Source organism: Streptosporangium sp. NPDC000095, from assembly GCF_042899335.1.
Classification (GTDB): domain Bacteria; phylum Actinomycetota; class Actinomycetes; order Streptosporangiales; family Streptosporangiaceae; genus Streptosporangium.
Window position 1 is genome coordinate 1 of sequence record NZ_JBIAZS010000011.1, and the last position, 57671, is coordinate 57671.

At 71.0% G+C, this 57671-nt stretch carries 44 protein-coding genes, 1 tRNA gene and 1 pseudogene; 29 read left to right on the forward strand and 17 right to left on the reverse strand.

Annotation, left to right across the window (positions count from 1 at the left end):
* Window positions 1-840: pseudogene (locus ACFY3V_RS23665) on the forward strand (phospholipid carrier-dependent glycosyltransferase); the annotation flags it as partial.
* On the opposite strand, the gene ACFY3V_RS23670 reads toward ACFY3V_RS23665, so the two are convergent.
* A complete protein-coding gene (locus ACFY3V_RS23670; RefSeq protein ID WP_389776260.1) occupies window positions 788-2476 on the reverse strand; it encodes a hypothetical protein in 1689 nt (562 codons plus the stop codon). The pseudogene ACFY3V_RS23665 and the gene ACFY3V_RS23670 sit on opposite strands and share 53 nt — an antisense overlap.
* A 194-nt stretch (window positions 2477-2670) precedes the next feature.
* Here ACFY3V_RS23670 and ACFY3V_RS23675 point away from each other — a divergent pair, with 194 nt between their 5' ends.
* From ACFY3V_RS23675 to ACFY3V_RS23685, 3 genes are all read left to right on the forward strand, one after another.
* Entirely contained in the window at window positions 2671-3939 is a 1269-nt protein-coding gene (locus ACFY3V_RS23675) for a glycosyltransferase (protein WP_350950205.1), read from the forward strand.
* Window positions 3940-4187: 248 nt separating this feature from the next.
* Entirely contained in the window at window positions 4188-5969 is a 1782-nt protein-coding gene (gene metG, locus ACFY3V_RS23680) for a methionine--tRNA ligase (RefSeq protein WP_350950206.1), read from the forward strand.
* A gap of 311 nt (window positions 5970-6280) precedes the next feature.
* The gene (locus ACFY3V_RS23685) at window positions 6281-7141 is read left to right on the forward strand and encodes a TatD family hydrolase (RefSeq protein WP_362898782.1); all 861 of its coding nucleotides are present in this window, start codon (window positions 6281-6283) and stop codon (window positions 7139-7141) included.
* Window positions 7142-7357: 216 nt separating this feature from the next.
* On the opposite strand, the gene ACFY3V_RS23690 is transcribed toward ACFY3V_RS23685, so the two are convergent.
* Together ACFY3V_RS23690 and ACFY3V_RS23695 are read right to left on the reverse strand one after the other, a co-directional pair.
* Window positions 7358-8779, reverse strand: a complete 1422-nt coding sequence (locus tag ACFY3V_RS23690; protein ID WP_362898784.1) for an FG-GAP-like repeat-containing protein — start codon at window positions 8777-8779, stop codon at window positions 7358-7360.
* A complete protein-coding gene (locus ACFY3V_RS23695) occupies window positions 8776-10770 on the reverse strand; it encodes a protein kinase (protein WP_389776266.1) in 1995 nt (664 codons plus the stop codon). Before ACFY3V_RS23695 ends, ACFY3V_RS23690 begins: the two co-directional genes overlap by 4 nt.
* Before the next feature lie 225 nt (window positions 10771-10995).
* Here ACFY3V_RS23695 and rsmA point away from each other — a divergent pair, with 225 nt between their 5' ends.
* From rsmA to ACFY3V_RS23710, 3 genes are all read left to right on the forward strand, one after another.
* On the forward strand, window positions 10996-11880 hold the full coding sequence (gene rsmA / locus ACFY3V_RS23700) for a 16S rRNA (adenine(1518)-N(6)/adenine(1519)-N(6))-dimethyltransferase RsmA (protein WP_362898788.1): 885 nt from the start codon (window positions 10996-10998) through the stop codon (window positions 11878-11880).
* 90 nt (window positions 11881-11970) lie between these two features.
* A complete protein-coding gene (locus tag ACFY3V_RS23705) occupies window positions 11971-12873 on the forward strand; it encodes a 4-(cytidine 5'-diphospho)-2-C-methyl-D-erythritol kinase (protein ID WP_362898790.1) in 903 nt (300 codons plus the stop codon).
* A gap of 230 nt (window positions 12874-13103) precedes the next feature.
* Window positions 13104-14915: an ABC-F family ATP-binding cassette domain-containing protein gene (locus tag ACFY3V_RS23710; RefSeq protein ID WP_362898792.1), complete on the forward strand. Its 1812-nt coding sequence runs from the start codon at window positions 13104-13106 to the stop codon at window positions 14913-14915.
* A gap of 229 nt (window positions 14916-15144) precedes the next feature.
* On the opposite strand, the gene ACFY3V_RS23715 is transcribed toward ACFY3V_RS23710, so the two are convergent.
* The gene (locus ACFY3V_RS23715) at window positions 15145-15633 is read right to left on the reverse strand and encodes a MarR family transcriptional regulator (RefSeq protein WP_362899192.1); all 489 of its coding nucleotides are present in this window, start codon (window positions 15631-15633) and stop codon (window positions 15145-15147) included.
* 272 nt (window positions 15634-15905) lie between these two features.
* On the opposite strand from ACFY3V_RS23715, the gene ACFY3V_RS23720 reads away from it, so the two are divergent.
* A complete protein-coding gene (locus ACFY3V_RS23720; protein ID WP_389776271.1) occupies window positions 15906-16670 on the forward strand; it encodes a trans-aconitate 2-methyltransferase in 765 nt (254 codons plus the stop codon).
* A gap of 131 nt (window positions 16671-16801) precedes the next feature.
* Window positions 16802-18280, forward strand: a complete 1479-nt coding sequence (locus ACFY3V_RS23725) for a CYTH and CHAD domain-containing protein (RefSeq protein WP_362898796.1) — start codon at window positions 16802-16804, stop codon at window positions 18278-18280.
* Window positions 18281-18434: 154 nt separating this feature from the next.
* On the opposite strand, the gene ACFY3V_RS23730 is transcribed toward ACFY3V_RS23725, so the two are convergent.
* From ACFY3V_RS23730 to ACFY3V_RS23745, 4 genes are all read right to left on the reverse strand, one after another.
* On the reverse strand, window positions 18435-19313 hold the full coding sequence (locus ACFY3V_RS23730; RefSeq protein WP_389776274.1) for an NUDIX domain-containing protein: 879 nt from the start codon (window positions 19311-19313) through the stop codon (window positions 18435-18437).
* The gene (locus ACFY3V_RS23735) at window positions 19306-21369 is read right to left on the reverse strand and encodes an RNA degradosome polyphosphate kinase (protein ID WP_350950216.1); all 2064 of its coding nucleotides are present in this window, start codon (window positions 21367-21369) and stop codon (window positions 19306-19308) included. Before ACFY3V_RS23735 ends, ACFY3V_RS23730 begins: the two co-directional genes overlap by 8 nt.
* A gap of 62 nt (window positions 21370-21431) precedes the next feature.
* Window positions 21432-22550 carry a TetR family transcriptional regulator gene (locus ACFY3V_RS23740; RefSeq protein WP_389776277.1) on the reverse strand — a complete coding sequence of 373 codons (1119 nt, stop codon included), beginning with the start codon at window positions 22548-22550 and terminating at the stop codon, window positions 21432-21434.
* Window positions 22551-22600: 50 nt separating this feature from the next.
* Entirely contained in the window at window positions 22601-23542 is a 942-nt protein-coding gene (locus tag ACFY3V_RS23745) for a fatty acid desaturase (RefSeq protein ID WP_362898801.1), read from the reverse strand.
* Window positions 23543-23943: 401 nt separating this feature from the next.
* Between ACFY3V_RS23745 and ACFY3V_RS23750 the strand changes: the two genes are divergently transcribed.
* The 5 genes from ACFY3V_RS23750 to pth all read left to right on the forward strand — a co-directional run bounded on the left by ACFY3V_RS23750 (window position 23944) and on the right by pth (window position 28223).
* Window positions 23944-24015 (forward strand) — tRNA-Gln (locus ACFY3V_RS23750).
* Window positions 24016-24181: 166 nt separating this feature from the next.
* Window positions 24182-25633, forward strand: a complete 1452-nt coding sequence (gene glmU, locus ACFY3V_RS23755) for a bifunctional UDP-N-acetylglucosamine diphosphorylase/glucosamine-1-phosphate N-acetyltransferase GlmU (protein WP_362898803.1) — start codon at window positions 24182-24184, stop codon at window positions 25631-25633.
* Window positions 25634-25733: 100 nt separating this feature from the next.
* Window positions 25734-26711: a ribose-phosphate diphosphokinase gene (locus ACFY3V_RS23760; RefSeq protein ID WP_350950220.1), complete on the forward strand. Its 978-nt coding sequence runs from the start codon at window positions 25734-25736 to the stop codon at window positions 26709-26711.
* 242 nt (window positions 26712-26953) lie between these two features.
* On the forward strand, window positions 26954-27556 hold the full coding sequence (locus ACFY3V_RS23765; protein ID WP_362898805.1) for a 50S ribosomal protein L25/general stress protein Ctc: 603 nt from the start codon (window positions 26954-26956) through the stop codon (window positions 27554-27556).
* A gap of 61 nt (window positions 27557-27617) precedes the next feature.
* Window positions 27618-28223, forward strand: a complete 606-nt coding sequence (gene pth, locus ACFY3V_RS23770; RefSeq protein WP_350950222.1) for an aminoacyl-tRNA hydrolase — start codon at window positions 27618-27620, stop codon at window positions 28221-28223.
* Between the two features lie 195 nt (window positions 28224-28418).
* Here the strand turns inward: pth and ACFY3V_RS23775 are convergent, their stop codons facing one another.
* Window positions 28419-28919, reverse strand: coding sequence for a 3'-5' exoribonuclease domain-containing protein (locus tag ACFY3V_RS23775; protein WP_350950223.1), 501 nt, complete (start codon window positions 28917-28919; stop codon window positions 28419-28421).
* Between the two features lie 318 nt (window positions 28920-29237).
* On the opposite strand from ACFY3V_RS23775, the gene ACFY3V_RS23780 reads away from it, so the two are divergent.
* The 7 genes from ACFY3V_RS23780 to ACFY3V_RS23810 all read left to right on the forward strand — a co-directional run bounded on the left by ACFY3V_RS23780 (window position 29238) and on the right by ACFY3V_RS23810 (window position 37182).
* The gene (locus ACFY3V_RS23780) at window positions 29238-30746 is read left to right on the forward strand and encodes a sugar transferase (RefSeq protein WP_389776284.1); all 1509 of its coding nucleotides are present in this window, start codon (window positions 29238-29240) and stop codon (window positions 30744-30746) included.
* Window positions 30746-31513: a 3'(2'),5'-bisphosphate nucleotidase CysQ gene (locus ACFY3V_RS23785; protein ID WP_362898812.1), complete on the forward strand. Its 768-nt coding sequence runs from the start codon at window positions 30746-30748 to the stop codon at window positions 31511-31513. Before ACFY3V_RS23780 ends, ACFY3V_RS23785 begins: the two co-directional genes overlap by 1 nt.
* 19 nt (window positions 31514-31532) lie before the next feature.
* A complete protein-coding gene (cysD, locus tag ACFY3V_RS23790) occupies window positions 31533-32447 on the forward strand; it encodes a sulfate adenylyltransferase subunit CysD (protein WP_350950225.1) in 915 nt (304 codons plus the stop codon).
* A 130-nt stretch (window positions 32448-32577) separates the two neighbouring features.
* Window positions 32578-33840, forward strand: a complete 1263-nt coding sequence (gene cysN, locus ACFY3V_RS23795) for a sulfate adenylyltransferase subunit CysN (RefSeq protein WP_362898814.1) — start codon at window positions 32578-32580, stop codon at window positions 33838-33840.
* Window positions 33841-34208: 368 nt separating this feature from the next.
* Window positions 34209-35168 carry a sulfotransferase gene (locus ACFY3V_RS23800; RefSeq protein WP_389776289.1) on the forward strand — a complete coding sequence of 320 codons (960 nt, stop codon included), beginning with the start codon at window positions 34209-34211 and terminating at the stop codon, window positions 35166-35168.
* Window positions 35165-36106, forward strand: a complete 942-nt coding sequence (locus ACFY3V_RS23805) for a glycosyltransferase (protein WP_350950014.1) — start codon at window positions 35165-35167, stop codon at window positions 36104-36106. Before ACFY3V_RS23800 ends, ACFY3V_RS23805 begins: the two co-directional genes overlap by 4 nt.
* Window positions 36107-36168: 62 nt before the next feature.
* Entirely contained in the window at window positions 36169-37182 is a 1014-nt protein-coding gene (locus ACFY3V_RS23810; protein WP_389776293.1) for a WecB/TagA/CpsF family glycosyltransferase, read from the forward strand.
* A gap of 154 nt (window positions 37183-37336) precedes the next feature.
* Here the strand turns inward: ACFY3V_RS23810 and ACFY3V_RS23815 are convergent, their stop codons facing one another.
* From ACFY3V_RS23815 to ACFY3V_RS23840, 6 genes are all read right to left on the reverse strand, one after another.
* The gene (locus ACFY3V_RS23815; protein WP_389776296.1) at window positions 37337-38380 is read right to left on the reverse strand and encodes a sulfotransferase; all 1044 of its coding nucleotides are present in this window, start codon (window positions 38378-38380) and stop codon (window positions 37337-37339) included.
* 90 nt (window positions 38381-38470) lie between these two features.
* Window positions 38471-39763, reverse strand: a complete 1293-nt coding sequence (locus tag ACFY3V_RS23820; RefSeq protein ID WP_389776299.1) for a lipopolysaccharide biosynthesis protein — start codon at window positions 39761-39763, stop codon at window positions 38471-38473.
* A complete protein-coding gene (locus ACFY3V_RS23825; protein ID WP_362898824.1) occupies window positions 39751-40626 on the reverse strand; it encodes a sulfotransferase in 876 nt (291 codons plus the stop codon). Before ACFY3V_RS23825 ends, ACFY3V_RS23820 begins: the two co-directional genes overlap by 13 nt.
* Window positions 40623-41729, reverse strand: coding sequence for a hypothetical protein (locus ACFY3V_RS23830; RefSeq protein WP_389776303.1), 1107 nt, complete (start codon window positions 41727-41729; stop codon window positions 40623-40625). The genes ACFY3V_RS23825 and ACFY3V_RS23830 overlap by 4 nt, the downstream gene beginning before the upstream one ends.
* Window positions 41726-43018, reverse strand: coding sequence for a hypothetical protein (locus ACFY3V_RS23835; protein WP_362898828.1), 1293 nt, complete (start codon window positions 43016-43018; stop codon window positions 41726-41728). The genes ACFY3V_RS23830 and ACFY3V_RS23835 overlap by 4 nt, the downstream gene beginning before the upstream one ends.
* A complete protein-coding gene (locus ACFY3V_RS23840) occupies window positions 43015-44592 on the reverse strand; it encodes a Wzz/FepE/Etk N-terminal domain-containing protein (RefSeq protein ID WP_362898830.1) in 1578 nt (525 codons plus the stop codon). The genes ACFY3V_RS23835 and ACFY3V_RS23840 overlap by 4 nt, the downstream gene beginning before the upstream one ends.
* A gap of 321 nt (window positions 44593-44913) precedes the next feature.
* On the opposite strand from ACFY3V_RS23840, the gene ACFY3V_RS23845 reads away from it, so the two are divergent.
* A complete protein-coding gene (locus ACFY3V_RS23845) occupies window positions 44914-46038 on the forward strand; it encodes a hypothetical protein (protein ID WP_362898833.1) in 1125 nt (374 codons plus the stop codon).
* A gap of 55 nt (window positions 46039-46093) precedes the next feature.
* Here the strand turns inward: ACFY3V_RS23845 and cysC are convergent, their stop codons facing one another.
* Together cysC and ACFY3V_RS23855 are read right to left on the reverse strand one after the other, a co-directional pair.
* Complete coding sequence (gene cysC, locus ACFY3V_RS23850) at window positions 46094-47323, reverse strand: adenylyl-sulfate kinase (protein WP_350950005.1); 1230 nt, start codon at window positions 47321-47323, stop codon at window positions 46094-46096.
* A gap of 122 nt (window positions 47324-47445) precedes the next feature.
* Window positions 47446-48174 carry a methyltransferase domain-containing protein gene (locus tag ACFY3V_RS23855; RefSeq protein ID WP_350950004.1) on the reverse strand — a complete coding sequence of 243 codons (729 nt, stop codon included), beginning with the start codon at window positions 48172-48174 and terminating at the stop codon, window positions 47446-47448.
* 577 nt (window positions 48175-48751) lie between these two features.
* Here ACFY3V_RS23855 and mfd point away from each other — a divergent pair.
* The 7 genes from mfd to ACFY3V_RS23890 all read left to right on the forward strand — a co-directional run bounded on the left by mfd (window position 48752) and on the right by ACFY3V_RS23890 (window position 57667).
* Window positions 48752-52303 (forward strand): transcription-repair coupling factor, encoded by a 3552-nt coding sequence (gene mfd, locus ACFY3V_RS23860; protein ID WP_362898838.1) that lies wholly within the window; start codon window positions 48752-48754, stop codon window positions 52301-52303.
* Between the two features lie 27 nt (window positions 52304-52330).
* Window positions 52331-52975: a SurA N-terminal domain-containing protein gene (locus ACFY3V_RS23865; protein WP_362898840.1), complete on the forward strand. Its 645-nt coding sequence runs from the start codon at window positions 52331-52333 to the stop codon at window positions 52973-52975.
* Between the two features lie 6 nt (window positions 52976-52981).
* The gene (locus ACFY3V_RS23870) at window positions 52982-53920 is read left to right on the forward strand and encodes a MazG family protein (RefSeq protein ID WP_389776311.1); all 939 of its coding nucleotides are present in this window, start codon (window positions 52982-52984) and stop codon (window positions 53918-53920) included.
* 436 nt (window positions 53921-54356) lie between these two features.
* Entirely contained in the window at window positions 54357-55634 is a 1278-nt protein-coding gene (gene eno / locus ACFY3V_RS23875) for a phosphopyruvate hydratase (RefSeq protein ID WP_350950000.1), read from the forward strand.
* A 75-nt stretch (window positions 55635-55709) separates the two neighbouring features.
* Entirely contained in the window at window positions 55710-56120 is a 411-nt protein-coding gene (locus ACFY3V_RS23880) for a septum formation initiator family protein (protein ID WP_362898844.1), read from the forward strand.
* Between the two features lie 42 nt (window positions 56121-56162).
* On the forward strand, window positions 56163-56711 hold the full coding sequence (locus ACFY3V_RS23885) for a DUF501 domain-containing protein (RefSeq protein ID WP_350949998.1): 549 nt from the start codon (window positions 56163-56165) through the stop codon (window positions 56709-56711).
* Window positions 56708-57667 carry a Ppx/GppA phosphatase family protein gene (locus ACFY3V_RS23890; protein WP_362898846.1) on the forward strand — a complete coding sequence of 320 codons (960 nt, stop codon included), beginning with the start codon at window positions 56708-56710 and terminating at the stop codon, window positions 57665-57667. Before ACFY3V_RS23885 ends, ACFY3V_RS23890 begins: the two co-directional genes overlap by 4 nt.
* Window positions 57668-57671: the final 4 nt, after the last annotated feature.

The window sequence follows — 57671 nt, forward strand, 5'->3', positions numbered from 1 at the left end:
TCGGGCGTCTTCTTCCTCATCGCCTTCGCGATCATGTCACTGCTGTGGGACGCCGGAGCCCGCCGAGCCATCGGCCTGCGCAGACCGTACGCCGGAGCGCTGAACCGGGATCTGACCGGCGTCGTGCTGGTGATGGGCCTGCTGCCCGCGGTCACCTACGTCGTCTCGTGGGCGGGCTGGTTCGCCTCCCCGCTGGGCTGGGGCCGCAACTGGGTCCAGGCGACCTCGCACGGGCCGGCCTTCTTCGTCTTCGACTCGCTGCGCTCCTGGCTGAGCTACCACTTCCAGGTGCTCGGCTTTCACACCGGCCTGGCGACCCCGCACAACTACGAATCCGACCCCTGGACCTGGCCGCTGCTGCTACGCCCCGTGGCGTTCCACTATCCGCCGGACAAGACCGGATGCGGCGCCGACAGCTGCGCCGAGGCGGTGCTCGGGGTGGGCACCCCGGTCATCTGGTACGGGGGCCTGGTCGCCCTCATCGCCATGATCGCCTGGTACGTCGCCACCCGCGACTGGCGGGCCGGAGCCGTGCTCGTCGGCTACGCCGCCGGCTGGCTCCCCTGGTTCTACTGGGCGATCGCCGACGGCCGGACCATGTATCTCTTCTACATGATCCCGATGGTCCCCTTCATGATCCTCGCGCTCACCCTGGCCGCCGGGCTGATCATCGGAAAGGCGGACGCCGCGCCCAACCGCAGGGCGGTGGGGGCCGCGGTCGTCGGGGCCTTCACGCTCCTCGCGCTGATCAACTTCGGATGGCTCTACCCGGTGCTCAGCGCCGAGCTCATTTCGCACTCCCAGTGGTGGACGCGGATGCTGTTCCGGAGCTGGGTGTGACGGGATCAGGTGTGACGGGACCGGGCAACGCGGCGGGATCGGGGATGATCGTGACCGGGCCGCCCGTGCCGAGACCGCTCTCGGCCGGGTCGCCTGTGACACCGTTCGCGACACCGCCTGTGACACCGCCGCCCGTGGTGGCGTCGCCCAGGGCATCCGATGCGGCGCCGGATGTGACGCCGTCGGGGGTGACGCCGTCAGGGGTGACGCTGCCGGGGGCGACGGCGGCGGGCGCGGCGGTGACGGGTCCCGAGAACCCGTGGCGCAGCGAGATCGCCGCCGCCATGCACGCCAGCGGAACCGCGGGCAACAGGTAGCGGTAGTCGAACTCGGCCGTCGCCGCCGGTGCCAGGATGAGGCCGAGCGAGGCGAGCCACGGCAGCAGCACCGGCCCGCCCAGCTTCCGCCAGCGCACCGCCACCCCGACCAGTCCGACCAGGAGCAGCCCGCCGAGCACGATGCCCGGCAGCCGGACGACCCGCTGGTACGCCTGCAGGAAACCGGCCCACGGATCGGTGACATCGGTGCCGATCACGCGCAGCTTGCCCTGGATCTGCGCGGTCCGCAGGCCCGGATCGTACTTCTGCGCGTCGGTGTCGGTGCTGCCCCGGTACGACGACCAGGCGGGAAGGATCTTGTTCTCCGGCAGGAACTCGTACTGCCGGTAGGTGTTGAAGTCGGGGAAACGCGGCCGGCCCCAGTGGAAGGCGCGGAAGAAGTCACCGGCCACCAGGCTGAGATAGTCGAGCGGCTGGGACAGGATGGCCCGCTGGGCGAACGCGCCCGCGGTCTTGTTCGTCTCGGGAGTGAACGTGCTGCCCACCCCGAAGGCGTGGAAGCGCTGACCGTTCTGCGCCCACCAGAGGTATTTCTGGCCGGAGAAGCCGCGCTGGCCCGGCGGCGCGCTGATGCACAGCAGCGCCAGCTCCAGCTCCTCGCGAGGATCGACCTTCATTTTCCGGCAGTCGGCGAACAGCGCCGTCCGCATGTAGAGAATCGCGCCGTCGCTGTTGGTCATCGCGAAGTTGCCGTGCGCGGACGCGAACCAGGCCATGTATCCGGTCACGGGGAGCGCGCACGCGACCACCATGGCCGCGATCGTCTTCCAGGCCGTGCGCTTCACCATCAGGTAGATCACGACCAGCACGAGGATCGGCAGGCCGATCGACCGGGTGAGCGCGGTGAGGGCGAGCAGCAGCCCGACCACCGCACCGAGCCGCCAGGACATCCGCCGGTGCCAGAGCACCAGCGTGATCACACCCACGACGAGCAGCATGAACATCGCGTCGGACATGATCAGGTGTTCGAGCTGGATCTGGTACGCGTCGAACAGCACCGGCACCGCGGCGAGCGTCGCCCCCCAGCCGGGCAGCCCGAACCTCACCCGCAGCAGGGAGTAGATCAGCACCGCGACGCCCAGGCCCATCAGGTGCTGGACGAAGGCCACCAGCGCGAAACTCTGCAGCGGCCGCATCAACAGGAGCAGAAAGGAGTAACCGTTCGGCCTCAGGGCACTGGGACGGTCGGGGTTCACCGCCCCGGAGACATACTCGTAGGAGTCGTTGAACCACTGGGCGGGGCCGTACCCGAGCATGGTGACCACACGCAGCACGAACGCCAGCGCCAGGGCGGCCACGAAGACACGATGCCGATAGAGAAACGCCCATAGGCGAGCGACCCGGTCGGGCGGAGGCACGTCCGGGCTAGGGCGGTCGGCGACGGTCACCATGCACTACAGGATGCCAGTCGTTTCAGGGAGTTGACCCGGGCAGGGGACTGCAGAGGGCATCATGGTGAGATTGGCCTGTGCCGTGAGTGAAGGGTTGAGACGTGGAACTGACCGTGGTCATGCCTTGCTTGAACGAGGCGGAGACCGTGGAGACCTGCGTACGCAAGGCGCTCGCCTGCATGCGGGAGCACGGAATCGACGGGGAAGTCCTGATCGCCGACAACGGCAGCACGGACGGCTCACAGCAACTCGCCCGGGAGGCCGGGGCCCGCGTCGTGCACGTCGACGCGAAGGGGTACGGCAACGCGCTGATGGGGGGGATCCGCGCGGCGCGCGGTCGCTACGTCATCATGGGCGACGCCGACGACTCCTACGACTTCACCGCCCTGCTGCCGTTCGTCGAGCAGCTCCGTGACGGTGCCGACCTGGTGATGGGCAACCGCTTCAAGGGCGGTATCGCGCCGGGCGCCATGCCCCCGCTGCACCGCTACCTGGGCAACCCGGTGCTCTCCTTCATCGGCCGGCTGTTCTTCCCCAGCGCGATCGGCGACTTCCACTGCGGCCTGCGCGGCTTCCGGCGCGACTCCATCCTCAAGCTCGGCCTGCAGACCGGCGGCATGGAGTTCGCCAGCGAGATGGTGGTCCGCTCGACGCTTTCCGGGCTGGACGTGCGCGAGGTGCCCACCACGCTGTCGCCCGACGGCCGCTCCCGCCCGCCGCACCTGCGCTCCTGGCGCGACGGCTGGCGCCACCTGCGCTTCCTGCTGCTCTACAGCCCGCGCTGGCTGTTCTTCATCCCCGGCCTGGTCATGATGACGATCGGCCTGGTCGCGGGCGCCGCCCTCACCTTCGGCCCCGTCTACATCGGCAAGCTCGCCTTCGACGTCGACACCCTGGTCGGCGCCTCGGCCATGGTGGTGATCGGCTTCCAGGCGTCCCTGTTCGCCCTGTTCACCAAGGTGTACGCGGCGGAGGAGGGCTTCCTTCCCGAAGACAGGAGGGTGCGCAAGCTCGTCGACATCGTGAGCCTGGAGAAGGGCCTGATCGTCGGCGGCCTGCTCGCCCTGGGGGGTCTGGGCGGCCTGGTCGCCTCACTGGTCCACTGGCAGACGCGCAGCTTCGGCCCGCTGATCCCCTCGGAGTCGCTGCGCATCGTCGTGCCCTCGGCCACCGCGCTGATCGTGAGCTTCCAGACGATCTTCGCGTCGCTGTTCATCAGCATCCTGGGCATCCGCCGTACGAGGGAGACGCCCATCGACGTGGCCGCCTCCGCCGCCGAGGAGGCCGCCGAGGCCGTCAGCCGCGCCGCCGCGGGCGAACCGACCACCCCGGCCGAGGGTGCCACCCCGGTGTCGCCGCGGCTGCCCTGAGCCGAACCGGCCGACGCCTCCGCTGAGGGCCGGCCGCGCCGGTGCCGCCGTGGCCGTCCTGGACGCCACGGCGGCCCGGGAGAACGGCCGTCCCGGACGTCATGGCGGTTCGGGAGAGCGGCTGCCTTGAACGTCACGGCGGTTCGGGAGAGCGCGGGCTCCGCGGCGGCGGCGACTTCGGGAAAGCGGAGGCCTCCAAGAGGCATGACGGCACCAAGGACCGCGGCCGCGTCCCTTAGGCTTGCACCATGTCCCAGCACATCCTGACCGCGGTCGCCTGGCCCTATGCCAACGGCCCCCGCCACATCGGGCACGTCTCCGGATTCGGCGTGCCGTCCGACGTCTTCAGCCGCTACCAGCGGATGGCGGGCAACAAGGTCCTCATGGTGAGCGGGACCGACGAGCACGGCACCCCGATCCAGGTTCAGGCCGACAAGGAGGGCCTCACCGCCCGCGAGCTCGCCGACCGCTACAACAGGGTGATCGTCGAGGACCTCCAGGCGCTGGGGCTCTCCTACGACCTGTTCACCCGGACCACCACGGAAAACCACTACGCGGTCACCCAGCAGATCTTCAAGGGACTCCACGACAACGGCTATATCTTCCCCCAGACCACGATGGGCGCCATCTCGCCCTCCACCGGGCGCACCCTGCCCGACCGCTACATCGAGGGCACCTGCCCGATCTGCGGTTACGAGAGCGCCCGTGGCGACCAGTGCGACAACTGCGGCAACCAGCTCGACCCGATCCAGCTGATCAACCCGGTGAGCAAGGTCAACGGTGAGACGCCGGACTTCGTGGAGACCGAGCACTTCATGCTCGACCTTCCCGCGTTCGCCGAGGTCCTGGCGTCGTGGCTGCGCTCCAAGGAGGGCGACTGGCGGCCCAACGTGCTGAAGTTCGCCCTCAACATGCTCGGCGACATGCAGCCCCGCGCGATCAGCCGCGACCTCGACTGGGGCGTGCCGATCCCGCTGGAGGGGTGGAGCGACCAGACCAACAAGCGGCTCTACGTCTGGTTCGACGCGGTGATCGGCTATCTCAGCGCGTCCATCGAGTGGGCCCGCCGCTCCGGCGACCCCGACGCCTGGCGCCGGTGGTGGCAGGACCCCGAGGCCCTGAGTTACTACTTCATGGGCAAGGACAACATCGTCTTCCACGCGGAGATCTGGCCGGCGATGCTGCTCGGCTACAACGGCCGGGGTGCCCGCGACGGCGAGCCGGGCGCGCTCGGCGCGCTGAACCTCCCCTCCGAGGTCGTCTCCAGCGAGTTCCTCACGATGGAGGGGCGCAAGTTCTCCTCCTCCCGTCAGGTGGTCATCTACGTTCGCGACTTCCTGGAGCGCTACGACGCCGACGCGCTGCGCTACTACATTGCTGTGGCGGGCCCGGAGAACCAGGACACCGACTTCACCTGGTCGGAGTTCCTCAACCGCAACAACGGCGAGCTGGTGGCGGCCTGGGGCAACCTGGTGAACCGCTCGATCTCGATGGCCGCCAAGAACTTCGGGGTCATCCCCGAGGCGGGCGATCTCACCGACGCCGACCGCGCCATGCTGGAGCGCAGCCGCGAGGCCTTCCCGAAGGTCGCCGTCGAGTTCCAGCACTGCCGCTTCAAGAACGCGACGAACGAGGCGTTCGAGGTCATCCGCGAGGCCAACCGATACCTGGCCGAACAGGAGCCCTGGAAGATCAAGGACAACCCCGAGCGGGTGAAGACCATCCTGCACGTCGCCCTGCAGGTCGTGGACGACGCCAAGACGCTGCTCACCCCGGTCCTGCCCAACTCCTCCAACAAGATCTACGCGATGCTCGGCGGCACCGGGGTCTGGTCGGGAATGCCGGAGATCCACGAGGTCACCGACGACGACGGCCGGACCTACCCGATCATCACCGGCTCCTACGAGGGCGCCGCGCGCTGGGAGTCGTCCCCGATCCGGGTGGGCTCCCCGCTCGCCCCGCCGACCCCGCTCTTCGTCAAGCTCGACCCGAAGATCGTCGAAGAGGAGCTGGCCCGCCTGGGCGAGTAGGACGGGTCCCGCGGTTCCTGGGAAACGTGTGGTTCGCCGGACGTCCCGCGGCTTGTCGGGGCGTTCTGTGACCCCTGTGAAGCGTGTGACCCTCAGGACGTCCGGCGGTCGGTTGTGAAGCGCGTGGTTCGCCGGACGTCCACGGCCCGCGCCCGGTTCCGGGCGCGGGCCGTCGCCTCGGGGTGGACGAGGGCCGTACGGTACGGGCAGCGGCGGCCCCTGCCGGTGCGAGGCCGCCTCCGGGGGGACGAGGGCCGTACGGGCCGCTCGGTGGGCGCGGGCCGTGCCCGCTTCTCGGTAGGTTGGACGCCGTGAGCACGCCGAGCCTTCCCGCCGCGCCCAAGCCCCTGCCAGCAGAGGTGTTCGACAGCCACTGCCACCTGGACATCATGGTGGGCAACCGCCAGGCGTCCTCCGGTGACCCGGTGGCCCAGGCCGCGCAGGCGGCTCGGGCGAGCGTCGAGGGCATCCTCGACGAGGCCCGCGCCGTCGGCGTGACGCGGCTCGTCACCATCGGCTACGACCTGCCGTCCTCGCGCTGGAACGCCGAGACGGCCGCCCTCCACGCGGACGTCTACGCCGGGGTGGCCATCCACCCCAACGAGGCGCACGCCTCGACGCCGGAGACCCTCGCCGAGATCGAGCGGCTGGCCCGCCTGCCGCACGTCAGGGCGGTGGGGGAGACCGGGCTCGACTACTACCGAGACTGGGCGTCAAAGGAGGACCAGCACGCCAGCTTCCGCGCGCACATCGAGATCGCCAAGCGGACCGGCAAGGCCCTGGTGATCCACGATCGCGAGGCCCACGACGACGTGCTGCGGGTGCTGGCCGAGGAGGGCGCTCCCGAGGTCGTGGTGTTCCACAGCTTCTCCGGTGACGCCGGGATGGCGAAGCAGTGCGTCGATGCCGGATATTTCATGTCTTTTTCCGGTCCGGTGACCTACAAGAACGCGGCCTACCTCCGTGAGGCCGCGCGGGTCGCACCGCGAGAGCTGATCCTCGTCGAGACCGACGCGCCCTATCTGCCGCCCACCCCTCACCGGGGCAAACCCAACGCTCCCTACCTCATACCGCTCACGCTGCGCTGCCTCGCCGAGGTGAAGGGGGCCGACCTCGCCGAGCTGGCCACCGCCGTCAGCGCCAACGGGGAGACCGTCTTCGGCTCCTGGTGACCAAGGCTCGGACCCCGCCGACAGCGGGTCCGGAACCTGCCCTTTCCCGGCCCGGGGCTTGTGCTCTTCCTCGCGGGTCCGGAACCCGTCCGTTCCCAGCTGAGGGCGGGTCCGGGACCCGTCCGCACCGGGTCCTCACGGGCCCCGAGCCCGTTCCTCCCGGCCGCCGGAGCCGGGCCCGAGCTTCCGGCTCGCGGGGTGTCCGAGCCGGGAGTCTCAGCCCACGGAGGCGCCGAAGTCGACGGAGGCGGCACCTTCGAGGGCCGGAATCCCGCCGGTGCCCGGCGAGAGCGGGACTCCCTCGGTGTCGTTGCGGCCCAGCAGGACGACCGCTCCCGCGCCTCCCCTGTCGGGCGCTCCCGCGACCAGCCTGTTTCCGCTGAACCCGACCGACCAGCCGAAGTGGTCACCCGCCCCGTTCTGGGTGATCAGCCTGCCTGGCCCCTGTTCGCCCATCGTGATCAGACGCACGCCGCCCTGGCCGTCGGCGTCGAAGGGTACGCCGACCGCGAGCCTGACCTCCCCTCCGCCTCCCTCGCCGGTGAACGCGAGCGAGAATCCGTAGCCCTCGCCCGGAGCCCCTTCCGAACCCTGGTGAAGGGTGGCGAGAGGGGTGATCGCCTGGGTGCCCGATGACTGGAACAGCTGGACGAGGCCGGAGTTCTTCACCGCCCCGCCGTCGCCGAGCGGTGCGCTCACGGCGAGGTAGCCGACGTCGTCCCGCTCGGCGTAGGCCATCGCGTAGCCGAACCGGTCGCCCGTCTCGGACCTGGCCACCTCACGAAGGTCCCACTTCCTGCTCCCGTACTCGTCCTTGGGCTCCCGCACGTCGTAGATCACCGTGATCGACCCCGAGTCGCGTTTACCCGCGTCGACCTGGCGGCCCGCCCCGTCGTCGTTCTCGTACGGCACCCCGACCGCGAGATCCGGCTCGTCCAGGGCGCCGCCGAGCCTGCCGATCGCGAGTGACCAGCCGAACATGTCGCCGACCTCGCCGTTGCCCGTCACGCCCTCGGTCTCCTGGGAGATCCGCCGGCCCGTACCGAGCGTCGCGGTGTCGAAGAGGTAGACCGCGCCGGAGTCGGCCGTACCGTCGGCGTCCTCGTGCGGGGCCCCGACCGCCACCATCGTCCCGCCGGAGGTGAGGGACCAGCCGAAGTGGGCGTCGGCCTCGGGCTTGGGAGCGACCAGGCGGACCGTCCTGCCCCCTGGGCCGCCGTACACCACGTAGACCGCGCCCGCGTCCTCGACGCCCGCCACGTCCGCGTACGGGGCGCCGACGAGCAGGTCCGCGCAGCCGTCACCGTCGATCTTGGCCAGCCGCACCGACCACCCGAAGCCGTCTCCGGCCTTCGTCTCGGGGACGGTCACGACCTTCCCGCTCTCTCCCCGGCCGAAGAGCACGTGGGCGGCCCCCGCCCCGGCCAGCCCGCCGGGGTTGGCGAACGGATCGCCGACCGCCACGTCCTCCAGGCCGTCGCCGTTGAAGTCGCTCACGCCCGCTCCGGCGCAGTCGGCGGGCGAGGCGGCGGCGGATCCGGTCGCGAGGATCCCGCCGGGCGCGGTGAGCGCCTCGGCGGCCCCGGTGGAGGCGAGCGCGATCGCGGCCGTCGCCGCGAAGGGGAGCAGCAGTCTCACGACAACCTCACCTCGATGTTCCTGCCTCCCTTGATCACCACACCGGTCAGCTTCGCGGGCTTGCGGGCCGGTGGCAGGTCGAAGACGAGGACGCCGTCCACTTTCGCCCCGGGGGCCAGGGCGGCGGGCACGGCCGTCGACGTCTCCTCGGAGGTGTGCGTCGCGCCGCGATCGTCGACCAGCGTGACCGGGGTGCCGTCGAGCTGCACAGACTCCCCACCGGTGTTGATCAGTGTGAACGGGATCGTGCAGAACCGGCCGCGCGCCGGGGTGGCGCCCCGGTACGAGGTGAGCCCGCAGGTCGGGGTCCGCGGGATGATCAGCTGCGGGTCCTCGATGAGGGAGCCGGTCGTGATCATGCGGCCCACGTCGGTGTCGCCGGTGCCTGCGAGGTCACCGGTCTCACCGGTGGCGCCCTGCGACGCCTGCCCCGCGCCGTTGGTCGCGTTTCCCCCACCGGTGTTCAGCAGGACGACGACCGTGACGGCGAGCGCCGCGAGCACGGCCAGTCCGGCGAACAACCAGCGCCGCCGGGGGGCCGCCCGCCCGGTGTCCGGCTCGCCCGATTCCGGTGGGGGCTGGAAGCCGGTGGAGGGCGACGGCGGCGACGAGGGCAGGGCGACGGCGGGTGCCTGCCCCGGCGTCCGGTCCGGTGCGGCGCCCGGTTCCGGCCCGGACGGCCGGGCCTGAAGCGGGCTGGTGAACGGGGGCGACGGCGATGTCGTGGACTCGGTCCGCATGGGGTACGGGAGCGGATTCGACTCCGGTGCCGTCCGGGAGTCCGGTGACGCGGTCGCCGCCGTGCGGGGCGCCGGTGTCGTCCGGGACCCGGGGGCCGGCGGTGTCGTGGACGGACCGGCCGCGGTGAACGGACCGGACGCCGAGGCTCCCGGTCCCTCCGGGGGCGCCGAGGGGAAAGCCGCGCCGGGGGCGGACGGGGTCGATCCCGGGAACGGGTCCGCGGGACGCCGGGCGGGAATCGGGCCGGGGATGGGAGTCGGTGCCGTCGCCGGGTCGGCGAACCCCGTCCCCAGGTTCAGCGCGCTGAGGGTCTGGGTGGAGTCGGGTTCCACGTTGGAAGGCGGCTCCCACGACTCGTTCAGCAGGTCGGTCGCGATCAGCGTGGGCGGGTCGGCCCGCACGGGCGCGGGAGCGGACGGTGCCGCGATCCCGCCGCCGACCAGGGCGATCAGCAGGTCCTGGGCGCTGGGCCGCTGGTAGGGGTCCATCTCGGTCGCGCGGCGGACCAGGTCGTTCAGCGGGGCGGGAAGCGCGCCCAGGTCGGGTGGGGTGGTGAGCAGCCGGGTCGCCATGGTCATCATGTCGCCCCGCCCGTAGGGGTGGCGGCCGTTGCCCGCGTACGCGACCATGCAGCCCCAGGCGAAGACGTCGGCGGCCGGGGTGATCTCCAGGCCGCGCACCTGCTCGGGGGCCCACCAGCCGGGGCTGCCGAGCACCTCGCCCGAGCGGGTGAAGCTGTGCGTGGAGTCGAGGGCTCTGGCGATGCCGAAGTCGATCACGCGGGGTCCCGACATGGACAGGATCACGTTGGCGGGCTTGAGGTCCCGGTGTACCAGACCGGCGACGTGGATCGCGGCCAGAGCGGCCGCCACCCCCAGGGCCACGCCGTGCAGGGTTCCCTGCTCCAGGGCGCCGTGCTCGATGATCTGGCGGGACAGTGGCGTGCCCGCGATGTACTCGGTGACCATGTAGGGGCGGCCGTCGTCGTCGTTGCCGTTGTCCAGCACCTGCGCGGTGCAGAACGAGGCCACCCTGCGGGCGTTCTCGACCTCCGTGTGAAACCTCGCCGCGAAGCCGTCCTCGATCGCGAACTCCGCCTTCACCACCTTGAGCGCGACCGGCCGTCCCGTCGGTGCCAGCGCCAGATACACGGTTCCCATCCCGCCCTCGCCGAGACGTCCGAGCAGGCGGTAACTCCCGATCCGCTCGGGGTCGGCGGGGCGCAGCCCTTCGACACCGGGCTGGTTCACGTCCTCTTCACCGGGCAGGTTCCCTCTCTCACCGTCGGGCCCCCGTACGGCAACGTTATCCACAACGGAACCTCTCGCGCTTCATCGAACGTCCTCGCATCGCCTTCTGTGCGGGAAACTGGTCGGATGGCATGGGAGAACAACCTTGAGTAATCGCGGCGAACGAGCCAAAGACCCCAGCGGGCCGATGGGTGCCGGCCGTGAGCGGGCGTACGGGGAACCAGCATGAACCTTCTCGGCCCAGCGGAAATACGTATTTTGGCGAACAAGCTCAATATTCGTCCCACGAAGAAGCTCGGCCAGAACTTCGTGATCGACGGGGGCACGGTCCGCAAGATCGTGCGGGTGGCCGGGCTTGAGCCGGACGACGTCGTCATCGAGGTCGGTCCGGGGCTGGGATCGCTCACGCTCGCGCTGCTTCCCGAGGTCCGCCGCGTGATCGCCGTGGAGATCGACCCCGTCCTCGCGGCTCAGCTGCCGCTCACCGTCGCCGAGCACACCCCCGAGCTCGCCGACCGCCTCACCGTGGTGCTCGCCGACGCCATGCGCGTCCTGCCCGCGGACCTTCCCGCGGAGAGGCCGACCGCGCTGGTGGCGAACCTCCCCTACAACGTGTCCGTGCCGGTGGTGCTGCACCTGCTGGAGACGCAGCCGTCGCTGAGCAAGGTCCTGATCATGGTGCAGGCCGAGGTCGCCGACCGGCTCGCCGCCGCCCCCGGTTCCAAGGTGTACGGCATCCCCTCGGTCAAGGCCGCCTGGTACGCCGACGTCCGCCGGGCGGGTCCCGTCGGCCGCACGGTCTTCTGGCCGGTCCCCAACGTCGACTCCGGCCTGGTCGCGATGGTCAGGCGGGAGCCGCCCACGACCGTGGCGACCCGCGAGGAGGTCTTCGCGGTGGTGGACGCCGCCTTCGCCCAGCGCCGCAAGACCCTGCGCGCCGCCCTCGCCTCGTGGGCGGGTACGGCCTCCGCCGCCGAGCGGGCGCTGCGGGCCGCGGGGATCGACCCCTCGGAACGCGGCGAGCAGCTCACCGTCGAGGACTTCGCGCGGATCGCCGAGCACCGTACGAAGGAAAGCGGACAGGAAGGCGGGGTGGAGAGCGGTGCGTGACGTGATTCGCCGGTCCGTTCGTGTGCACCGCGCAGGGAGCCCGTTACCATCTGACGTCGTGACCAGTGAGCGAGCTCTTGAGGGGGGCACATGGACTCCGTGACCGTCCGCGTGCCCGCGAAGGTCAACCTGCAGCTCGCCGTGGGGCCGCTGCGGGATGACGGCTACCACGACCTCGTCAACGTCTTCCACGCCGTCTCGATCTTCGACGAGGTCACGGCCACCGCGAAGGTGGGGATGAGCGTCCGGGTGGAGGGCGAGTCCGCCGACCAGGTGCCCGAGGACGGCGAGAACCTCGCGATCAAGGCCGCCCTCGCGCTGGCCGGGCACGCGGGCCGCTCGTACGGCGTGAACCTGCTCATCCGCAAGTCGATCCCGGTGGCGGGCGGCATGGCGGGCGGCAGCGCCGACGCAGCGGCGGCCCTGGTCGCCTGCAACGAGCTGTGGGGCCTCGGCCTGCCGCTCGAGGATCTGATGGAGATCGCCGCCGACATCGGCAGCGACGTCCCGTTCGCGCTGCTCGGCGGTACGGCCGTCGGCACCGGCAGGGGCGAGCGGCTCACCCCGCTGAAGGTCGAGGGCGACTTCCACTGGGTGTTCGCGCTCGCCGACGGCGGCCTGTCCACGGCCACGGTCTACGCCGAGTGCGACCGCCTCCGCGAGGCGACCGGCGAGCGGGTCGCCTGGCCCCGGGCCGCCGAGCCGCTGCTCGCCGCGCTCCGTGAGGGGGACGCGGAGACCCTCGGCGCGGAGCTCCGCAACGACCTGCAGCCCGCCGCCGTGATGCTGCGCGGATCCCTGGCCCGCACCCTGGAGGCCGGCCGCGAGCACGGCGCCCTCGGCTCGCTGGTCTCCGGTTCGGGGCCCACCTGCGCCTTCCTGGCCCGTTCCGAGTCCCACGCGGGTGAGCTGGCCGCCTCCCTGAAGGACGCCGGGGTGGCGCGCGACGTCATCACCGCCCACGGCCCCGTCCCGGGCCCCGTGATCGTGTAACCGCCCCCGGTCACCGAGGCGGCGTGACCGTCGAGGAAGGCGGCGCGACAGCCGAGGGCAGCCGAGGGCAGCCGAGGGCAGGGTCCGCCTCTCGGCGACGGTCGCGCGGGCGGGAGCCGTCTGACGCCGACGACGCCGCCGTCACCGTGGCCTACGCGACGGCCGTGCGGGCGGGAGCCGTTTTCCCCGCGGGGGTCGCGCCGGCTGGGAGCGGATACGCTTGTCTGGCGATGAATCTGGTCAATCTTGAGTCGGTCTCCCACTCCTACGGTCCCAAGCCCCTGCTCAGCGACGTCTCCCTCGGCATCGAGGTGGGCGACCGCATCGGCGTGGTCGGCCGCAACGGTGGCGGCAAGACCACCCTCATCTCGGTGATAGCCGGCGATCTCAAGCCGAACAGCGGACGGGTCACCCACAACCGAGGGCTCCAGGTGGGGTCGCTGTCGCAGGGCGACGACCTCGACCCGGCGCGCTCGGTGAGCGAGATCGTCCTGGGCGACAGGTCCGAGCACGAGTGGGCGGGTGACGCGGGCATCCGCGAGATCCTCGCCAATCTGCTCGGCGACATCGACCTGACGGCGCCCGCGGGCAGCCTGTCGGGCGGTGAGCGGCGCCGTACGGCCCTGGCCAAGCTGCTCATCGACGAGCACGACCTGATCATCCTGGACGAGCCCACCAACCACCTCGACATCGAGGCGATCGACTGGCTCGCCAGGCACCTGGCGGGCCGCAGGACCGCGCTGGTGGTGGTGACCCACGACCGGTGGTTCCTGGACGCGGTCTCCACCAGGACGTGGGAGGTCGTGGACGGCGCGGTCGAACGCTACGAGGGCGGTTACGCCGCGTACGTGCTGGCCAAGGCCGAGCGCGCCCGGATCGCCGCCTCCGCCGAGGCCCGTCGCCAGAACCTGATGCGCAAGGAGATCGCCTGGCTCCGCCGGGGCCCGCCCGCGCGCACCTCAAAGCCCAAGTTCCGCATCGACGCCGCCCAGGCGCTGATCGCCGACGAGCCTCCCGCCAGGGAGAGCGTCGAGCTGGTCAAGTTCGCCGCCGCCCGGCTGGGCCGTACGGTCTACGACCTTGAGGACGTCACCCTGCACGCCGGAGGCCCCGGCCAGGGCCCGATGGTCCTCGACCACACGACCTGGCAGTTCGGTCCCGGCGACCGGATCGGTCTGATCGGCGTGAACGGGTCGGGCAAGTCGTCGCTGCTCCGCCTGCTCGCCGGCACCGTGCACCCCGACTCGGGCAGGCTCGTACGCGGCAAGACGGTCCGCCTGGCGCACCTGTCGCAGGAGCTGGGCGAGCTCGACCCCGCGCGCAGGGTGCTGGAGACCGTCGAGGAGGTCCGCAAGTTCATCCAGGTCGGCAAGAAGGAGTGGACCGCCTCCCAGCTGCTTGAGCGCCTCGGCTTCAAGGGCGACGCGCAGTGGAAGGTCGTCGGCGACCTGTCCGGTGGCGAGCGCCGCCGCCTGCAGCTGCTCCGCCTCCTCATGGACGACCCCAACGTGCTGCTGCTGGACGAGCCGACCAACGACCTCGACATCGAGACGCTCAACGAGCTGGAGGACCTGCTCGACGGCTGGCCGGGCACGCTGATCCTGGTCAGCCACGACCGCTACTTCCTGGAGCGGGTCACCGACAGGACCGTCGCCCTGCTCGGCGACCACAAGCTCTCGATGCTCCCCGGCGGCGTGGACGAATACCTGGCCCGCCGGGCCTCGGGGGCGGCCCTGTCCGCGCGGGCGGCCTCCGGCGCGGTGTCGGGTACGGCCTCGGCGACCTCGTCCACCGGCGCGAAGGAGACGGCTCCCGGCCTGTCGGCGAAGGACGAGCGCGACCTCCGCAAGGAGCTCTCCAGGATGGAGCGCCAGCTCGACAAGCTGAGTGGCCGCGAGGCGAAGCTGCACGCGTCCATGGCCGACGCCGCCGCCGACTACGAGCGGCTCGCCTCGCTCGACGCGCAGCTCAAGGAGATCCTCGCGGAGAAGGAGTCGATCGAGGGCGAGTGGCTGGAGCTCGCCGACCGCCTGGGCGATTAGGCGCGCTCCTCGCCACGGGGTGGGGCGGATCGCCTGATCAGGCATGTCGCCGCTCCGACGGGGTGGGGCGGTCGTGTCCTCGGCGGGGCCGGCCGCCCGGGTGATCGGGCGTGGTTCCGGATCCGATGAGACGGGGGCTCGGCTGTCCGGATGGTCGGGCGTGGGTCTCCGGATCCGTCCAGGAATGCGGAAGGCCCAGGTTTGGATCTTCACCGGAGGGCATGAACTGTCAACGCACTCCGGTGTCGGTGGTGTCGAAGGGGATGAGTAGCGTGCGCAGCAGGTCCGCGAGGGCCTGCTGTTCGCGTTTTCCCAGGCTCGACAGGAGATCGCGCTCGCGGCGCAGCAGGTCGGCGAAGGCTCCGTCCACCCGCGTCCGTCCGGCGTCGGTCAGGGAGACCAGGACGCCGCGCCGGTCCTCGGGGTCGGGGCGCCGCTTGACCAGCCCGGCCGCGGCCAGGCGGTCGATCCGGTTGGTCATCGTCCCCGACGTCACCAGCGTCGCGCGGAGCAGGGCTCCCGGACTCATCTCGTACGGCTCCCCGGCCCGGCGCAGGGCGGTGAGCACGTCGAACTCCCAGGTCTCCAGGTCGTGCTCCGCGAAGGAGGCCCGGCGGGCGCGGTCGAGGTGGCGGGCGAGCCGGGAGACCCGGCTGAGCACCTGAAGCGGTTCCACGTCGAGGTCGGGGCGTTCCTGGCGCCAGGCGGCGACCAGCAGGTCGACCTCGTCCTTCTCGGGATCCTGACCGAGGTCTCGGTCAAGGTTTCGGCCGGAGTCCGGGGTGGGATCCTGGCCGAGGTCCTTGTAGGGATCCCGAACGAGGTTCCTGTCGGGGTCCTGGTCGGGATCCCCGGCGGCCGCGTCGGCCGCGACGGTCTTGTCCTTCGCGGCGGAGGGACGCCCGGAGCCGTGGTCCGAGTGGTGCTGGGTCATGGCGCGAGTCTATCTGTCTTGACATCGAGATATCTTGCCGGATATCACTTGTCTTGATGTCAAGAGATATGTGGGATCCCCTGGTCTACGGTCGCTACGCCGACGAGCGCTCGCGACCGTTCTTCGATCTTGTTTCCAGGATAGCCGTGGAGCGCCCCGGTTACGTGGTCGACGCGGGCTGCGGCACCGGTGAGCTCACCGCCGAGCTCGCCAGGCGGTGGCCGGACGCCCGCGTCCACGGGTTCGACTCCTCGCCCGCCATGATCGAGAAGGCCCCCGCGGGCGGTTCGCTGAGCTTCTCCGTCGACGACGTCACGACGTGGCGCCCCGAGCGCCCGGTCGACGTGATCGTGTCCAACGCCGTCCTGCAGTGGGTGCCTGAGCACCGCGAACTGCTGCCGCGCTGGGTGGAGGCCCTCGCCCCCGGCGGCCGGCTCGCCTTCCAGGTCCCCGGCAACTTCGACGCCCCCAGCCACACCCTGATCCGCGAGCTGTGCCGCACCACGTGGCGCGACCGGCTGGGCGACCTGGCCAGGCCCTCCCCGGTCGACGACCCGGCCGCCTACCTCGGCCTGCTCACCGGCCTCGGCTGCCGGGTGGACGCCTGGGAGACCACCTACCTGCACGTCCTGCCCGGTGACGACGCCGTGCTCACCTGGATCACCGGCACCGCCCTGCGCCCCATGCTCGACCGTCTGTATCCCGCCGAGGCCGCCGCCTTCCTCGCCGACTGCGCCGCCGCCCTCCGCGAGGCCTACCCGCCCGAGCCGTACGGCACGGTCTTCCCCTTCCGCCGGATCTTCGCGGTCGCTCAGAAGTGATCGTTGGAATGTAGCCCGGACAGCGGTGGCGTCCTGGTCACGGCACTGGCCGGGGTTCCTGGACGGATAACAGGGCATCAATAAATACTGCGAAGAGACGGTAGATATCTGGGCAAATCTGGGGATGACCTGTGGGAATAGAGATCGAGGACAAGTTCGACGTGCCGGTGGACTACCGGCTGCCGGACCTTACCGGCCTGCCGGGTTCGACAGGGGTGGTGGGGCCGAAAACCCACCAGCTGGTCGCCCTCTACTTCGACACGCCCGATCTGAGGCTCGCCGCGCGGGGGATCACCCTGCGCAGGCGCAGGGGCGGCACCGATCCCGGCTGGCACCTCAAACTTCCCAAGGCCAAGGGCGTCCGGCAGGAGATCACCCACCCGCTGACCCGGAGCGCCAAGATCGTCCCGGCCGAGCTGGCGGACCTCGTGCTCGCCTACACCCGGGGCGCCCCGCTCGCGCCCATCGCCGAGCTGGACACCCGCCGCTCCGTCACCACCCTGGTCAACGGTGCCGGGGTGGGGCTGGTCGAGATCGCCGACGACCGGGTCAAGGGCACCGTGTTCGGTGACGAACCCCACGTCGAGCGCTGGCGCGAGGTGGAGGCGGAGCTGCTCCAGGGGGAGGAGAAGCTCCTGAAGAAGGTCGGCAAGCGGCTGGGCAAGGCCGGGGCCGTCCCCGCCGACTCGGCGAGCAAGCTCGCGCGCCTGCTCGGCGGCGCCGGAGCGGTCTCGGAGCATCCGCGCGCCGAGACCGCTCCCGGGTCGGCGGGCGAGGTCGTCCTCGACTACCTCACCTCCCAGGTCGGCGCGCTGCTCGCCCAGGACCCCCGGGTCAGGAAGGCGGAGGAGGACGCCGTACACCAGATGCGCGTCGCCGCCCGGCGGCTCCGCAGCGCGCTGAAGTCGTTCAAGACGGTCGTCGAGGGGACCGACGACCTCAGGAAGGAGCTCAAGTGGCTCGGCGCGGTCCTCGGTGAGGCACGTGATCTGGAGGTCATCCGTGAGCGGTTCGCGCGTCGGCTCGACAGCCTGGACGACGCGCTGATCGTGGGCCCGGTGCGGGCGAGGCTCAGCTCCGACCTGCTGGACGACGAGCACGAGGCCCTCGACCGGATCAGGGACATCATGGGCGGGGAGCGCTACTTCGCCCTGCTCGACGCCCTCGACGACCTGACAGGCACCCCGGTGCTCACCAAGGCCGCGAAGAAGCCCGCCGACACCCTGGAGGTCGTCGCCGCCAAGAGCTGGCGCCGGGTCACCAGGATCTACGACACCGCCCAGGCCGTCGAGGACGAGTCCGAGCGCGAGGTCGCGATGCACGAGGTGCGCAAGGCGGCCAAACGGGCCCGCTACACCGCCGAGGTGATCGGCATGAGGAAGCTGGCCAAGCGGGCGGAGGACGTCCAGGAGGTGCTGGGCAACCACATGGACGGCGTCGTCGCGCAGGAGCGGCTCGCGGCCGAGGCCGGAAACGCCCGCCTGGTCGGGGAGGACACGTTCACCTACGGCGTGCTGACCGGCGTGGAGCGGGCCGCGGCCGCGCGCGCGTGGGAGGAGTTCCCCCGGATCTGGGAGAAGACCAGGGTCGCCGTCGCGAAAATCCTCTGAAGGGACGGCCGAACGGGGACGACCCCACCCGGCGTCTCGGTCACGGCGAGCTCCGGCGGCACGAGGTCCCCCATGCTCCGGCGGCACGAGATCCTTCACGGCGGGACGGCCGACGTGTCCTTCACGGAGGGACGCCGACGCCTCAGGCGTGCCGTCAGACGTCGTAGGCGTCCACGGCCACGACGTCGCCGCCCGCGTGGTGCAGCACCATGAACGCGCCCTTGGCCAGCCGCGTGTCGCCCGCCCGTTCGTCGAGCCCGGCGATCAGCTCGGGCAGGACCTTGCCGTGGCTGCAGAGCGCGACGGGCCGGTTCGAGGCCATCGCCTCCGTGGCCAGGCGCAGGGAGGCCCGGCAGTCGTAGCCGTTCTCCGACAGGACGGATTCGAGCCGGATCGGCAGACCGGCCCGCTCGGCGTACGGCTCCAGGGTCTGTACGCACCGCCTGCTGGGTGAGCTGACCAGCTCCGCGGGGCGGAAGGCGCCCAGCACGCTCGCCAGCACCTCGGACTGCCCGCGCCCGCGCCCGTCGAGCGGCCGGTCGTCGTCGTCGCCCTTCCAGTCCTGCCGGTTTCCCGCCAGGGCGTGTCGTACCAGCACGAGCGGGGTGGTCGCGAGCGGCGCTTCGCCGAGCGCGCGCAGCAGCCCGGCGTCCCACTCGTAGCTCAGGCGCCGTGCGGCCTCCTCCACCGGTAGCCAGGCCACGCCGTCGACCTCGTGGGTGTCGGTGCGACGGCCCTCGGAGACCATCCTGGCCAGCCAGTAGTCGACCCGCTTGGGCCGCCCGCCCTTGAGGTAGTGGCTCGACGGCAGCGACCGGCCGAACTCCACGGTGAGGCCCGTCTCCTCGGCCACCTCCCGCAGCGCGCCGGCGACGGGGTGCTCACCGCGCTTCAGCTTCCCCTTGGGGAACGACCAGTCGTCGTACTTGGGCCGGTGGACGAGCGCGACCTCCGGCGCGTCGGGGGAGCCGCGCCAGATGACCGCCCCGGCCGCGTGGATCATGTCGTCCGGGCGGGGGCCGCGCTCAGTCATCGATCGCTCTCCACCTGCGGGTGCCGATCAGGTAGGTCTGCAGGTCGTCGCCGGGGTGCCGGGTCCAGGTGCCGTCGGAGTTGAGCCACCAGGTCGCGGTGTCGTCGGACATGGCCCGGTCCAGCAGGTCGCTGAGATAGTTGCGCTGCTGCTGGCTGGAGACCTTGACCAGCGTCTCCACCCTGCGCTCGATGTTGCGGCGCATCATGTCACCGCTGCCGATCCAGATCTCCGGGCGCCGGCCGTGGCCGAACTCGTAGATCCGCGAGTGTTCGAGGAACCGGCCGAGCACGCTCCGCACCCTGATGTTCTCCGACAGGTCGGGGACACCGGGGCGGAGCGTGCAGACCCCGCGCACCCACAGGTCCACCGGTACGCCGGCCTGTGACGCCCGGTAGAGGGCGTCGATGATGGGCTCGTCCACCAGGGAGTTCGTCTTCATCCTGATCCTGGCCGGCCGTCCCGCCTCCTGGTGGGAGATCTCCCGCTCGATCCTGGCCAGCAGCCCGCCGCGCAGCGAGTGCGGGGCGACGAGCAGCCGCCGGTAGGCCGAGTGGTTGGAGTAGCCGGTGAGGTGGATGAACAGGTCCGTGACGTCCTCGCCGACCAGCCGGTCGGCGGTGAGCAGGCCGAGGTCCTCGTACAGCCTGGCGGTCTTGGGGTTGTAGTTCCCCGTGCCGATGTGGCAGTAGCTGCGCAGTTCGCCCGAGGGCTCCTGGCGCACGACCAGGGCGAGCTTGCAGTGGGTCTTCAGGCCCACGACGCCGTAGACCACGTGGCATCCGGCCCGCTCCAGCTTGCGAGCCCAGGTGATGTTGGCGTGCTCGTCGAACCTGGCCTTGATCTCCACGACCACGACGACCTGCTTGCCCGCCTCGGCGGCGTCGATCAGCGCGTCCACGATCGGCGAGTCGCCGCTGGTGCGGTAGAGCGTCTGCTTGATGGCGAGCACGGCGGGGTCGGCCGCGGCCTGCTCGATGAAGCGCTGCACGCTCGTGGAGAACGAGTCGTACGGGTGGTGCAGCAGCACGTCCCGCTCGCGCAGCACCGCGAAGATGTCGTCCTCGACGTGCACGACCTCGGCGGGCACGAACGGGCGGAAGCTCAGCTCGCCCCGGTCCAGGTCGGCGATCGCGTGCAGCCCGGTCAGGTCCAGCGGCCCCGGCAGCCGGTAGATCTCGTGCTCGGCGACCCCCAGCTCGTCCACCAGCAGGTCGAGCACCTCGGGCGTGATGGTGTCCTCGACCTCCAGCCGGACCGGGGGGCCGAAGCGGCGCTTGAGTAGCTCGCGCTCCAGCGCCTGCATGAGGTTCTCCGTGACGTCCTCGTCGACGTCGAGGTCCTCGTTGCGGGTCACCCGGAAGACGTGGTGCTCGACGATCTCCATGCCCTTGAACAGCTGTCCGAGGTGGGCGGCGATCACGTCCTCCAGCGGGACGAAGCGGTCCCTGGAGGCCGTGACGAAGCGGGGGAGCTGGCTGGGCACCTTCACCCTGGCGAAGACCGTGTTGCCCGTCGAGGGGTTGCGGACGGTGACGGCCAGGTTCAGGGACAGACCCGAGATGTACGGAAAGGGATGGGCGGGGTCGACGGCGAGCGGCGTCAGCACCGGCCTGATCCGCTCCCTGAAGAGCTTGCGCATCTCGCTGCGCTCGTCGCGGCCCAGATCGTCCCAGCGCACGATCTCGATGCCCTCGGCGCCCAGTTGCGGGCAGATCCGCTCGTGGAAGCAGGCCGACTGCCGCTGCGCGAGGTCGTTGGCGATGGCCGCGATCCTCGCCAGCTCCTCACGCGGTTTCAGCCCGCTCTTCGTGCGGAGCAGCAGGCCGGTGGCCATCCGTCGTTTCAACCCGGCCACCCGCACGCGGAAGAACTCGTCGAGGTTGCTGGCGAAGATGGCGAGGAACCGCACCCGTTCGAGCAGGGGCAGCGACGGATCCTCCGCCAGCTCCAGAACCCGTTGGTTGAACTGGAGCCAGCTCTCCTCCCGGTTGAGGAAGCGTTCCTGGGGTAGGGAGAGCCCATCGGGGGCCGGGCGAACGAGTTCAGCGGACATATGACCAGAATGCCCGCTTTGATTGAACGGAACGTTAACTTCGTCTCAACGAGCGCTGTTGCTTACTCACTTGGTTCAAGCTTTTCCCGCCCCGTGTCGACGGAGCTTGCGTGCCTGCGGCCGTCCCCGGCGGCCCTGGCCTCCTTGAGCCGCGCCTTCTCCAGATCTCGCAGCTCGCGCTCGCGGGCCTTCTCCTGCTCCCGCAGCAGTCGCTGCTGCTCCCGGTACTCCCGCTCGCGCACCTTCTCCAGCTCCCGCTGCTCGCGGAGCCGGATCTTCTCCAGGTCCTTGGCGAGCTTCTCGGCCTCGCGCCGCTCGCGCTCGCGGGCCTTCTCCTGCTCCTTGAGCTCGCGCTCGCGCAGCTTCTCCTGGTTCTTCAGCTCCCGCTCGCGGGCCTTCTCCAGCTCCCGGATCTCCTTCTCCGTCAGGGGTGGCGACTCCTCCGGGGGAGGTTCCGGCTCCTCCGGCTCCTTCTGCTCCGGCCCGGTGGCGCGCGGCCGGGGGCCGGAGGGGTGGGGTTCCGACGGGCGCGGCTGTGGATGGGCGAGCCGGTGCTCCAGGCCGCGCGAGGCCGCGGTCAGCCGGGGGTTGGGATCCAGGCCGGTCAGACCGTTCCAGGCCAGGTTGACCAGGTGGGCGGCGACCTCCTCGCGCGCCGGTCTGCGCACGTCGAGCCACCACTGGCCGGTCAGCGCCACCATGCCGACCAGCATCTGGGCGTACATGGGAGCCAGTTTGGGGTCGTAGCCTCGCTCGACGAACTCGTCGACCATGACGTCCTCGACCTGGCTGGCGATGTCGTTGATCAGGCTGGCGAACGTGCCGGTCCCCGAGGCGGCGTGCGAGTCACGGACGAGGATGCGGAAACCCTCGCTGTTCTCCTCCACGTAGGCCAGCAGGGCGAGGGCCGCCCTCTCCAGCTTGATCAGCGAGTGCGAGGCGGACAGCGCCTCGGTCACCAGGCTCAGTAACTTCTGCATCTCCCGGTCGATGACGACCGCGTACACGCCCTCCTTACCGCCGAAGTGCTCGTAGACCACCGGTTTGGAGACGTTCGCGGTCGCCGCGATCTCCTCGACCGATGTGCCGTCGAACCCTTTCTCCGCGAACAGGGTCCTGCTGATCTGGATCAGCTGTTCCCGGCGTTCCTTACCTGACATGCGCCGTCGGGGTTCGCTCACGTCTCTAATAATGGCGTTCCCCCGCTCCCGGACGGGACCCGAACCCCGGGTCAGGCGGCGATGCGCTTGGCGGCGAGGCGCTCGGGCGTCGGCCAGCGCACGTCGTAGGCCCATCCGGCCTTCTCGAACCAGCGGATGACGCCCGCGCTGAGATCGATCTGCCCCTTCAGCACGCCGTGCCGGGCGCAGGTCGGGTCGGAGTGGTGCAGGTTGTGCCAGGACTCGCCGAAGGAGGGGATGGCGAGCCACCACACGTTGCGCGACTTGTCGCGCGACTCGAAGGCCTCCTCGCCGAAGACGTGGCAGATGGAGTTGATCGACCAGGTCACGTGGTGCAGCAGGCCGATCCTGACCAGCGTGCCCCAGAAGAAGCCGGTCGCCATGCCCCACCACGACCAGGTCAGCAGGCCGCCCAGCAGGGCGGGCATCACCATCGTGGTGATCGCCAGGACGGGGAAGAACTTGTGCAGCTTGATGATGTCCGGGTCCTTGACCAGGTCGGGCGCGTACTTCTCGCGGTTGGCCCTGTCGGCCTCGAAGAGCCAGCCCATGTGTGCCCAGAGCAGGCCCTTGGCCACGGCCACGAAGCCCGTGCCGAAGCGCCACGGCGAGTGCGGGTCGCCCTCCTTGTCGGAGAACTTGTGGTGCTTGCGGTGGGTGGCCACCCAGTCGAGCACCGACATCTCCATGGAGAGGCTGCCGGCGATGCCCAACGCGATCTTCAGCGGGCGCTTGGCCTTGAACGAGCCGTGCGTGAAGTGGCGGTGCAGGCCGACGGTGACGCCCAGTCCGGTGACCACGTAGAAGACGCTCGCGATGATGACGTCGGACCAGCCGAGTCCCCACCCCCAGGCGAACGGGACGGCCACGACCAGCGCGATCAGCGGGGCGCCGACCACCACTCCGAAGGTGATGATCTCGGGCAGGGTCTTCCGCTCGGGGTCGATGTCAGGTTTTGGGCCCTGAGCAGGGCGCTCTTCGATGAGGGTCATGCGCTACCTCGCGGTGGCTCGGAAAAGGCAAGGACTCATGTCCGGCTACGCAACCGTAACCTACGCAATCGTAAGTTAGGAACACCTAAGCGCCTAATGTCAGGAACATGACTCTCTGGGATTCACTCCGTAGCGGGTCCATCACTTGTTCTACCCCCGGCTGACCTGCTAAACGAGGATCCCGCGCGCGCCCGCCCGTGAGGCCGGTGGCGCCCGGGGGATCCGTGTCCCCTGAGGCGTCCGGGATGCCTGGGAGATCGGACGACCGAGCGCGTGCCCGGTCGCACGGGCCTCGGGGGTGGGTCGCGGAAGCGGGTGTGGAAACGGGGCGCGTTCGGCGGTGCGGGCTCTGTATCGTAGGGGTGCCGGGCGTACGGGTTCCGTCCCGATCGCCCGACCGGTCCGGCATTGGGTAATTGGCAGCCCGCAAGGTTTTGGTCCTTGTTGTCCAGGTTCGAGTCCTGGTGCCGGAGCAATCCACTTCTGTCTGTTTTATTCGCTCGGCTGGTCGGCTGAGTGGCTCCCCGAGGGGGAAGGTATCCTCACGGTGTCGAGCAGGTGAGGACGCCGCCCCCCGGGGTAGCCGTTCGTCACCACGCTTCGCCATGTCTCAGTCGCGACGCCGAGGGAGCCTCGTCCGTGAGTGTGCCGCGCCCGGCAGCCGTCATCGTCCTCGCCGCAGGCGAGGGCACCCGGATGAAGTCGAGAACACCGAAGATCCTCCATGAGCTGTGCGGCCGCGCCCTGGTCGACCACGTGCTCGCCGCCGCCAGGGACCTCGAACCCGAGCGGCTCGTCGTCGTCATCGGTCACGAGAGGGAGCGGGTCCAGACGCACCTGACCGGGACCGATCCCGACGCGCGGACCGTCGTCCAGACCGAGCAGAAGGGCACCGGCCACGCCGTCAGGACCGCACTGGAGGCGACCGGCACCATCGACGGCACCGTCCTGGTGACGTACGGCGACACGCCGCTGCTGCGCGCCGAGACCCTCGCCGCCCTGCTCGAACGGCACGGACAGGACGGCAACGCCGTCACCGTGCTGACGGCCGAGGTCCCCGATCCACGCGGCTACGGCCGGATCGTCCGCGACGCCTCGGGAGCGGTCCTGGAGATCGTCGAGGAGAAGGACGCGAACCCCGCGCAGCGGGCGATCAAGGAGATGAACTCCGGCGTCTACGCCTTCGACGGACTCCTGCTCGCCGACGCGGTCAAGCGGGTGTCCACCTCCAACGCCCAGGGCGAGGAGTACCTCACCGACGTCCTCGCGATCCTGCGGGAGGACGGCCACCGGGTCGGCGCGCACATCGCGGCCGACTACGTGGAGGTGGAGGGCGTCAACGACCGCGTACAGCTGGCGTTCGCCCGCAAGGTGCTCAACGCGCGCCTGCTGGAGGCCCACATGCGGGCCGGGGTGACCGTGATCGACCCGGCCACCACATGGGTCGACGCCGACGTCATCCTCGAGGCGGACGTGGTGATCCACCCCGGCACCCAGCTGCACGGCTGCACGACGGTCGCCGAGGGCGCGGAGATCGGCCCCGCCAGCACCCTGACCGACACGATCGTCGGAGAGGGCGCGCTGGTGCGCAACGCCGTCTGCGTCGACGCCGTGATCGGCCCCGAGGCCCTGGTCGGGCCGTACGCCTACCTGCGCCCCGGTACGGTCCTGGCGCGCAAGGCGAAGGCGGGGACGTACGTTGAGATGAAGAACGCGCAGGTCGGTGAGGGGGCCAAGGTGCCACACCTGAGCTACGTGGGCGACGCCACGATCGGTGCGGGCGCCAACATCGGCGCTTCGGCGATCTTCGTCAACTACGACGGGGTCAACAAGCACCACACGACGGTGGGAGAGAACGCCTTCGTCGGGTGCGACACCATGCTCGTCGCGCCGGTCACGATCGGCGACGGCGCGTACACGGCCGCGGGATCGGTCATCGACGGAGACGTCCCCCCGGGAGCGATCGGGGTGGCACGTGCGCGCCAGCGCAACATCGAAGGGTGGGTCGCGCGCAGGCGCGCGGGCACCAGATCGGCCGAGGCGGCGCTACGGGCCGCCGAGGCCGGGGAACAGCAGGGGAGCCAGACGTGAGTGAGCGAAGCGAGCGGCCCGGCGAGCGGCCCGATGGGCGGTCCGGCGGGCGCGGCGGCGTCGCGCGGGTATCGGCGGGCTCTCAGGCGAGGGGGACGGCATGAGCGGCATCAAGAAGACCGGTGAGAAGAACCTGATGTTCTTCTCCGGGCGCGCGCACCCGGAGCTGGCGGACGCGGTGGCGAGCCACCTCGGGGTCGACGCGGCGCCGACAACGCTGCGCGACTTCGCCAACGGGGAGATCTACGCCCGTTACCAGGAGTCGGTCCGCGGCTGCGACGCGTTCGTCATGCAGAGCCACACCTGGCCGATCAACCAGTGGATCATGGAACAGCTGATCATGGTGGACGCGCTCAAGCGCGCCTCCGCCAAGCGGATCACCGTGATCATGCCGTTCTACGGCTACGCCCGCCAGGACAAGAAGGGCCGGGGCCGCGAGCCCATCACCGCCCGCCTCATGGCCGACATGTTCAAGACGGCCGGTGCCGACCGGCTGATGTCGATCGACCTGCACACCTCCCAGATCCAGGGCTTCTTCGACGGCCCGGTGGACCACCTGTTCGCGATGCCCGTCCTGGTCAACTACCTCAAGGACAAGCTCGACCTCGCCAGCACCACGGTCGTCTCGCCCGACACCGGCCGGGTGCGGCTCTCGGAGCGCTGGGCCGACACGCTGGGCACCCCGCTCGCCTTCATCCACAAGCGCCGCGACCTCGACGTGGCCAACCAGGTGAAGGTGAACGAGGTCGTCGGCCGGGTGAGGGGCCGGACCTGTGTGCTGATCGACGACATGATCGACACCGCGGGGACGATCTGCAAGGCGGCCGACGCGCTGTACGAGCAGGGCGCGACCAACGTGGTCGTGGCCGCCACCCACGCGGTGTTCTCCGACCCCGCGGTCGACCGGCTGAAGAACTCCGGGATCTCCGAGGTCATCGTCACCGACACGGTGCCGCTGCCCGAGGAGAAGAGGTTCGACAAGCTCACCGTGCTGTCGATCGCCCCCCTGATCGCCCGCGCCATCAACGAGGTCTTCAGCGACGGCTCGGTGACGAGCCTCTTCGAGGGCGACAGCTGACACCCCGTCCCGTCCCCGGGAAACCGTCGTGCACGCGTTCCCGGGGACGGTCCTCTTCCCCGTTCCCGGAGCGCGGTGAAGCCCCTTCCGGAGCTGTCCGAGGGCGTTCGGGACCGCGACGCGTTCGGCGTCACCGTTGACACGGTAGGGTTGTGGGATTGCGTGCGCTCGTAACGCCTTCCGCTAGGGCGGGTGAGGGGGAGCGCACCTTTCCGATTCCCGAGATCCCTAGGAGATCAGCCATGTCCGAAGTGGTCATCACCACCGAACTCCGTGACAAGTTCGGCAAGGGCGCCGCCCGCAAGATCCGTCGCGAGGACAAGGTCCCCGTCGTCCTCTACGGGCACGGCACCGAGCCCCAGCACCTGTCCCTGCCGGGTCACGAGCTGCTGCTCGCCCTGCGTACGCCGAACGTGCTGATCCGCCTTGAGGGCGCCGTGACCGAGCTGGCCCTGCCCAAGGGCGTCCAGCGCGACCCGATCAAGGGCTTCCTGGAGCACGTCGACCTCATCCTCGTCCGTCGCGGCGAGAAGGTCACCGTCGACATCCCCGTCACCGTGGTGGGCGACGTCGCCGACGGCATCCTCGACCAGCAGCTCGTCTCCGTCTCCGTCGAGACCGAGGCCACCCACATCCCCGAGGGCGTCGAGGTCGACGTCGAGGGCCTGGAGGTCGGCACCCAGATCACCGCCGCCGACCTGAAGCTGCCCAAGGGCACGACCCTCGCCGCCGACCCCGAGGCGCTCGTCCTCATCGTCGCCGCGACCCCGGTCGCCGAGCCGGAGGGCGAGGCCGCCGAGACGGCCGAGGCCGCTCCGGCCGCCGAGGGCGAGAGCGCCGAGTAGTTTTCTCTGCTAGATCTGTCAGGGCGGCCCGGGACCGGGCCGCCCTGACGCGTGTGAAGGGATGCCGATCGTGGACCGCTGGTTGGTCGTGGGCCTGGGAAACCCCGGGCCGGAGTACGCCGGGAACCGGCACAACGCGGGGTTCATGGTCCTGGACGAGCTCGCCGCGCGAGCCGGGGGACGGTTCAAGGCGCACAGGTCGCGGGCGGAGGTCCTGGAGGGCCGCCTGGCGGGTGTCCCCGCCGTGCTGGCCAAGCCGCTGTCCTTCATGAACCTCTCCGGGGGGCCGGTCAAGGCCCTGGCCGACTTCTACAAGGTCGACCCGGCCAGGGTGGTCGTGGTCCACGACGAGCTGGACATTCCCTACGGCGCGCTGAGGGCGAAGCTGGGCGGCGGCGACAACGGCCACAACGGGCTGAAGTCGATCACCAAGTCGCTGGCGACCAAGGACTACCTGCGGGTGAGGTTCGGCATCGGCCGCCCGCCGGGCCGGATGGACGCCGCGGCCTACGTCCTGCGCGACTTCGCCACCGCCGAACGCAAGGATCTCGCCTTCCTCGTCGACCGCGCCTCCGACGTGGTGGAGTCGCTGATCAAGGTCGGCCTGGAGCCGACCCAGAACGCCTTCCACGCCGGCGACCTGAACATCTCCGGTCCGCCCAGATAGCCGGCTCAGCCGGTCGGCCTCAGGAGGCCCGCCCGCCTGCCCGTCCGGACGGACGGACCTCCGGACGGCCGGGGCCCCAGACGCTCGGAGCGATCGGAGCGCTCGGACGGCCGGCCCGCCCGGGGAGCCGGTCCGTCCGGGCATTCGGCCCGCCGGGAAGCCGGGGTGTTCGTGCCGTGCTCCCCGTGACCGATGTCAGCGGCGGTCGAACGCCATCAGATTCTGCAGCAGCTCGGCCTGCTCGATCGCGTCGTCAAGCGCGTTGTGGGTGTGCGGACGCCGGGACCGCAGGTGCTCGGGCATCTGCCGCTTGGTCGCCCAGCCGATCGGTACGCCCGCCTTGGCCGCGTACAGCGTCTTGAGGTCGATGCACCGCGAGTGCCCGAACGGCGAGGCGCCGGTGAAGCGCATGAAATACCAGTAAATCCACATCCAGTCGTAGGAGAGCGGATAGGCCGCCAGCACCGGCGAGCTGTTCCCGCACACCTCGCGGATCCACGCGGCGGCCTCCCGCATCGCCTCGGCCGGGTCGCGGCCCTCGCGGATCAGCGTCTCCCGGTCGAGCCCGCTCACGGCGAGCGCCTCGGGCACGTGGTCGTCGCTGATCGGCCGCAACTCCGCGTAGAGCGTGAGGGTCTGTGGATCCACCGGCTCGAAGACCTTTCCGGTCATCCGCCCGGCCACGGCCATACCCATGCTGATCATTGAATAAGGCCCCGGAATGGGGCCATCTGCCTCGACATCCACAGAGATGTATGTTTCGGTCTTCAACCTTCTGGTCTCTCCCGCCACCGCTAGCATTCCATGACTGTCTGTCCGTGAACGGTTACGCAGGGGGAGCGCGTGCGCGACGTGACCGCATTCCAGGCCGCACAACAGAGCGGGTCGGGAGCCGTCCAGGCCACGTGGGAAGCCGAAGGGAAGGCCGTGCCGGCTGTGCGGGAAGGCGAGGCGAAAGCCGTCCCGCACACACGCGAAGCCGGAGCCGCCCCGGACATGCGGGAAGCCGGGGCCATGCGGGAAAGCGGGGCCGTGCGGGAAGGCGGGTCCGGGGCCGTGCGGGAGGCAGGGGCCGTTCCGGTCGCGCGGCGGCGCACACCGGGCTGGGTGCGGAAGCACCGCGCGACGGCCGTCGCCGCCGACACCGTCTGCGCCGCCCTGGCCGGAGCCCTCGCGCTGTTCGTTCGATTCGGCGAGGTTACCGCCTACGTCTTCCCGTACGTCGTGCTGAGCGCCGCCCTGCCCGTCGTCTGGGTCTGCGTGGTCGCGCTGAACCGCGCCTACGAGCCCCGGCTCATCGGCCTGGGCTCCGAGGAGTTCCAGCGGATCCTGCAGTGCGGCTTCATGCTCACCGCCGCCCTCGCCGTCTGCGCCTACCTCACCAAGATCGAAGTGGCCCGGGGCTACGTGGTGCTGGCGCTCCCGCTGACGACACTGCTCACCCTCCTCGCCAGGTACGTCCTGCGCCGTTCCCTGCACCGCAGGCGGGCGCGGGGCGGGTGCATGCGGCGGGTCGTGGCGGTGGGTCACCGGGCGGCGATCACCGAGTTGGTCCGCAGGTTCCGCCGGGAGCGCTACCACGGCATGGAGGTCGTGGCGGCGTGCATCCCGCGCGGCGGGATGCACGATGTGGAGAGCGTGCCGGTCGTCGCGCGCGGCGGGATGGGCGACGTGGCGGGCGTGCCCGTCCTGGGCGACCTCTCCGAGGTCGCGCTCGCGGTCGGGCGGGTCTCGGCCGACACCGTGGCCGTGCTCGCCTGCCCGGAGATGGACGGGGTGGCGCTGCGGCGGCTGGCCTGGCGGCTGGAGAAGACCCACACGGACCTGATCGTCGCCCCCGCCCTGATGGAGGTGGCCGGGCCGCGGATCACCATTCGCCCGGCGGCGGGACTGCCGCTGCTGCACGTGGACCACCCCGAGATCTCCGGCCTGCGCCAGGTGCTCAAGAACCTGTTCGACCGGGTGGGGGCCGGGCTGCTGCTGACGGCGCTGCTGCCCCTGCTGGCGGGGGTGGCGGTGGCCGTACGGGCCTCGGGGCCGGGACCGGTGTTCTTCCGGCAGACGAGGGTGGGGCGCGACGGCGCCGAGTTCACGATCTACAAGTTCCGGACGATGCGCGCCGACGCCGAGCACCGGAAGATCGCCCTGTCCAGCGACGGTCCCGGCCTGCTCTTCAAGATCCGTAATGATCCGAGGGTGACGCCGCTGGGCGCCCGGCTGCGCCGTCACTCACTGGACGAACTGCCGCAATTGATTAACGTGGTTCTGGGGCATATGTCGCTGGTCGGCCCCCGGCCGCCACTACCCGAGGAGGTCGCGAGGTACGGTGACGACGTCCGCCGTCGATTACTGGTCAAGCCAGGCATGACCGGCCTCTGGCAGGTGAGTGGCCGCTCTGACCTCTCCTGGGAGGAATCCGTACGATTGGACCTGCGTTACGTGGAGAGCTGGTCCCTCATGCTGGACCTGCAGATCCTGTGGAAGACTTGGTCGGCTGTCGCGCGAGGAGCTGGAGCATACTGATGACCGTTCGCGACGATCACGAGCTCGCCGCCGAACTGGCGACGACGGCCGGTGAGAAGCTGGCGGCGCTGCGCGCGGAGCGCGGCTTCGGCGACCCGTCCGAGCTTCGCAAGGAGGGAGACGCCTCCTCCCACGTGTTTCTCATGGAGGCCCTGTCCCGGCTGCGTCCGGGTGACAGTGTGCTGTCCGAGGAGGCGACCAGCGAGGAGCGCCTCGACTCGCGCAGGCTGCGCGCCGAGCGGGTCTGGATCATCGACCCGCTGGACGGCACCCGCGAGTTCGCCGAGGAGGGCCGCTCCGACTGGGCGGTCCACGTGGCACTCTGGGAGCGCGGCACGCTGACCGCCGGAGCCGTCGCACTGCCCGCCCAGGGCCGTACGCTCTCCACCCTCGAACCCCCCGTGCCGCCCGCCCCCGAGGCGGGCGCGAGGCCCAGGATCGCGGTCAGCAGGACCCGTCCGCCGGAGTTCGTGCAGAACCTGGCCCGTCTCGCCGGCGCCGACCTGGTGCCGATCGGTTCGGCGGGCGCCAAGATCTCCGCCGTGCTCACCGGCGAGGTCGAGGCCTACGTGCACGCCGGCGGCCAGTACGAGTGGGACTCCGCCGCGCCTGTCGCGGTGGCCCTCGCCTCAGGGGTCCACGCGAGCCGTATCGACGGCTCGCCGCTGGTCTACAACCAGCCCGACCCCTCACTGCCGGATATTCTTGTTTCCCTACCGGGACTGGCGCCAACGTTGCTCGCTGGAATCCGGGATCTGCACCGCTAATCCCCGCTAGGAGAGTCTGATGCTTCAGCGCGACTACACCACGTCGCAGCTCGATGTCCTCGAGGCAGAGGCTATTCACATCATGCGTGAGGTCGCGGCGGAGTTCGAGCGTCCCTGTCTGCTCTTCTCCGGGGGCAAGGACTCCATCGTCATGCTCCGCATCGCGGAGAAGGCGTTCTGGCCGGCGCCGATTCCCTTCCCCCTGATGCACGTCGACACCGGGCACAACTTCACCGAGGTCATCGAGTTCCGTGACCGCCGAGCCGCCGAGCTGGGCGCCCGCCTCGTCGTCGCGAGCGTCCAGGACTCCATCGACGCGGGACGCGTCGTCGAGGAGACCGGTCGCAGGGCCTCGCGCAACCGGCTCCAGACCACGACGCTGCTGGACGCGATCGAGGAGAACGAGTACGACGCGGTGTTCGGCGGCGCCCGCCGCGACGAGGAGAAGGCTCGCGCCAAGGAGCGCGTGTTCTCCTTCCGCGACGACTTCGGCCAGTGGGACCCCAAGAACCAGCGTCCCGAGCTGTGGAACCTCTACAACGCGAGGATCCGCAAGGGCGAGCACATCCGGGTGTTCCCGCTGTCCAACTGGACCGAGCTCGACATCTGGGACTACATCCGGCGCGAGGGGATCGAGATTCCGTCGATCTACTTCGCCCACACCCGCAAGGTGTTCGAGCGCGACGGCATGCTGCTCGCCGACAGCGAGTTCATCACCCGTGACGAGGACGAGTCGCTCCTGGAGATGACGGTCCGCTACCGGACGGTCGGTGACGTGACCTGCACCGGCGCCGTCCAGTCGGGTGCCGCGACGGTCGAGGAGATCATCGAGGAGATCGCGGTGACCCGGATCACCGAGCGCGGCGCCACCCGCGCCGACGACCGGGCCTCCGAGGCGTCCATGGAGGACCGCAAGAAGGAGGGCTACTTCTAGTGAGAGTCCGAATCTTCGACGCCCCGTGCGCCCCGTGCGACCTGGCCCACCCGGTCCACCCGGCCCACCGCGAGTCCCTTCCCGCGCGGTCCGGCCGCGCACGCCGTACGACCCCTGGAGAGCAGCGCTAATGGACATTCTTCGCTTCGCCACGGCGGGAAGTGTCGACGACGGAAAGTCGACCCTCATCGGGCGGCTGCTCTTCGACTCCAAGGCGATCTTCGAGGACCAGCTGGAGGCCGTCGAGCGCACCTCCCGCGACCGCGGCACCGAGTACACCGACCTGTCGCTCCTCACCGACGGCCTGCGGGCCGAGCGGGAACAGGGCATCACGATCGACGTCGCCTACCGCTACTTCGCCACTCCCAGGCGCAAGTTCATCATCGCCGACACCCCCGGGCACATCCAGTACACCCGGAACATGGTCACCGGCGCGTCCACCGCGGACCTGGCGATCGTCCTGATCGACGCCCGCAAGGGCGTGCTCGAACAGTCGCGGCGGCACGCCTTCCTCACCACCCTGCTGCGGGTGCCGCACCTCGTCCTCGCCGTCAACAAGATGGACCTGGTCGACTACTCCCAGGAGCGGTTCGAGGAGATCCGTGAGGAGTTCACCGCGTTCGCCTCCAAGCTGAACGCGCCGGACCTCACGTTCATCCCGATCTCGGCGCTGCACGGCGACAACGTGGTGTCCCGTTCGGAGAACACGCCCTGGTACAACGGATCCTCCCTGCTCCACCACCTGGAGCACGTGCACATCGCCTCCGACCGCAACCTGGTCGACGTGCGCTTCCCCGTGCAGTACGTCATCCGCCCGCAGCGGGCCACCGACCCCTCACTCCACGACTACCGCGGCTACGCGGGCCAGGTCGCCGGAGGGGTGCTGAAGCCGGGCGACGAGGTCATGCACCTGCCCTCGGGACTGGCCACGCGCATCGCGTCGATCGACACCTTCGACGGGCCGCTCGACGAGGCGTTCCCCCCGATGTCGGTCACCCTGCGGCTGGAGGACGACATCGACATCTCGCGCGGCGACATGATCTGCCGTCCGAACAACCAGCCGCACGTCTCCCAGGAGCTGGAGGCGATGATCTGCTGGATGGCCGACACCGCCAAGCTCGCCCCGCGCACCAAGCTGACCATCAAGCACACCACCCGCACGGCCCGTGCCCTGGTCAAGGACCTGCACTACCGGCTGGACGTCAACACCCTGCACCGGGACGAGACGGCACAGTCGCTCGGCCTCAACGAGATCGGCCGGGTCTCGCTCCGCGTCACCCGGCCGCTGTTCGTGGACGACTACGCCCGCAACCGCCTCACCGGCGGCTTCATCCTGGTGGACGAGTCCACCAACAACACCGTCGGCGCCGGGATGATCGTCGACGCCAAGTAGGCGCACCCCGCCGCCCGTGGCCCGCGCCACGGTCCCCTCCCGTACGCGAAGGGAGGGGGCCGTGGCGCGGGGCCGCGGGCGGTTCGTCGTTCCAGGGGCCGGCCGTGGGTCCGCCCGGCGTCGGATCGCGAGGCCGCGGTCCTCCCTTTTTCCGATCTCCCTGTTCGGTCGCGAGGCCGCGGTCCCTTCCCTGCTCGATCTCCCTGTCGGTCGCGAGGTCGTGGCCACTCCCCGTTCGGTGGACGTGATTCAGGGGACGGGCGGCGTCGCACCCGTTGGGTAGATCCTTTGTCCGTTCTCCGACCCCTCTGTTACGCTCCGCGCTAGCCTCGACACGTTCCGTATCCACCGGGTAAGGATTCGTGCCTGTGTCTGATAGTCCGTCACCTGCTCGGGTGGTATTCCTGGGCGGCCTCGGCCGTAGCGGGACCACACTGCTGGAGCGCCTGCTGGGGGAGATCCCGGGCATCGTTCCGCTCGGTGAGGTCGTCCACCTCTGGGCGAGGAGCGCGCTCGCGGACGAGGCATGCGGGTGCGGTGAGCCCTTCGGATCGTGCCCCTTCTGGGAGAAGGTCGGCGAGCGTGCGTTCGGCGGCTGGTCGGAGGGCCTCGCCCACCGGATGATCGCGCTCAGGTCCCGCGTGGACCGCACCCGGCGCATCCCCACGCTGGCGAGGCTCCTCGCCGAGGAGCAGACGGGCACCGGCCGATGGCCGACGCCCGGCACCGCGGAGCTGGACGAGTACGTCGCGATCCACCGCGACCTGTACGACGCGGCGGGCGAGGTCGCCGACTGCCCGGTCGTGATCGACTCCAGCAAGCACGCCTCGCTCGCCTTCTGCCTCGCGGCGGCCGGAGTCGACGTCCAGGTCGTTCACATGGTCCGCGACCCCCGAGCGGTCGCCCACTCCTGGCGGAGGAAAGTCGCCCGTCCCGAGGACGGGCGCCCGATGACCCACTGGTCGCCCTCCCGCACCTCGCTGCACTGGCTGAGCGAGAACCTCGGACTCGAACTCCTCGCCCGCAGGGGCGTCCCGGTCACCCGGGTCCGCTACGAGGACCTGCTCGACACCCCCGCCGACACGCTCAGGCGGGTGGTCGCCAGGATCGGGCTCCCCTGCCGTCTCGACTTCCTCTCTGGCAGGTGGGCGGAGCTCTCGACGGCGCACACGGCCTCGGGCAACCCCGTGCGCTTCACGGTCGGCCGCACGGAGCTGACCAGGGACGACAGCTGGCGTGACGTCGCGTCGCCCCGGCAGTCGCGCCTGGTCACCGCGCTGACCTGGCCCCTCATGATCAAATACGGCTATTACCGGAGAATCGCGTGAACACATCGGTGGGTGTCGTCATCCCCACCCGGGGACACCGGCCCGACCAGCTGCGCGCGGCCACGCTCGCCGTGCTCGGTCAGGACCATCCAGGACCCGTCGAGGTCGTCGTCGTCGTGGACGGCGGCGATCCCGCCTGGGTCGCCGACCAGGTGGCCGACCTCCTCGCCAGCCGGGCGGTGACACCCGGCCGGCACGGGCCGTCCTCACGCGGCGTGCGGGTGATGGCCAACCGGTTCACCCCCGGCCTGCCCGGCGCCCGCAACACCGGCATCGCCGCGCTCGGCACCGACCTGGTCGCCTTCTGCGATGACGACGACCAGTGGCTGCCAGGAAAGATCGAGGCCCAGGTCGCCGCGCTGGAGGCGGAGCCGGAGGCGCGTTTCTCCAGCTGCGCCATCGAGGTCGAGTACGGATCGCGGCGCATCGCCCGGCTGGCCGGGACCAGTCGCGTCACCTACCGCCACCTGGTGCGCTCGCGGATGGTGATGGTGCACTCCTCGACGTTCCTGTTCCGGCGCGGCGGCCTCTGGGCGGACGAGAGCGCCCCCGGTGGACAGAACGAGGACTGGGACCTGGCACTGCGCGCCGCGGCCCAGCACCCCATCGTGCACGTCGACCGGCCCCTGGTCCGGGTGCGCTGGGGCGGTTCCTCGTACGTGGCCCGCTGGGCCGACCGGATCGCCGGGCTGCAGTGGATGCTCGCCCGGCACCCTGATCTGGCCGTGGATCCGCGCGGCGCGGCGCGGGTCTACGGTCAGCTCGCCTTCCACCACGCGGCCCTCGGCCAGCGCAGGGAGGCGGGCCGCTGGGCCTGGCGGGCCTTCACCGCCCGCCACGGCGAACCCCGGGCGCCCATCGCGCTCGCGGTGGCGACGGGCCTGATCCCCGCGCGGACCCTGCTCAGCGTCCTGCACCACCGGGGACACGGCATCTGATGGCGCCCGTCACCCGGCATCCGCGGGTCGTGCTCCGCCACGGCGCCTTGATCGTTCCGCCCGTGACGAGCCAGGCCGCCGCCGAGCGCCACGACCCACCGTTCGCCCCGTTCCTGACGGTGAAGGCCGTCGAGCGCCCGACGGTGCCTCCCTCCCCGCCCCGCACCGACCGCCGGTCCGCGACCACCGGTCACGACTCGGCGCCCGGCCTGCCCGCCGTCGCAGGGCAGGCCGGGACGCCGGTCACCGGGCGGGAGGCTCCCCCGGCCGTCTCCCGCAGGAGGCCCCGACCCGACAAGGCCACCCGCAGGCGTCTGCGCAGGCGCGTGCGGGTGGCGGGGGTCGCGATCGACCCGATGACCGAGGGCGAGGTCGTCGAGCACGTGGTCGCGGCTCTGAAACGCGGAGAGGGCGGCCACCTCGTCACCCCGAACGTCGACATCAGCCGGACCGTCGCCCGCGATCCCCGGGCCCGCCGACTCGTCGAGCGCGCCGATCTCGCGGTGGCGGACGGCATGCCGTTGGTGTGGGCGGCGAGGCTGCTCGGCACCCCTCTCCCCGGCCGGGTCACCGGCGCCGACCTGATCTGGTCCCTGTCGGAGGCCGCCGCCTTCTACCGCCATCCCGTGTATCTCCTGGGCGGTCCCCGGGGCACGGCCGCGCAGGCGGCCCGCGAGCTGGTGGGCCGCCATCCGGAGCTGGTGCTCGCCGGGGTCGGCGCCCCGCCCTACGGATTCGAGAACGATCCGAAGAGCTACGCCCGGGTGCGCGACGACGTGATCGCCGCCGCGCCTCGGCTGGTCTTCGTCGGGCTCGGCTTTCCCAGACAGGAGCGCCTCATCGCCTCACTCCGCCGTGACCTGCCGGGCACCTGGTTCGTCGGCTGCGGCTCGGCGATCGCCTTCGCCGCGGGCACCGTGCGGCGGGCACCGGCGTGGATGCGCCGCGGCGGCCTGGAGTGGGTCTTCCGGCTGACGCGGGAGCCGGGCAGGCTCGCCCGCCGCTATCTGGTCGACGACCTGCCGTACGCGCTTCGGCTCCTCACGGTCTCCCTCGTACGCGGCCTCTTCTCCTGAAGCCGTGTCGCCTCGAAGCCGTGGGGCGTGGTGCCGCGGGGCTATGGGCCGTGGGGCTGTGTTCTCTTGAGGTCGTGACCCTGTGAGGTCGTGACCCTGTGAGGTCACGCACCGTGAAGGCATGGGAGTCGTGAAGTTCCGGAGCGCCGGAGCCTCACGACTCCACGGTGTTTCCCGTGCGGACCCAACGTTCCGCCGAGGCGAGTCTCCTGACCCGGAGGGCCTCCTGCGGGCTCAGCCGAGCGTCGGCCTCGGCGAGGGCGCGGCGCGAGTCCATCGGCCGGTAGGCCGTGCGGGACAGGCCGCTCCAGGCGAAGCCGCCAAAGCCTCTCTCCGATGTGCCTGTGCCTGCGCTCATGCCCTCTGATGTGCCCATGCCCATGCCCATGCCCATGCTTAACGCCTCCGTGCTTGACGCCCTGGTGCCTGACGCGCCCGTGCACGCGCGGCGGATACGCGCCTCGGCGCGGGCCGTCCAGGTCAGGCCCGCCCACTCGTACAGGCGGCGAAAGCCCGCCAGGGGCTCGCGGGCCAGGTCCTCGTAGCGGGCGAGCATGATCCCTGGGTGCCGTTCCGCCAGGTCGGCGGCGGTGGTCCCGGCCGCCCGCCACAGGGCCACGGCTTTGGCGACACGGTCCTGGGAGCCGACCAGCGGGCGCAACGCCTCCAGGTGGGGCTGGTCGCGCATCAGCAGCGGTTGTTCGAGCAACTCGTGAAAGTAGACCGTCCAGCCGAGCCGCTGCCAGCTGCCGACGAACGCCACCGGATCGCGCAGCAGAACGATCACACGGCAGCCGAGCCGGTCGGCGAACCACCCGGCGGAGAACAGCGCGAACGGGTCGTCCAGCAGCGCCCGGCGCCCGCCCAGCCGCCCCAACGTGAACGCGGTGCCGTACCGGACCATCCTCGCCAGGTCGTACGGTGACCGGTTGCGGCGCAGTTCGGCGAGGAACCCGTAGCGCAGCGCGACCGTGCGGGTGAAGGCGGGCAGCCAGGCCCGCTCGTTGTCCGGGCAGATGTACTGGAACCGGTGGCCGACCACGGCGTCGAGGACACCGGGGGAGTGGCCCGGCGGGTGCTCGGGGTTGAGCGGCTCGTTGACGTAGACCAGCTCCCCGCTCGCCGCGAGCATCCTGCCCGTCCAGCTCGTCCCGGTCCTGGGCAGCCCGGTGACCAGTACGGGCGTCACGGTGCCCATCACGTGTCCAGGCTTCCGGAACACCCGGGCCGCGCGGTCATGGCATCCACCTCGCGTTCAGGGCCGTAGGGGGCGGGGAAGGAAGGGAGGTCATGCCGCCCGCCGGGCGGCCGGGCTGCGGGCGCCGAAGGGCCGCAGGCCGTACCGGCGGTGGATGTGCCAGAGCGGCAGCAGGTTCTTGACCACCGTGCCCCCTGCCCAGCCGAGGGCGGCACCGAGCGAGCCCAGCGACGGGATGAGCAGCAGGTCCAGCGCCACCACCGTCGCGACGGCGGCGACCAGGTTGGCCAGGCTGGAGCCGGTGTGCCCGGCGGAGGTCAGCACCACGTCGGCCATACCGCACGCCGTGGCGAGCATCATCGTCGCGGCCAGCACGAACGCCACCGGCGCACCGCCGGTGTAACCGTCACCGAAGACGGCGCCGAGCAACCACGGCGCGAACGCGGCGTACCCCAGCCAGACCGGCCAGGTGAGCAGGACCAGCCAGCGGGTGGCCGACCGGTACAGCTCCCCGGCGCGCGGCAGGTCGCCCTCGGCGAGGGCCCGGACCAGCCTCGGCTGCATGGCCTGCGCGAGTCCCTGACCGGCCAGCTGACCCACGATCTTGAAGCGGGTGGCGGCGGTGTAGACGGCGGCCTCGGCCGGGCCGGCGAGCAGCGCCACGATCACGACGTCCAGCCGCTGGAACACCGCCTGGATCCCGGCAGCCAGCGACCGTGGCCAGGTGTGACCCCACAGCTCGTGCGCGGCGCCCGGCGGCAGGGGCGTCCCGGGCAGCCGCCGCCGCAGCCAGATCGAGGCGAGCAACAGGACCGGCAGGTACGGCAGCGCCCAGGCCGCGGCGAGCAGGGGCACGGAGCCGTGGCCCGCGAGCACCACCGCCCCGACCAGGAGCGACTGGGACACCGGCTGCAGCACCCCGTCCAGCAGCACGGTCGGCCGCATCGAGCCGAACCCGCGGGTCGCGCTCACCACGACACCCGAGCACGTCACCGCGGGCAGGGCGACCGCGAGCACCCGCAGCGCCGGGTCGGAGACGGTGAGGACGACCGTCGCGCCGGCCGCCAGCGAGAGCGCCGCGACCGGGACGAGCGCCGCGCGGACGTAGCCGGAGGTGTGGCGGTGGTCGAGGGAGCGGGACCTGGCGATGAAGTGGACCAGCCCGTTCCCCGCGTCCAGTCGCAGGACCGTGGCGACCGTGAGGCACAGCGCGGTCGCCGAGAAGAAGAGACCGGCCGCCTCCTGCTCCACCCCCCTGGTGACCAGCACGACCGTGAGGAACTGCGCGGCGGCCCCCGTCCCCGCTCCCGCGAGCCCCGCCACCCCGCCCCGCGCGGCCCCGGTCAGGCGGCCCGCCAGGCGGGTGGGGATCAGCGGCGCCACGAAGGCTCCGCGCCCAGCCACGAGGTCAGCAGGGTGTCCTGCTCCTCGAAGTGGGCCCTCAGCTCGCGACGGAGCTTGCGGGGCATGGGACCCGGCCTGGCCCGGCCGTTGTGCCGTTCGAACACCGGCTCACCGAGGTGCGGCAACCCGAGGAACGCCAGCACGCGGTCGTAGGCGAGATCGGGTTCGGCGAAGAACCGGCCGCTGTCGATGACGAGCAGCCGGTCGCGGCCGACCAGCGGCTCCAGCCGGGCGAGTTGCTCGGCGTAGCGGCCCCTGGCGAGATAGGCGTGGTGGCGGTGGGCGAGGTTCGTCGAGTACGGCGAGGCGCGCAGCCGCTCCTCCGCCCCGGCGAGCCGCTCCTCCTCCAGCCGCACGGCCCTGGCGAAGGAGCGCTCCGTCTCGAAGCCCCTCGCCAGCTCGTGGGCGTGCGCGGAGAAGGCCCGCTCGACGGGGTCGCGGACCAGCACGATCAGCTTGGCGCCCGGCAGGTCGCGGGCGATCCTGGGACCGGCCAGCGGGTGGAACAGGTAGTAGGGCGACGACTCGAAGGCCTGGGCGGGGAAGCCGTACCTGCGGGCCGGCCGGGAGGCCGACACCCGCAGTGGGAAGTGCGCCCGGTACCAGGACAGGTCCCGGTCGTACGCCGTGTCGAAGTAGTGGACGCCCTTGCGCAGGACGGGCTTCAGGATGAGCGGGTGCTGGGACAGGACGCGGTACAGCGAGGTGGTGCCGCAGCGCTGTGCCCCGACGATGAGGAAGGAGGGCAGCACCCGGCTGCGGGAGGTGAGGCGCCCTATCGCCCACGAGGCCGTGTGGACCGAACGCTTCAGCGCGGGTCTCACAGCCTTTACAGCCTTCACAGCAGGGTCTCCTGGGAGTCGGCGAGGGGGGTGAGCCAGAGCTCCGGTGGTCCGAGGGGCGCGTGGCCGTCGGCGGCGTGGCGGTCGGCGAGGGCGATCAGGTAGCGGAGCGTGGTGAGCCGGGACTCGGCTGCCGAGAGCCCGAACGGTGCCAGGATCCGCAGGGACCGCGCCACGCAGGCCCTCGCCGCGGTGGCCGGATCGGCGCGGCGCAGGGCCCGCTGGAAGAAGTGGTGGACGGCGTCGAAGCCCAGCGGGACCCCGGTGCCGAACCGCTCCCAGTCCCAGACCAGCAACCGTCCGTCGGGGCCGCGCGAGATGTTCCACGGCGTCAGGTCACCGTGCCAGGAGAACGACCGCTCTTCGAGCCCTCGGCTTTCAGGAGCCGGGCTTCCTCCGGCGGGGACGCCGAGGAGGGCGTGGCCGGCACGGGCGGGTTTTCCGGGAGGCGGGTCTCCCGCGACGGGGGTGCCGAGGGAGGGCCGGCCCGCGCGGGCGGTTTTCCCGGGAGGGGGGTCTCCCGAAGCCGGGTCCGAAGCGGCGGGGGCGCGATCCGGGACGTCGCCCCCGGGGATGCGGGCGATCTCGTCGATCGCGTCGACGAGGACGTCACCCGGTATCCGCCCCCGCCGTACGGGAAGCGGGGTGAGCGCCAGCACGGACAGGCCACGCCAGGTTCCGTGGTGCAGCACGGCGGGCGGGACGACGGTCTTGAGCGGTACGCCGGCGAGCAGGCCGAGGGTCCGCGCCTCGTGGGAGACGAGCTCCCGGGTCAGGTCGGTGTCGCCGATCTTCACGAAGGCGATCGGCCCGTCGGCGGCGCGCGCCTCCAGGATCGGCTTGCGGTTGGCCCGGCGGGCCGGGCGCACCCGCAGCGTGACACGGACGGCGGTGCCGAACACCTCGCTCAGGTGGCTCTCGATGCCGTCCCGGCCCGAGGACACCGTGACCCTCCCGCCGGGGTGCCACCAGGCGCGGGGGACCAGCCTGCGGGGGAGCAGCCGGTGGGGGAGCAGGGTGTAGGGGCTCGGGTCGCCGGGGCCGGGGAACAGCAGGTCGAGGGTCTGGTCCAGGTAGCGCAGACGGGCGCGGGCGTCGTTCATGAGGCCGTGCTCGCCATCGAGTTTCTCCAGAGCAGTGCGAACGAGACGAGGTACAGGCTGAGCGGTGTGACCAGCCCGTCGTAGACGAACATGTAGAGGAGGGTGAGGATCATCACGAGGACCCCCGCGACGCCGATCGGGCTCCGGTCACGCCAGTGGCGGCGGACGGCCCCGGCGAAGAACGCCACGTAGAGCGCGGCACCGGTGAAACCCTGCGTGATCATCAGGTGCCAGAGCTGGCCGTCCCCGCCCAGAGGCGGATGGCCGCAGGTGGGGCACCAGCCGCTCTTGCCGGTGGTGATCGTCCGGTGGTTGCCCGTGGCGTTGCGGGTGTTGCCGTACCCGATGAGCGGCGCGGTGCTCGCGGCGGCGAGGGTCGCCGAGACGGTGAAGGCGCGGATGCCGTTGCTGTGCGGGTTGTCGAGCCGTTGGGCCACCATCGCCTGCAGGGGGCTGAGGGCGAACACCAGGGCCCCCGCGGTCAGGGCCGCGCAGGTCGCGACGCGGGCCCGCGTGCCCAGCCGCAGCAGGACGTACGCGGCGGCGACGCCGAGCCCGATCCACAGCCCTCGGTTGAGCGAGTAGACGACGGGGATCGCGGCGAGCGCGACGAGCGGGACGACGGCGAGGCGTCTGCGCGGCCCGCCGTACACCCACCAGCCGACCACGAACCAGACGAGCAGCACCGAGAGGTTGCCACCCCAGGCGTTGGCCCACTCGAACGGCGCCTCGGGGCGCGGCGAGGCGTGGCCGAGGACTTTCTGCATCTGGGCGGCGGTGGGGTGGATCAGGTTGTGGACGAAGGGGTTGCCGCTGATCCAGTCGGGGAGGACCGTCTCGACCGGTGAGGTGAACTCCACGCGCGGGGCGAACACGCCCAGCAGGCCGCCCGCGACGGTCGTGAGGAACAGCGCGCCGAGCATCCGCACGAGGGTGAGCTGCGGCAGCTCCTCCTCCGTCAGGTTGCCCAGATAGAGCACCATGACCAGCAGCGAGACGTACAGGAACAGGCGCATCAGATAGCCGAGGAGCCGCCCGGCGCCGAACTCGCCGTAGGTGCCCGGAGGCATCTCGCCGAGCATGAGCGCGCTGATCAGGTAACCCGCGAGGAGCAGCAGCCAGAGCCCGAAACCGCGCGGCGCCCTGATCGGCCGCCTCCGCCACAGGACCAGCGCCATCGCCGGGGCCACCACGATCACCGACAGGCCTCCGAAACCGAGCGCCCACCAGATGGGATAGCCCACCAGGAGGGCGGCGATCGGCCAGACGGCCGGACGCGGACACCTCACAGCCTGCGCCCCCTCCGGCCATCGGCCGCCTGCCCGGTGGTTGGAACGTTCCCGTTGGCCCCGAGCGCGAGCGGCACCTCCGGCCCGTCGGCGGGTCCGCGCGCCCCGTCCCTGTTCGCCTCGGGCGCGGGCCACGACTCCGCCCTCTCGGCCGCCCCGCGTGCGCCGTTCCCGTGCCCTCCGGACGCCTCCGGTCTTTCGGCCGCCCCGCGTGTGCCGTTCCTGTGCCCTCCGGACGCCTTCGGCGCCTCCGGTCTTTCCGCCGCCCGGTGTGCTCCGTTCCCGTACGCCCTGGGCGCATGCCGCGCCTCCGGTGTGCCGGGGGGGCCGTGCGCTCCCGACCTGGCGGGTGCCTCCAGGCTCTCGCCCGGCGCTCCGAGCAGGGCGGGTCCGCCCGCCAGGCCGGCCAGAGGCCGGTCGGCCCTTCGCTGGGCGCCCTCGCGGCTCCACCCTCCTCCGGCCCGCGGCGCGGACGCGCCCTGCGGGACGTACGGCCCCTGTGGTGTCGGTCCCTGTGACGCGTACGGTCCCTGTGGAGCGCGTGCCGCGTGAGAGCCCCGCCCGGCGGGGAGCGAGGGGACGTCGTCGCCGATGACGAACGTGCCGACCACGGGGATCCCGCGATCGTTCAGCGCCCGTACGGCGTGCTTGACCTCGCGCGGGGAGGTGCCGGGTGTCGCGACCACGAGCACCGCGCCCGCCGGGCCGTGCGCCCGGACACCGTCGAGGGTGTCCAGGCCGGTGAGGCGGCCGACGGCTGCGGGGGGCCGCCGGGCGGTGTCGAGGCGGTCGCGGAGCCAGGCGGCGCCGACCCCGCAGATCAGCCCCGCCATGAGGCCGCTGCCCAGGTAGAGAGGAGGGCGGGGGGTGGTGGGTTCGGCCGGCGCCGTCGCCTGGCTGATCACGGAGCCGGGGGTGACGGCGACGGTCTTGAGCGCGTCGTATTTGGAGGTGAGGCTGTGAACCTGCCTGGCGAGGACGTTCTGCCGCTGGAGGGCGAGGGTCCGCTCGGTGGTCCCCCTGCCGAGGCCGGGAAGCTCGGTGGCGACCCTGGTGAGACCCGCGTTGGTCTGCCTCAGCTTGACCAGCACGGCCCTGGTCTGGGCCGCGAGCGTCTGGGCGGAGGACTCGCGGCGCTGGGCGAGGTAGGCGAGGGCGTAGGCGCTCGCTCCCGAGGCCGCGGTCGCCGGGTCGGCGGCGCTGCAGGAGATCTCCAGGACCGAGGTGTTGGGCGGCACCGAGACCTCGGCGGGGCAGGAGAGGCCGTCGAACAACCGCCTCGCCTTCGCCTCGACCACCGCGGACCTGGCCACCTGGGCCTCGGTGTCGAGGTTGAGCGGTTCGCGCTGACGGCTGGTGACCTGGTTGGTCTGTTCCTGCGCTCCGGTAGCGGTCACCAGGACCTGCCCGGAGGCGGTGTAGGAGGGCGGGGTGAGCCACATCAGGGCGATGCCGCCACCGGCTCCGGTGAGGAACAGGGAGAGGACGATCAGCCACCGGCGGCGGAGAAACGACGCGTAGTCCGCCAGATCCTCGCCTCCGCGGCGGACGGGGGCGTCCGGTGACGGGCTCATGTGTCGCTGGTGCCTCTCCGGCGAACAGACGCTGGGAACCCTTGGAACTATAGGTCGGCTTTCCGTTTCCCCGAACCGATACGCAAGATTTTCTTTGCGTTGGACGCGCCAATCACAGGGAGATAACAGCGGTTTATCCGATATTTCCTATCGTCCGCGAGGGAGCTGTGGCACGGACCGGCAAAGTCAGGGACGAGGCACGTCCGGGCGATGGGAAGGTGTTCCCCCGTGACGGTCGAGGACGGCCCACGAATGCGTACGCGCGACGGCTGTGAGGAAACGGTGCATCAGACAAATGCTCCTATAGACGTAATTCCGCGAGTGGTAAGAATCGCCGGTTCCGGCCTCGTGCTGGCGCTGGGTCTGGGCACCCTCGCGCTGGGAATCGCCGGGCTGAGCGGAGGCGGCAGGACCTCCAACGCCGCGGACGCCCCGGGTACCGCCGACACGGGGGAGGCCCGTGCCGCGGCGGGCGCCGTCGGCGCCCCGGGAGCCCGCGAAGGGCGCTCCCGGGCCGCCTGCGAGGTCGGTGCCAAGCTCGTGCCCTCCTGCGGCGCCTGGTGGGGCATCGCACCCGAGATCTTCACGGGACGGCCGCAGAAGCGGGCCCTGGAGAGGGCCGAGAGACGCATGGGCCGGCCGGCCGACATCATGCACGTCTACCACCGGGGCGACGAGCTCTTCCCGACCCCCGCGGAACGCGCCATCGCCCGTGACCCGGCCGGCCGCAGGCTCCTGCTGATCAACTGGAAGCCGTCCCTCGACCACACCTGGGGGCAGATCGCCCGTGGGGCGCTGGACGAGCGGATCGACCGGCTGGCCGCCCACATCGTACGAACCTTCCCCGAGCGGTTCTTCCTCACCGTCCACCACGAGCCGGAGGACGACGTACGGGAGGCCCACGGCAGGGGAATGACGGCGGCCGACTACGCCGCGATGTTCCGCCACGTGGTCAAGCGCCTGCGGCAGGGGGGCGTGACCAACGCGGTCACGGTGATGACCTACATGGGAGCGCCCAACTGGGCGTCGGAACCCTGGTTCGAGAAGCTCTACCCCGGTGACGACGTGGTCGACTGGGTGGCGATGGACCCCTACGTCGACCACAGGGTCCACAGTTTCGACGGGCTGGTGAACAAGACCCGCCCCGAGTTCCCCCGCTGGTCGGGGTTCTACCGCTGGATGGGGGAACGCTTCCCCGACAAGCCCGTCATGCTCGCCGAGTGGGGCGTCTTCGAGCGTCATGACCGGCCGGGGTTCAAGGAGTCGTTCTTCGACTCGGTACGCGGGGAGATCGGCGAATACCCGCGGATCAAGGCTCTGATCTACTTCGACTCGCCGCGCGCCCCCCGTGGCGACACCCGCTTCGACACCACGCCCGGCGGCCGGAGGGCCTTCGGCGAACTCGCCCGCGACCCACGCCTCGACGCCGTCGTCCCCGCCCGCTGACGGCGGCTACCGGGGCGTCCGGCGAGGGCTTCCGGGCCTGGGCGTCGGGTCGGGATCAGCGGATCCAGCCGCCCTGGATCAACGGATCGAGCACCTGGTGCACCGCCCGGTCCACGCTGATGCCGGTGGTGTCGATCTCCAGGTCGGCGTCGTCCGGCTCCTCGTACGGGTCGGAGACGCCGGTGAACTCGGGGATGATCCCCGCGCGGGCCTTGGCGTAGAGGCCCTTGCGGTCGCGGCGCTCGCACTCCTCCAGGGGGGTGGAGACGTGGACGAGCAGGAAGTCGGCGCCGACAGCCTCGACCATCTCCCGTACCTCCTCGCGGGTGGCGGCGTACGGCGCGATGGGCGCGCAGATCGCCAGACCACCGTGCCTGGCGGCCTCGGCGGCGACGAAACCGATGCGGCGGATGTTGAGGTCGCGATCCTCCTTGGAGAAGGTGAGCCCCGCGGAGAGCAGATGGCGGACCACGTCGCCGTCGAGGTAGGTCACCGTGCGGCTGCCGCGCTCCAGCAGCGCGTCACGCAGCCCTCGGGCGACGGTCGACTTGCCGGAGCCGGACAGGCCGGTGAAGAAGACCACCAGCCCCCGGCGGTGCGGGGGACCGGGAAGCGTCACGGGCTCGGGACCCGCCAGGTGCTCGGTCGCGCCGTAGGCCTCGGCCACGCGCTCGCGCAGCTCCAGGTCGATGGCCGGCTCCCTGGGCGCGAGCGGCACCACCGCGACGAGCGTGCCCTCCGGCAGCCCCTCACGGGCCTTGAGCGCTGCGCGGACCACCGCGGGCCCGCCCTCGCCGTACGCGAGCGGGAGCAGCAGGATCGACGCCTCCAGCTCCCGTGCGGTCGCCGTGATCTCGCCGAGGTCGCCGAGCGGCCCGCGCATGGTGACGGCGAGGACCGACTCCCGCCCGTTCAGCTGCTCGCGGACCCGCGCCGGGGTGAGGCGGAGCCGGGCGAACGGCCCGTGTTCGGGGGCGTCCAGCGCCTCGACAGGCCCGGCGACGAAGCCGTCCGCACGCTCGGTGACGGTGAGCACGGCGAGCGCCGCGCCCTCGGGGTCGCGCAGGGTGATCCGGTCACCGGGGGCGGCCGGGTGGTCGTCGGGAAGGGTGAGGGTGACCGGCGCGGGCCACGGGGTGCCGTCGGCGAGCGCGCCGTGCTCGTCCACGGCGTGCGCGTCGGCCGAGCTCAGGAAGCCCTCCAGCGGCCTGAAGGCGCCGGAGAGCAGCAGCTCAAGGTCGGCCAGCTCGCGGGCGTCTGGGGTCCACTCGAAAGGCGCCGTCATCTGCTCCACCATCGCGGTCGTCGGAACTTTCCTGCTCCGCCCGCTCACGATGGACGACCCCGTCCGGCGAGCCTGGGATCCGGCCGCCCGGTGAAATCCCAGGTGCCCCGGCCCGGTGGATCTCAGATCAACCGGGCGAAGTGACTCTGGGGCTTGCGGATCACCAAAGTTATCTCGTCGTGAGACGCGGGCCGGCTCCCCCTGGAGAGGGCCTCCACCACCGAGCAGGTGGCGCGGGCAAGCTTACCGAGAGGTCCGCGGAGCGCGGGACCACTGGCGGTGGAGATGTCCTCGGTCACCATCAGCCCGCGCACGAGGCAGAACGAGTGCATTCCCTCGCGCGAGGCGATCTGCTCGTAGACGGCGGGCAGCGGGCCCACGGTCCCGGCGGGGACGAACCTGCGCCACAGCCATCGCCGCAGCCCCGTCGGCGTGAGCCGGTCGCACGCCCCGTACGCCGAAGCCCGGTCGCGCATCCTCACCAGCAGCAGCCCGCCGGGCCGCAACCCGGTGAGCAGCCGGTCGAGCACCAGCTCGGCGTGCTCGATCCGCTCCAGCAGGAACGGCACGTAGACGACGTCGAACGCCCGCGGGGGCACCGGCACGGAGCGCAGGTCGCCCAGCGCCCAGGAGTCCAGGTCCTTGCGCGCGGACGTGCTCGTACGCAACACGGGCAGGTCCTCGTCGATCCCGATGACCCTGGACTCCGTCTGCGCGAGATCGAGCGGCTCAGGCCATCCGCACCCGGCGATCAGGATGTCGAGCCGCCGGCCGAGCTGGCTGCTCCACTGCTCCTTGATCCGCTGACTCAACAGGTCGTCCTGATCGACGACCGACCTCACCTCTGCCATGTAACCGAGAGTAGTCAAGTCAGCACGATTCGGCTACATGGCGACGCTGCGCGTCTTGTTGGCGACGCTGGCGCGTCGCGGTTCGGCGTGTTGTTGGCGACGCTGGCGCGTCGCGGTTCGGCGTGTTGTTGGCGACGCTGGCGCGTCGCGGTTCGGCCGCTCTTGCCCGGCTCGTGTTGTTGGCGACGCTGGCGCGTCGCGGTGAGGCCGCTCTTGCCCGGCTCCTTCCCTCGTCGAGGAAGATCGCTCGTTCCTCACGACCTTCCTCTCCTCAGTCCAGTCGCCGGCGCGGCCTCACGGGTAGTCCCGCAATTGGAGACGCTGGGGCATTGCGGTGAGACGGTTCTTGTCCGGCTCGTGTTGGTTGGCGACGCTGGCGCGTCGCGGTGAGGCCGCTCTTGTCCGGCTCCTTTCCTTGTTGAGGGAGGTCGTTCGTCTCTCGCGGCCTCACGAGCTGGTCCCGCGTATCCGAAGGCCGGAGCACCGGCCTGCGATTCGGTAGCCTTGGGCGGGTACCCCCCGTGTTCTCTCGGCTCGGGGTTGTCGTGTTGCCGTCGTGGGGCTGTGGGCGAATCTGATGAGTCTTTCCGGACTTCTGGACCTTGTCGCCGGGGAGCCTGAGCTGGCTTCCCTTCTTCAGGACGTGCGCGGGGGCGACTCGTCCGACGTGTCGCTGGTCGCGCCGCCCGCGTTGCGACCCTTCGCGGTGGCGGCGCTGGCCAGGGAGGGGGCCAAGGGGAAGGCGAGGACCGTCCTGGCGGTGACCGCCACCGGGCGCGAGGCCGAGGATCTCGCCTCGGCCCTCACCAGCCTCCTGGACGAGAGCACCGTCGCGGTCTTCCCCGCGTGGGAGACGCTTCCGCACGAGCGCCTGTCGCCGCGCAGCGACACCGTGGGGCAGCGTCTGGCGGTGCTGCGCAGGCTCGCCCATCCGGTCGAGGGCGACCACTCGGCGGGGCCGCTGCACGTGGTCGTCGCGCCGATCAGGGCGCTGCTCCAGCCGATCGTCCGGGGGCTGGGCGACCTGCGGCCGGTGCGGCTGCGCGCAGGGGACGACGCCGACCTCGACACCGTCGTCCACAGTCTCGTGGAGAACGGCTACCACCGGGTCGACATGGTGGAGAAGCGCGGCGAGGTCGCGGTGCGGGGCGGCCTGCTCGACGTCTTCCCGCCCACGGAGGAGCACCCGCTCCGGCTGGAGTTCTGGGGCGACACCGTCGAGGAGATCCGCTGGTTCAAGGTCGCAGACCAGCGCTCGCTGGAGGTGGCCGAGGACGGGCTGTTCGCCGCCCCCTGCCGTGAGCTGCTGCTGACCGACGACGTCAGGCAGCGGGCGAGGGAGCTCGCCGAGGCGCATCCCTCGCTGGTGGAGACGCTGGAGCAGCTGGCCGAGGGCGTGCCGGTGGAGGGCATGGAGGCGTTCGCGCCCGTGCTCGCCGGGGAGATGGACCTGCTCATCGACCATCTGCCGAGCCAGTCGGCGATCTTCGTGTGCGACCCGGAGCGAATCCGGGGGCGTGCCGACGAGCTGGTGCGGACGAGTCAGGAGTTCCTGGAGGCGTCCTGGATCAACGCCGCGTCCGGCGGCGAGGCGCCGATCGACCTGGGTGCGGCGGCCTTCCGCGACCTGGAGGAGGTCCGCGACCACGCGCGGCGGCTCGGCCGGCCCTGGTGGTCGCTCGCGCCGTTCGGCGCCGGCGCCGACGGTGACGCCGCCGAGGGCCTCGGCGGGGGTACGGCGCTGCGGGCGCACGAGGTCGAGTCCTACCGTGGCGACACCCAGCGGGCGCTGTCCGACATCAAGGGCTGGCTCGACTCCGACCGGGTCGTCGTCCTGCTGAGCGAGGGCCACGGCCCCGCCGAGCGCATGGTCGAGCTGCTCAAGGGCGTCGACCTGCCCGCGCGCCTGGAGCCGGGGCTCGACGCCGTGCCGGACAGGAAGGTCGTCCACGTCACCACGGGCCTGGTCGAGCACGGGTTCGTGACCCCGGCGCTCGCCGTGCTGACCCACCTGGACCTGGTGGGCCAGAAGGCGTCGACCAAGGACATGCGGCGGCTGCCCTCCCGGCGCCGCAACATGGTCGACCCGCTCCAGCTCAAGGTCGGCGACCACGTCGTGCACGAGCAGCACGGCGTGGGCCGCTACATCGAGATGGTGCAGCGGACCGTGCAGGGCGCCACCCGCGAATACCTGGTGATCGAGTACGCCAAGGGCGACCGGCTCTACGTGCCGACCGACCAGCTCGACGAGGTCACCCGCTACGTCGGCGGCGAGTCGCCCACGCTCAACCGGATGGGCGGCGCCGACTGGGCCAAGGCCAAGACCAAGGCGAAGAAGGCGGTCAAGGAGATCGCCGGAGAGCTGATCCGCCTGTACTCCGCCCGGATGGCCTCGCCGGGACACGCCTTCGCGCCCGACAGCCCCTGGCAGCGGGAGATGGAGGACGCCTTCCCCTACGCCGAGACGGGCGACCAGCTGGAGGCGATCGACGAGGTCAAGCGTGACATGGAGCGCCCGATCCCGATGGACCGGCTGATCTGCGGCGACGTGGGCTACGGCAAGACGGAGATCGCGGTGCGGGCGGCGTTCAAGGCCGTGCAGGACGGCAAGCAGGTGGCGGTCCTGGTGCCGACCACGCTGCTGGTGCAGCAGCACATGTCGACCTTCGCCGAGCGGTTCTCCGGGTTCCCGCTGAACGTCAGGCCGCTGTCGCGGTTCCAGAGCGACGGCGAGGTCTCCGCGACCATGGAGGGTCTGCGGGAGGGCTCGGTCGACGTGGTGATCGGCACGCACCGGTTGTTCTCGCCGGAGGTCAGGTTCAAGCAGCTCGGCCTGATCATCATCGACGAGGAGCAGCGGTTCGGCGTCGAGCACAAGGAGGCGATGAAGCACCTGCGCACCCAGGTCGACGTGCTGGCCATGTCGGCCACCCCGATCCCCCGTACGCTGGAGATGGGCCTCACCGGCATCAGGGAGATGTCCACGATCCTCACCCCGCCCGAGGAGCGGCACCCGATCCTCACCTTCGTCGGCCCGTACGACGAGAAGCAGATCGGCGCCGCGATCCGGCGCGAGCTGATGCGCGACGGCCAGGTCTTCTTCGTCCACAACCGCGTGGCCAGCATCAACAAGGTCGCGGCCATGCTGCGCGAGCTCGTGCCCGAGGCGAGGGTCGCCGTCGCGCACGGCCAGATGCAGGAGCACCAGCTGGAGAAGATCATGGTGGGCTTCTGGGAGCGCGACTTCGACGTGCTCGTCTGCACCACGATCGTCGAGTCGGGCCTGGACGTGCCCAACGCCAACACCCTCATCGTCGACCGGGCCGACAACTACGGCCTGTCCCAGCTTCACCAGCTGCGCGGCCGGGTCGGCCGGGGTCGCGAGCGCGGCTACGCCTACTTCCTCTACCCGCCGGAGAAGCCGCTCACCGAGACCGCCCACGAACGCCTCGCCACGATCTCCCAGCACACCGAGATGGGCGCGGGCATGTACGTGGCGATGAAGGACCTGGAGATCCGCGGCGCGGGCAACATCCTGGGCGCCGAGCAGTCGGGCTTCATCGCGGGCGTCGGCTTCGATCTGTACGTGCGCATGATGGCCGAGGCGGTGCAGGAGCAGAAGGCGAAGCTGGCGGGCACCTACCAGGAGGAGGAGCGGCCCGACGTCAAGGTCGAGCTGCCGATCAACGCCCACATCCCGCACGACTACGTCACCTCGGAGCGGCTGCGGCTGGAGGCGTACAAGCGGATCGCCGCGATCGGCTCGGACTCCGACATCGGCGCGGTGCGCGACGAGCTCGTCGACCGGTACGGACGGCCGCCCCAGCCGGTGGAGAACCTGCTGGAGGTCGCCCGTTTCCGCGTCCGCGCCCGCCGCGCCGGGCTCACCGACGTCACCCTGCAGGGGCAGAACATCAGGTTCGCGCCGGTGGACCTCAAGGACTCCCAGCAGGTCAGGCTGCAAAGGCTCTACCCGAAGGCGCTGCTGAAGCAGGCGGCCGGTACGTTGCTGGTGCCGGTGCCCAAGACCAGGCCCCTCGGCGGCCAGCCGCTGCGCGACCTGGATCTGCTCAAGTGGTGCGGTGATCTTGTCGAGGCGATGTTCCTCGAAACCGTGCGGGTAGAGTAAGCGGCGTTTGTCGTGAAGGGAACGCATGTGAAGTCGACTCGAATCCGCGTCATCCTGGCGGTCGTCGCCGCCGGTGTCGCGCTGACCGCCTGCTCTCCGAACCAGGCCGGTGCCGCGGCCATCGTGGGCGGGGAGCGCATCAGCTCGGGCGAGCTGGACAGGAACGTGCGGGAGTACGAGGCGGCGCTGGCCAAGGCCGGCCTGTCCGCCTCGCAGCTGCAGTTCCAGGACAGCGTCCCGCAGCTCGTGCTCTTCCAGCTGGCCAACGCCAAGCAGTACGCGCAGGTCGCGACGAGCAAGGGCATCACGGTCACCGAGGGCGAGGTCGACCAGGTGATCGCGGGCCAGGGAGGCCAGGAGAAGTTCGAGCAGCAGATGCTCCAGCAGGCCGTGGCGCCCTCGCAGGCACGCGAGTTCCTGAAGTCGCAGGTGATGGTCAGCAAGCTCGTCGCCAAGTACGGCGGCGGTACGGACGAGGCCGCCATCCAGCGCGGCCAGCAGCAGGCGATCAAGGACCTGCAGGCGATGCCGATCACCTGGAACCCCCGGTACGGCAAGCTGAACGAGGAGCGGAGCGAGCAGCAGCCGGGCGTCTTCGCCGACGCCGGTCGTTTCGGCACCGTCGGCGCTCCCGGCCCCGCCGACGCGCCGCCCGCGCCGCCGCAGCAGTAGCTCGGCATGTCGCTGATCGTCGTCACCACCTCGCCCCGGGTCGCTCCCGGGCTGCTCAGCCGCCGCGCGTGGCAGGTCCTTGAGGAGGGCCCGGTGCGCACCGGGTCCGCCGACCACCCGCACCTGCCCTACCTGGCGGAGGCGGGGGTCGAGGTCGAGGTGGTCGTCTGCGACCCGGCCGCGCTGGTCCGCGAGGCCGTCTCGGGGACCGTCGTGTGGCTGGAGGCCGACGAGGCGCTGATGCGCTCCATCGGCCACGCCGCGGTGGTGCTCGACGACCCGCCGGTGATCGAGGTCGTGCCGGGCTCGTACGACCTGCCGGGCGCGCGACTGCTCGACCTGGTCTCGGTGATGGACCGGCTCCGGGTCGAATGCCCGTGGGACGCCCGCCAGACCCACGAGTCCCTCGCCCCGTACCTCATCGAGGAGGCCTACGAGGTCCTGGAGACGATCGAGGAGGGCGACCGCGCGGCGCTGCGCGAGGAACTGGGCGACCTGCTCCTGCAGGTCGCCTTCCACGCGCGGGTCGCAGCGGAGGGACCGGAAGGGTTCGACGTCGACGACGTGGCCGAGGGCATCGTCGCCAAACTCGTCCGCCGGCACCCGCACGTCTTCGCCGACACCCGGGTCGAGGGCGCCGGAGAGGTCAGCGCCAACTGGGAGACCATCAAGGCCGCCGAGCGCGCGGCCAAGAACGGCGGCGACCCCGGTTCGGTCGTCGACGGCGTCCCGATGGGCCAGCCGGCGCTCTCCCTCGTCGCGCAGCTCCTGCGCCGCGCCGAGGGCGTCGGAGCCCCGACGACCCTTCCCGAGGGGGTTCCCGCCGACGGTCTGGGTGCGAGGCTCTTCGAGCTCGTACGGCAGGCTCAGGCGGCCGGACTCGACCCTGAGGCGGAACTGCGGGCCGTGGCTCGTGCCTATAAGCAACGCTTCGCGTCGCGGTGAGGTGTGTTGTCGGCGACGCTGCTACATGGCGACGCTGACGCGTCGCGGTTCGGCCGCTTTTGTCCGGCTCCTTCCCTCGTCGGGGAAGGTCGCTCGTTCCTCACGACCTTCCTCTCCTCAGTCCAGTCGCCGGCGCGGCCTCACGGGTAGTCCCGCGAGGAAAGGCGGGTTGGGCATGTCCTCAGGGGGCCTTGGGGGTGTTCCCGGGGCTTGTTGGGATGCGGCGGTGAGCCATTTGGTGGTGGTTCTCCCGGTTGAGGCAGGCGTGTTCTTGGTGAGGGGGAGATGGGTGGGGTCTGAGGTGGGGGTGGGGTGTGTTGGGAGGTTTGTATGGAAATTGCGCGAACATTGTTCGGCGGTGGCCCGGTCGCCGTGTCGGTATGGGGATCTCGATAGGCTTCCGAGGCAAACTGTCCTGCGACTTTAGGAGCGCTTCGTGGCTTCCATCGAGGGCGTTACCGCCCGAGAGATCCTTGACTCCCGGGGCAACCCGACGGTTGAGGTCGACATCCTCCTGGACGACGGCAGCCAGGGGCGCGCCGCGGTTCCCAGCGGCGCGTCCACCGGCCAGTTCGAGGCCGTCGAGCTGCGTGACGGCGACGAGCGCTACGGCGGCAAGGGTGTCGAGAAGGCCGTTCTCGGTGTGACCGACGAGATCGCCGACGAGATCCTCGGGTTCGACGCCGCCGAGCAGCGCAGCATCGACCAGGTGATGATCGACCTCGACGGCACGCCCAACAAGGCCCGTCTGGGCGCCAACGCGATCCTGGGTGTCTCGCTCGCCGCGGCCAAGGCCGCCGCGGAGAGCGCCGAGCTGCCGCTCTTCCGCTACCTCGGCGGTCCGAACGCGCACGTGCTGCCGGTGCCGATGATGAACATCCTGAACGGCGGCGCGCACGCCGACAGCAACGTCGACATCCAGGAGTTCATGATCGCCCCGATCGGGGCGGAGACGTTCCGCGAGGCCGTGCGGATGGGCACCGAGGTCTACCACGCCCTCAAGTCCGTCCTCAAGGAGAAGGGGTACGCCACCGGCCTCGGCGACGAGGGCGGCTTCGCGCCGAGCCTGCCCTCCAACCGTGACGCGCTCGACCTGATCCTGGTCGCCATCGAGAAGGCCGGATACGTCGCGGGCGAGGACATCGGGCTCGCCCTGGACGTGGCCGCCTCCGAGTTCCACTCGGACGGCGTCTACACCATCGACGGCAAGGGTCTGTCGGCGACCGAGCTGATCGCCTTCTACGAGGACCTGGTCGCCAACTACCCGCTGGTCTCCATCGAGGACCCGCTGGACGAGAGCGACTGGGAGGGCTGGAACGCCATCACCCGCGCCCTGGGGGACAAGGTCCAGCTGGTCGGCGACGACCTGTTCGTGACGAACCCCGAGCGTCTGGGCCGCGGCATCGCCGAGGGCACCGCGAACGCGCTGCTGGTCAAGGTGAACCAGATCGGCACGCTGACCGAGACCCTCGACGCCGTGGACCTGGCCCACCGCAGCGGTTACCGCTGCATGATGAGCCACCGCTCGGGCGAGACCGAGGACACCACGATCGCCGACCTCGCGGTGGCCACCAACTGCGGTCAGATCAAGACCGGCGCCCCGGCCCGCTCCGACCGGGTGGCCAAGTACAACCAGTTGCTCCGCATCGAGGAGCTTCTGGACGACGCGGCCCGTTACGCGGGTCGCGCCGCGTTCCCGCGCTTCCGGCGGTAGTTTTTTGCTGGCGGCTCGCGCCCGGATCCGGGCGCGAGCCACACCGCGGACGAGCGTGGAGACGGAGGGGGACGCATGGCGGCACGACCACAGTTGACGGGACGGGCCGCGGTGCTCGCGATCGTGGTGTGCGCGATCGCGATGAGCCTCGCCTACCCCATCAGGGAGTACGTCGCCCAGCGCCGCCAGATCGCCCAGCTGGAGCAGGAGAAGGCGAGGGAGATCGCCGCGATCAAGGCCCTTGACGACCGCTCCAAGCAGCTCCTCGACCCGGGCTTCATCAAGCGGCAGGGCAGGGAGCGCCTCTTCTACTGCGATCCGGGGCAGAAGTGCTACGTCGTCATGGGGGACGCGCCCTCGCCGGGTAAAGGCACGACCGGTGAGCGCCAGGCGGTCGCCAGGCCGCCGTGGTACGAGACGCTGTGGGACTCGGTGAAGGCCGCCGACAGCGGCGGGGGACAGAAGGCGGCCAAGTCCGCCGGATGACGCCGATACCCTGGTTGTCGTCTTTCAGGGGGGTGTCCACGAATGGTTGACGACCGCGACGTGGCGGCGGTGGAGCGACAGCTCGGCCGGACGCCGCGCGGACTGCGGAGGGTGGCGCATCGCTGCCCGTGCGGGCTTCCCGACGTCGTCGAGACCGCCCCGAGGCTGCCCGACGGATCGCCCTTCCCGACCCTGTTCTACCTCACCTGCCCCAGGGCCGCCTCGGCCATCGGCAGGCTGGAGACCTCGGGGATGATGCGGGACATGCAGGCCAGGCTCGCCGAGGATCCGAAGCTGGCCGAGGCGTACCGGGCCGCGCACGACGACTACGTGGCGCGTCGTGACAGGGCGGCCGCCGAGGAGGGCCTGGAGCCGCTGCCCCGCGACATGCAGAGCACCGGGGGCATGCCGACCCGGGTCAAGTGCCTGCACGCCCTGGTCGGGCACGAACTCGCGGTGCCGGGCGGCAACCCCTTCGGCCGCGAGGCCCTCGACGCGCTCGGCGACTGGTGGTCCGCCGGGCCGTGCGTCGACCAATCCGTAGCCCCGTGTGCCGAGGCCGTGGCACCGACCTCGAAGGAGACCGAGTGATCCGCGTCGCCGCGATCGACTGTGGCACCAACTCCGTCCGTCTGCTCGTCGCCGACGTCGGCAGGGACAGGCTGATCGACCTGGAGCGCCGGATGGAGATCGTCCGGTTGGGTCAGGGGGTCGACAGGACCGGCAGGCTGGCGCCGGAGGCCCTGGAGCGTACGTTCGCCGCCATGCGAGGCTACGCGGGGCTCATCGACGGGCTCGGGGCCTCCTCGGTCCGTGTGGTCGCCACCAGCGCGACGAGGGACGCCGCCAACCGGCAGGACTTCGTGGACGGCGTGCGCGACATCTTCGGCGTGGAGCCCGAGGTGATCACCGGTGCGGAGGAGGCGGAGCTGTCGTTCGCCGGGGCGACCCGCGATCTGGTGCGCTTCTCCGAGGAGACGGGCCTGCCCGCCCCCGAGGGCACCCGCCCGCCGTACCTCGTGGTCGACATCGGTGGCGGCTCGACCGAGTTCGTGCTCGGCTCGACGCACGTGGAGGCCGCGCTCTCGGTCGACATCGGGTGCGTCCGGCTGACCGAGCGCCACCTGCGCGACGCGGGCGACCCTCCCTCGGCGGAGGCGGTCGAGGCGATGACCGCCGACATCGACGACGCGCTCGACCGGGTCGCGGCCGAGGTGCCCGTGGAGCGGGCGCTGACGATGGTCGGGCTCGCGGGATCCGTGACCACCGTCGCGGGAATAGCGCTTGAGCTGCCGGAATACGATCCGAAGAAAATTCATCATTCGCGAATTTCCGCAGGTCAGGTGCATGACGTCGCCAAGCGCTTGCTTGGAATGACCGTTGAACGGCGGGCTGCGATTCCCCTCATGCACCCGGGAAGGGTCGACGTGATCGGGGCGGGGGCGCTCATCCTGGACCGAATAGTGACCCGCTACGGCTTCGGAGACGTGGTCGCCAGCGAGCACGACATCCTCGATGGCATCGCGTGGTCGATTGCTGACTCGTAGCGAG

Coding starts and splice junctions, on each gene's coding strand:
- ACFY3V_RS23785 (WP_362898812.1), top strand. CDS start 30,746: ATGACCGTTCGCGACGATCACGAGCTCGCCGCCGAACTGGCGACGACG.
- ACFY3V_RS23775 (WP_350950223.1), bottom strand. CDS start 28,919: ATGGGTATGGCCGTGGCCGGGCGGATGACCGGAAAGGTCTTCGAGCCG.
- ACFY3V_RS23760 (WP_350950220.1), top strand. CDS start 25,734: ATGAGCGGCATCAAGAAGACCGGTGAGAAGAACCTGATGTTCTTCTCC.
- ACFY3V_RS23730 (WP_389776274.1), bottom strand. CDS start 19,313: ATGACTGAGCGCGGCCCCCGCCCGGACGACATGATCCACGCGGCCGGG.
- ACFY3V_RS23765 (WP_362898805.1), top strand. CDS start 26,954: ATGTCCGAAGTGGTCATCACCACCGAACTCCGTGACAAGTTCGGCAAG.
- cysC (WP_350950005.1), bottom strand. CDS start 47,323: ATGACGGCGCCTTTCGAGTGGACCCCAGACGCCCGCGAGCTGGCCGAC.
- ACFY3V_RS23885 (WP_350949998.1), top strand. CDS start 56,163: ATGGTTGACGACCGCGACGTGGCGGCGGTGGAGCGACAGCTCGGCCGG.
- ACFY3V_RS23880 (WP_362898844.1), top strand. CDS start 55,710: ATGGCGGCACGACCACAGTTGACGGGACGGGCCGCGGTGCTCGCGATC.
- ACFY3V_RS23710 (WP_362898792.1), top strand. CDS start 13,104: ATGAATCTGGTCAATCTTGAGTCGGTCTCCCACTCCTACGGTCCCAAG.
- ACFY3V_RS23735 (WP_350950216.1), bottom strand. CDS start 21,369: ATGTCCGCTGAACTCGTTCGCCCGGCCCCCGATGGGCTCTCCCTACCC.
- cysD (WP_350950225.1), top strand. CDS start 31,533: ATGCTTCAGCGCGACTACACCACGTCGCAGCTCGATGTCCTCGAGGCA.
- mfd (WP_362898838.1), top strand. CDS start 48,752: ATGAGTCTTTCCGGACTTCTGGACCTTGTCGCCGGGGAGCCTGAGCTG.
- ACFY3V_RS23720 (WP_389776271.1), top strand. CDS start 15,906: ATGTCAAGAGATATGTGGGATCCCCTGGTCTACGGTCGCTACGCCGAC.
- ACFY3V_RS23870 (WP_389776311.1), top strand. CDS start 52,982: ATGTCGCTGATCGTCGTCACCACCTCGCCCCGGGTCGCTCCCGGGCTG.
- ACFY3V_RS23840 (WP_362898830.1), bottom strand. CDS start 44,592: ATGAGCCCGTCACCGGACGCCCCCGTCCGCCGCGGAGGCGAGGATCTG.
- metG (WP_350950206.1), top strand. CDS start 4,188: ATGTCCCAGCACATCCTGACCGCGGTCGCCTGGCCCTATGCCAACGGC.
- pth (WP_350950222.1), top strand. CDS start 27,618: ATGCCGATCGTGGACCGCTGGTTGGTCGTGGGCCTGGGAAACCCCGGG.
- ACFY3V_RS23855 (WP_350950004.1), bottom strand. CDS start 48,174: ATGGCAGAGGTGAGGTCGGTCGTCGATCAGGACGACCTGTTGAGTCAG.
- ACFY3V_RS23705 (WP_362898790.1), top strand. CDS start 11,971: ATGGACTCCGTGACCGTCCGCGTGCCCGCGAAGGTCAACCTGCAGCTC.
- ACFY3V_RS23745 (WP_362898801.1), bottom strand. CDS start 23,542: ATGACCCTCATCGAAGAGCGCCCTGCTCAGGGCCCAAAACCTGACATC.
- ACFY3V_RS23830 (WP_389776303.1), bottom strand. CDS start 41,729: ATGAACGACGCCCGCGCCCGTCTGCGCTACCTGGACCAGACCCTCGAC.
- cysN (WP_362898814.1), top strand. CDS start 32,578: ATGGACATTCTTCGCTTCGCCACGGCGGGAAGTGTCGACGACGGAAAG.
- rsmA (WP_362898788.1), top strand. CDS start 10,996: ATGAACCTTCTCGGCCCAGCGGAAATACGTATTTTGGCGAACAAGCTC.
- ACFY3V_RS23815 (WP_389776296.1), bottom strand. CDS start 38,380: ATGGGCACCGTGACGCCCGTACTGGTCACCGGGCTGCCCAGGACCGGG.
- ACFY3V_RS23780 (WP_389776284.1), top strand. CDS start 29,238: ATGCGGGAAAGCGGGGCCGTGCGGGAAGGCGGGTCCGGGGCCGTGCGG.